The organism is Halorubrum rarum, assembly GCF_048380895.1.
GTDB lineage: Archaea > Halobacteriota > Halobacteria > Halobacteriales > Haloferacaceae > Halorubrum.
Genome location: NZ_JBLWMN010000010.1, coordinates 56,937 through 113,742, shown reverse-complemented (window position 1 = coordinate 113,742; position 56,806 = coordinate 56,937). Strand labels below are relative to the sequence as shown.

The window sequence follows — 56,806 nt, the reverse complement described above, 5'->3', positions numbered from 1 at the left end:
AGGAGTACGCCTAGACGTCTCAAACGTGCGTCCTCGCACGAGTATCGACACACTGTATCGATCCGAGTCGGTGCGTTCAGAACTTCGTTGCTTCCGGAAGCATCTCGAGGCATATCGAGGCTTCTCGATCGTCTCGGGAGCGTTTCGACCTGCGTTGTGAGGTCGTGTTAGGAGCTCTCGGAGTCCTCTGTCAGTACTTCCTTTACGACTTCCGGGTCCTCCAGCAGTTGGTGTTTCGTGTAGCTCCCCTCGGCACTCCCACCGCTGTGTTTCGACTGTTCGATGATGTCCAGGAACGCGTGTTCCTTGAGTAGGTCACGGACGCGCCGTAGCGAGAGGCTGTCGGAGCCCTCCTGACGACAGATGTTCTCGTAGATCTCGTACACACGGCTCGTTCTGAATCCGTCTTGACGCCCGTTGGATAGCGACAGAAGCGCGAGCGCTTGAAGGACGTATCGGGAGTGGGGCGTCGACCCGCGAATGAGCTCTCGGAACCGATCGGTTTCCGCTCGCTCGCGTGCCTGTGTGACGAACTCCTCACGAACCGTCGGTTCGCCGTTCGCCTGTGCGATCTCGCCGGCGTACCGAAGAATGTCGATCGCCTTCCGTGCGTCCCCGTGTTCGCGTGCGGCGAGTGCGGCCGCGCGCGGGATCGTGGACGGTTCGAGAACGTCGTCGTGGAACGCGTCGGACCGGGCCTGCATGATCACTCTGAGCTGGTTCGCGTCGTACGGCGGGAAGACGAACTCTCGTTCACACAGGCTCGATTTGACGCGTTCGTCCATCCGATCTTTGTACTGGATCTTGTTGCTGATGCCGACCACGCCGAGCTTGCAGTCGGTGATCTTGCCGGCTTCGCCCGCACGGGAGAGCTGCATGAGGATCGCGTCGTCGTCGAGTTTATCGATCTCGTCGAGGATGATCAAGACGACATCGTACCGTTGATCGAGGATCCGCCAGAGTCGCTTGTAGTACGTCGACGTCGACAGTCCCTTATCAGGGACGTTGATCCCGGTCGCATCGGGGTCGTTGACGCCTTCGGCGATCGTCTGGACGGCCTGTGTCTCCGTCGTGTCCTGTGCGCAGTCGACGTAGGCGAACGTCGCATTGACGCCCTCCTCGCCGGCCGTATTGACGAGTCGTTGGGAGACGTACTTGGCACAGAGAGACTTTCCCGTCCCGGTCTTCCCGTAGATCAGCACGTTGCTCGGACTCTGTCCGAAGATCGCGGGATTCACCGCCGTGGCGAGGTCGGATATCTCGTCGTCACGGCCGACGATCCGTCCTTCTCCAGGGAGATGACTGATCTCGAGGAGTTCCTTGTTTGCGAATATTGGATCCTCTCTGGTAAAGAGGTCGTCCGCTGCGTCCATAGGGGAGACACCGTGTTTCCGGTGAAATGAGTTCTGCTTTCGGTGTGTTGAGACACACACCGTGTTTCCGGTGAAACGGGTGTAGGTGGGGTGTAGGTGGGGTGGGGGTGTAGGTGGGATGGAGTGGGAGGTAGGTGGGATGGAGTGGGAGGTAGGTGGGATGGAGTGGGAGGTAGGTGGGATGGAGTGGGAGGTAGGTGGGATGGAGTGGGAGGTAGGTGGGATGGAGTGGGAGGTAGGTGGAACGTGAATGGAGATGGCTCTACTAAGGCAAAAATAGCTATTTGAGATGAACTGTCGACCGGGAGTTCACCGGAAACCCGGTGTGGTACGATCAACGGGAAGGGAGGGCCACATAAAGTGAGAACAATGAAGAGGTGAATTCAGGGGAGCGCTTGAAACACTAATAGCGATATCGAGAAACGGCGACTGCACGTCTGATCGGGCTGCTAAGTGAATAGTCCAGATCCGGTGCGCACCGGATTTCCGGTGAAATCCTACTCTGCAGACGATATACATGTGTCTGCAGCTAGTTTAGTGGTCGATACGAAAAACAACTATTTATTAGTTTCTTAATCGTCCTGGGATCGTGATCACGAAACATCGGAGTCAACGACGAAGGTAAAGCGATACGAAAGCGATACCGGCATGAAACCCTCCACCCACACCATCCCCAACCCCCGTTTCACCGGAAACGTGGTGTGTCCCTCCACATACTGTGATCCTCCACGTCGCTCTCGAACTCACTCGGACGCTCAGACTCTCGAACTCACAACGGTCACAAGTCGAAGCACTCGGAGAGGAATCATTTGGCACCGTCAGGAGCCGCGACGCACTCAACTCGGATCGACGACTGCCCGTGCGAGTTCCTCGACGGGATGTGGTGGCTGATCGTGTCCCGGCCGCTCGGACAGTTGGGAGCGACAGGACGCACCTGGAGCGACGACGCGGTCGCCATCGCTCGCATCGATCTGATCGAAGAGGATTCGACCGATCGCTGTGCTCATCGAGTAGTGTTCCGTCTCGTAGCCGAACGAGCCGGCCATCCCGCAGCATCCGGAGTCGATCGGGTCGACCTCGAAGCCGGCTCGACGCAGTACACCGACCGTATGGTGATCCGTTCCAACCGCCTTCTGGTTACAGTGGCCGTGATACGCCAGCGATTCGGCCGCAACGTCGGCGTCGATATCGAGCCGTTCGTCGGTCCGCGTCACATCGAGATACTCGAAGACGCCGTACGACGCGTTTGCGACGGTTTGAACGTCGTTTCCGTCCAACAGATCGAGGTACTCGTCCTGAAACATCACGGCGTCCGAGGGCTCGACGAACAGTACGGACCAGCCGTCGTCGACTCGATCGATCAGCGCGTCGACGTTCCTCGCCGCACGGTCGCGAGCAGTGTCGAGAAACCCCATCGAGAACGCCGCTCGTCCGGACGCCGCGAGCGAGCCTGGAACGTCGACGTGGACGTCTGCCGCCTCCAGCACGCGCACCGAAGCTTTCCCCGCCGCCGGGTTGCTGTAGTTCGTGTACGTGTCCGGAAACAGCACGACCGACGTGTCCGCATCCTCGGGAGCGACCGTCGTCCCGCCCCGCCCGTCGAACCAGTCGACCAGCGTCTCACGGCGGAACGTCGGCAGCGTCCGCTCTCGAGCGATTCCCACCAGTTTCTCCATGAGCGTCCGCGTCCCGGGGGCCGCCGTTGCGGCGTTCGAAAGCGGTGCGAGCGTACTCCCGAGTGCAGCATAGCGGTCGATGTCCCGGAACAGTCGCTCGCGGATCGACGACCCGTCCCGCTGGTGATGGTCGTGTTTGACTTCCGCTTTCAGCTTCGCGAGGTCGACGCCGGTCGGACAGTCGCTCTGACACCCTTTGCATCCGAGACAGAGGTCGAGAACCTCCCCGTGAAACCGATCGGTGTGGATCTCCTCGGCGTCGAGCTCGCCGCTTATCGCCGCACGGAGCATGTTCGCCCGCCCGCGGGTCGTCTGGATCTCCTCTCTCGACGCGCGATAGGTCGGGCACATCGTCCCGGAGTCGGTCTGTCGGCACGTCCCGCAGCCGTTACACAGTTCGACGAGGTGTGAGAACCCGCCCTCCGCCGAGAAGTCGAGCGTGGTCGCCGGTTCGATGGACTGGTACGACGCCCCGTACCGGAGATGCTCGCGCATATCGGTCTCGGCGGCCGTCTCCGGGTACTCGCGCTCCGTCGCGGTGTCCTCGTCGACGTACACTACCTTCCCCGGATTCATTCGCCACTCGGGGTCGAAGACGGATTTGACCTCCTGGAACGCGCTCCACAGATGCTCGCCGTACATCTTCGGGTTGAACTCGGTACGTGCCAGGCCGTCGCCGTGTTCGCCGGAGAACGCACCGTGATGTTCGACGACGAGATCCGTCACGTCGTCGGCGATCGAGTGCATCGTTTCGATCCCGTCGGCGTCTTTGAGCGAGAGGATCGGTCGAATGTGGAGGGTACCGGACCCCGCGTGCGCGAAGTACGCGGCCGAGGTCCCGTGGTCGGCCAACACGTCCTGAAACTCGCTCACGTACTCGGCCAACTCCGAGGGCGGCACCGAGGCGTCCTCGATGAACGGGTACGGCTTCGCGTCACCCTCCATCGACATCAACAGCGGAATGGCCGCCTTTCGGAGCTTCCAGAGGTCACGCTGTGCCTCGTCAGTGTACCCCTCTAACACGTGGAACGCGTCTCCCTCGGAACTCGTGTCGTCGACGAACAGGTCGGTCGCCGCCGCGACGGCCGCCTCGAACTCGTCGACGAGCTCCGAGTCCCACTCCAACATCAGCGCGGCGGCGGTCCCGTCCGGGATCGGCTCGGCGTACTGGGCGAACTCCTCCGAGTCGGCGGCGAGCGAGAACACCTCTTCGTCCATCAACTCGACGGCTGAGACCGGGAGATCCAGTGCTACTGGGACCGCCCGCATGGCAGCAATGAGGTCGTCGAAACAGTAGACGGCAAGCGCGGTCGACGCCGGCTTCGTCACGAGCGACACCTCGGCTTCGACGATCACGCCGAGCGTTCCTTCGGCACCGACGAACAGCTTCGAGAGGTTGATCGCGCGGTCACCGTCGTCGTTCTCGTAGATCACCTTGTGGAGGTTATACCCGGACACGCATCGCTTCAGCTCGGGATACCGCCGTTCGATCTCCGTCTCGTGTTCCTCGACGAGTCCGCGGACCGTCCGATAGATCGTGGCCTCCCGATCGTCTCCCTCGACGATTCGGTCGTACTCGGGAGAGTCGAGGAGGATCTCTCGCGTATGGATCAGCGACCCGTCCGCGAGCACCACGCGAAGTTCCTCCGTGTACGCGTCCGTGATGCCGTATCGAACCGAGTGAGCGCCGGTCGAGTTGTTCCCGATCCCGCCGCCGATCGTCGCACGTCCCGACGAGGCCGGATCCGGTGCGAACTTGAGCCCGTACTCCGCGAGCCGATCGTCGAGTCGGTCCTGAACCACCCCCGGCTGAACGGTCGCTCGACGACCGTCGGGATCGACGTCGACGATATCGTCCATATGAACGCTGAAGTCGAGCACGACACAGCCCGGGCCGACGGTCTGTCCCGCAAGCGACGATCCGGCACCGCGCGGAAGCACCGGAACTCCGTGGTCGGCCGCGACGTCGACCGTCGCCCGAACGTCGTCGACTGACTCGGGCGTCACGACGCCGGCCGGGCGTGCTCCGTAGATGCTTCCGTCGGTCGCGTACAACACCTGGGCGTACTCGTCGAAGTCGACATCGCCATCGACTCGCTCCCGTAGATCGTCGGCGAGATCGTCGTGTTCCGGCACGTCAGTGCGTCCGTGGCCAAGAGCCGCCGCCGATACGTCTCGTCGTGGCGGGTCGTCAACTGCCATATACGATCGTTGTAAATCCGTCAGGATAATTCTTTGTTAACTACCCACACGGATCACGCATTGTCGCTCGCGTGTCGCCACTCGCGTGTCGTCGCTACTGGCTGGTCACCCGCCACGTCGTCGCGCCGGTGTAGGACCACTTCTCGATCTCGAGGTCCTGAACCGAGCCCTGAAGTCGAACGATCAGCGCGCCGATCTCCTTCGGCGAGAGGTCGACGTCGTCCGCGATGAACTTCGCTTTGAAGTACGTCTCGCCGTCGGACGCCTCGGAGCGGAGGAACGACGCCAACCGCTCGGCTTTCGAGGCGGTGCTTTCGCTTTCGGAGGCACTTCGCGACGCTTCCGTGGAATTCGTCGTTGTACTCATGCGCGGACACCGCCGTGTGTGCCGTCGCCTTCGGAGGGATGGTTGTGTTCGTGGCCGACCACGACACACGCGATGTGAACCGCGAGCAGAGCGAGGAAGCTCCACGAACCGTCGAACCACGCGAGGCCGTACAGCGCGGGCACGTACGCGATCGGGAGCAACACCGCAGCCCAGAAGGCGAGAGCGCGAACCCCGACGACGGTCAGGCGACGGAACCGGTCGGAGAGCACCGTACCGATCCGCATCGTCGTTCTACCGATCCGCGTCGTCGTTCGTTTCATCGTGCGTGTCGTGCGTGGGACCGAGTGGGACGTTTCGTTGGACATCGAGGTCACCTGCCTCGCTCTCGACACGGAACGCCGACATCATATAAGGGAGAGAGCGTTGCGACGTATTCACCCCGATTAACGTCCAATAACGTCGATTGAGAACCGTTCACCGACTCTTCGTGATCGTTTATAATTCATTTAGAATCTACGACAGAGTTTATAACCTCCTCTCGTACTTTTTCTCCGATCGAGACTCCGAAACGCTCCGCGTCGGATCGAGTACCGTCACATCCCGTATCGGACGCTTCGTGTCGGACGCTTCGTGTCGGACGCGTTACGACCACAGCCTTCCGTCGAGGGACGATCGCTCCCTCGCAGCCGGCGAGCGATACGACGGTTTATCCGTACCCGTTCGGAACCAGAGTCCATGCAACGACGACGTCGGAACCGACCCGCGGTATCGGAGCGATGAACGGAATCGTCGTCGGGGGAACCGCGTCCGGGGTGGGGAAGACGGTTACGACCCTCGCGATCGCACGCGCCGTGTTCGAGACCGGCTACGAACCCGTCCCCGCGAAGGCGGGTCCCGACTACATCGATCCGAGCCATCACGCGGCCGCTCTCGGTCGTCCGTCTCGAACGCTCGATACGTGGATGCAGGGCGTCGACGGGATCCGGCGCAACCTCCGGCGCGCTGCCGACGACGGTTCCGAACGGAACGGACGCGTCGGCACCGATCGCCGCGACCGACTCGCCGTCGTGGAGGGTATGATGGGGCTGTACGACGGGTCCGTAACCTCGACTGCCGCCACCGCGGCGGCGCTGGGTCTCCCCGTGGTGCTCGTCGTCGACGCGAGTGCCGGGATGGAGAGCGTCGGTGCGACCGCGCTCGGGTTCCGCGAGTACGCGACCCACATCGACCTCCCGACGGACGTCACGCGTGCCGTGGAGCGCCCTACCGTCGACGTCGTCGGCATCGTCGCGTCCCGCGCACACGGTGGTCGTCACGAGGCGGGTATCCGCGAATCGCTCCCGAACGGGATCGAGTGGCTCGGTCGCGTCCCACCGCTCTCGGATCTGGAGATCCCCGATCGACACCTCGGCTTACACATGGGTGACGAGGCTCCGATACCCGACGAAGCGATCGCCGCGGCCGCGGCGCACGTCGACGGGGAGGCGATCGGACGGGTCGCACGGGAGTGCACGCCGCCGAGATCCGCCGAGACGGGCACGCCGTCGAGATCCGCCAAGACGACGAACGTGGCCGGAACCGCCTCGAGCGACGACCGGGAGCCGACCGTCGCTGTCGCCCTCGACGACGCGTTCCGCTTCGTCTATCCCGCCACCCGCACGCGACTCCGCGATCTCGCGACCGTCGTCACCTTCGCCCCGGTCGCCGGCGACGACCTCCCCGACTGTGACGCGGTGTACCTCCCCGGCGGCTACCCCGAAAACCACGCCGAGGCGCTCTCGGCGTCGCCCGCGCTCTCGACGCTCGCCGACCGAGCCGCGGACGGGCTGCCCGTCCTCGGGGAGTGTGGCGGGCTGATGGCGCTGTCGCAGTCGCTCACGACGACGGGTGGAACGACCTACGACATGGCCGGGGTCCTTCCGGGCGACGTCGAAATGCACGACCGGTATCAAGCGCTCGATCACGTCGAACTCCGCGCGCTCGACGACGGGACGACCGCGACAGCCGGCGAGAAACACCGCGGTCACGAGTTCCACTACTCGAGCCACGCGCTCGGCTCCGTCCACTCCGCGACCGACGGGGCGGTCGACGTCGATTCGGACGCACGGTTCGCGTTCGCCGTCGAGCGCGGTGACGGGATCGACGGCGACCACGACGGACTTCGCGAGCACGGAACCGTCGGGACGTACGCGCACCGCCACGCCGCGAGCGGCGCGTTCGATCGACTCGTGGCGTCCGCGCGAGCGTACGCCGGGAAATCGTAGCGAGTGCACCGATCCCGCTCGCTCGCCGCCCGAGGCCAGAGCTATGATGCTCCGCTCGCAACCACGACCATGCTTCACGCCGAGGGGCCGCTCCTCACGCTCGACGTCTCCGATCGAACGGCGACGCGAACCGACATCGACGAACTGCTCGAACGATACGTCGGCGGACGTGGCGTCGCAACCGCGCTCGCACACGATCGGATACCGTTCGACGCCGACCCGTTCGGGCCGGAGAACCGTGCGTATCTCGCAACCGGTCCGTTCCAGCTATCCACGACCTCCTTCACCGGCCGGATGTCCATGACCGGGCTCTCACCGCTCACCGACGGACTCGTCTCGACGAACGCCGGCGGGTATCTCTCCCGTGAATTCGCGGGGACGGGTATCTCGACGCTGGAGGTCGTCGGCGCGAGCGACGAGCTCCTGATCGCACACGTCACGGACGACGCCGTCGAGTTCGAGGCCGTTCCGGAGCTGGCAGGATCGACGGTCCCCGAGGTGTCCGAGCACGTTTCGGAGACTCGAGACCTCGGCCCGGAACACTGCATCGCGATCGGTCCAGCGGGCGAGAACCTCGTGCGGTACGCCTCCGTGATGACGTTCGACTCACGCGCGTTCGGGCGCGGCGGACTCGGTGCGGTACTCGGCGCGAAGAACGTCAAGGCCGTCACCTTCGAGGGAGACGCACACCCGCGGATCGAGGTCCCGGACCCGCCGGCGATGGACGTTCACCGCGAGGCGGCGACCGCCGATGACCGAATGAAACGGCAGGGAACGACCGGCGGGACGGAGTTCATCAACGAGAACTTCTCGCTGCCGACGCGGTACTTCGAGGAGTACTCCTTCGAGAGCGCGGCAGCGATCGGCGGTGACGCCGTCGAAGCGAAGAAGTACAAAACGGAGGCCTGTTCGCAGTGTGCGTACGCCTGCAAGCTCCCGACCCGCGACGAGGAAACGGGCGTCGAGACCGAGGGACCGGAGTTCGAGACGGTATACGCGTTCGGCTCCAGTCAGGGCGTCGGCGACATCGTCGACGTCATGCGCGCGAACCAGCTGTGTGATGAACTCGGGATGGACACCATCTCCGCGGGCGTCACCGTCGCCGCCTACCTCAAAAGCGAGGACGAGTTCGGGAACGCCGAACTGGCCCGGGAGGTGACCGAGCGGATCGCGTACCGCGAGGACGGTGACGGGCTGGCGGACCTGCTCGCGGAGGGAGTCCACCGTGCACACCAGGAGCTGGGCGTCGACGACTACACGGTCAAGGGGATGGAGTTCGCGGCCCACGACGGTCGAGTGTTGCACGGACAGGGGCTCTCGTACGCGGTCGCGAACCGCGGCGGGGACCACATGTACGCGGGGATGCTCTCGCCGGAGTACGCCGGCGACCTCGACCCCGAGGGGACGCTCGGGAAGTCCGAGACGCTCGTCGAGTTGGAGAACCGCAACGCCGTCCGCGACTCCGCGATCGTCTGTGCGTTCGCGGGCGACTACGTCACCGACGACCGGCTCGCGACGCTGCTCGATCGCCCGTACGAGGAACTCCTCTCGATCGGTGCGAAAACGGTCGAACGCGAACGTCACTTCAACAACCGACGCGGGAAAGACGTCGACGATGACGGACTCCCGTACGAGATCCCGGACCTCGACGCGGCGATCCAGGAGTACTACGACGCCCGCGACCTTCGGGAAGACGGCACGATCCCGAGCGAGCGCATCGACGCCGTCGCCGACGACCTGGACACGGACAGCGGCGTCGATGACGGGGCAACGACCGCCGACGACTGACGCGGTCGGGAGCGTACGAGAGGCCGACCGACGGTTCGTGAGGACGATGACGGGCGGCGAAATCGGGCCGTCGGACGACGACGCTCGCCTCGCTCAGCGCCCAGTGTGCCGGTCGTTTCGCGATGCCGCTTTGTGTCTCACGCCGTGAGCTGTTTCGTCGAGACTAACTCGATCACGTCGCGGTGTGTGAGCTGGTGGCCCTTCGACACTTGTCGGCCGCTCCGGCAGTCCGTACCGTGCAGGAGCCCCTCGCCGATGTCCGAGTGAATGTGGAACGCGAAGTCCTCGGTCGTCGACCCCTCCGGGAGGATGAAGCAGTCGCGGAACACGCCCTTCTCGTCTTTCGACCCGTTCGCCGATCCGGGAAACACCGCGATACAGCCGAGCACGTCGAACACCGCCGCCTCCAGCGCTCGCTGGACGCCGGTTCCGTCGTACTCGTCGACGAACGACGCGATCGCGTCGAGCCCGGCCGCCTGTTCGTCGGAGACGTCGCCGACGACGTCGAACGACGCGTCGCCCGCCGTGTATTCGACGACGCCAGCCTCGTCGGCGTTTTTCAGCGCCTTCTCCGCGTGCGCGCTCGCGGGCACGAACGAGAGGTGTTCGTACTCCGTGTCCGCGGTGATCTCCGCCCAGTTCGCCTGCGCCTCCGGCGTGTCCATCTTGTTGGCGGCGACGACCATCGGCTTCGTTCGCTTGCGGATCTCGCGAGCCAGTTCGGCCCGGTCCTCGTCGTCCCACGTCTCCGGATCGAGATCCAGCCCCTCCGCGAGGACGACCTGTTTCATCTCGTCTTTGGTGATGCCGAACGCCGACATCTGCTCGGCGAGCTCCGCTTCGATCGCGGCGTCGGAGCCGTGATACCGGGTCTCGAACTTCTCGATGCCCTTCTCGAGGACGTCGAGGTACCACTCGTCGAGCTCCTCCTCGAGGAAGTCGATGTCCTCGCGCGGATCGTGGCCGGTCGTCGCCTCGCCCTCGAGGTCCGTCTTCCCGGAGAAGTCGACGACGTGGATCAGGACGTCGGTCTCGTTGAGGTCGGTGAGAAACTGGTTCCCGAGCCCGCGACCCTCGTGTGCGCCCGGAACGAGCCCGGCGACGTCGACGAGTTTGACGGGGACGAACCGCGTTCCCTCCTCGCAGACGCCGACGCTCGGCGTGCACGTCTCGTCGAACTCCGGGGCGGCACAGTCGACGCGGACGTACGCCTCGCCGACGGTCGGGTCGATCGTGGTGAACGGGTACGCGCCCTCGGGCACGTCGTTCATCGTCGCAGCATTGAAAAACGTCGACTTCCCCACGGAGGGCTTGCCGACGAGGCCGATCCGATAACTCATTATCCTCGCTGGGAGACGGGCGGTGAAAAGCGATGCGAGACGTCCCGTCCCGTGTGAAGAGGGAACATACGGAACGGCATCCGACATCCCGATATCGTCGATCGGTCGAAAAGGGACGACCGTCCGACGCTACTCGGTCTTCTCGTCGTCGAGCGCCTGCCAGGAGAGCCGCGGGTTCCGTGCGGCCGCCGCCTGATCGATCCGTTTCGCTGTCGTCCGGTTCGGCGCGGACTCCAGCGCCTCGTCCGTGTCGCCGTACGCCGCGTTGAACGCGTCGGCGAGGTCGTCGAGCGACGACCTGTTCTCGATCTCGGTCGGTTCGGTGAGCATCGCTTCCGGAACCATCTGTGGCCACTTCGTCGTCGGCGGGTGGACGCCGAAATCGAGCATTCGCTTCGCGACGTCGGCGGCGTCCCGGTCGCCGGACGTCGCGGCGAACTCGTGGTGGAACGGCCCGTACGGCACGTCGAGATCGATGCGTTCGGCGAGGTAGTTCGCGTTGAGGACGGCCTTCGCGGACGCGTCCGCGAGCCCCTCATCGCCGAGCCGCGCGATGTACGCGTACGTCTTGATCAGGACGAGCCAGTTCCCGGTGAACCCGTGTACCTTTCCGATGGATCGTTCGGGCTCGAACGGCTCGTAGCCGATATCGCCGCCGTTCACCTCGCGGACGCACGGCGCCGGGAGGAACGCCGAGAGCTCCTCGGTGACGCCGACCGGGCCAGCCCCCGGACCACCACCACCGTGAGGCGTCGCGAACGTCTTGTGGACGTTGTAGTGCATGACGTCGAACCCCATGTCTCCCGGTCGAGCCCGACCGAGCAGCGCGTTGAGGTTCGCGCCGTCGTAGTAGAGGAGGCCGCCGGCGTCGTGGACGATGTCGGCGATCTCCGAGATGTCGCGCTCGAACAGCCCGACCGTATTCGGGTTCGTGAGCATCAACGCGGCGGTGTCATCGCTCACGGCCGCTTCGAGCGCCTCGACGTCGACGCGCCCGTTCTCGTTCGCCGGGAGTTCGACGACGTCGTAGCCCGCCATCGCAGCCGTCGCGAAGTTCGTCCCGTGTGCCGACGCGGGGATGATGACCTCCGACCGATCGTTTCCGTGGTGATCGTGATACGCCTTCGCGATCAGGATCCCCGTGAACTCGCCGGCAGCGCCGGCGGGCGGCTGCAGTGTCACCGCGTCCATCCCGCCGATCTCGGCGAGGAATCGCTGGAGGCGATACTGGAGTTCGAGGGTGCCCTGGATCGAGCGTGGCGATCGGTCCGGGTGGACCGCACCGTTCGGGTCAGCGGCGACGTCTTCGATGAACTTGGGGTTGTACTTCATGGTACAGCTCCCAAGCGGGTACGGGCCCGAATCGATCGACCAGTTCATCTGCGAGAGCCGGGTGTAGTGGCGCGTGACTTCCGGCTCCGAGGGGCTCGGCAGCGTGAGCTCCTCACGCGTCAGATCGGACGGTAAGGGCGACGACTCGTCGACGTCGACGGTCGATTCGCTCTTCTCCGAGAGCAGCGGTTCGTGGATCGCCTCCGCCTCGCGGCTGTATCGGGCTTGGTCGTGGTTCATCTACAGCACCTCCGTGAACGCGGCAACCAGATCGTCCGTGCGGTCGGCGTTCAGGTCGGTGACGCACACTTCGAGGAGGTGATCGTCGAGGATGTGCACCGCGAACCCCTTCTCCTCGAGATCCCCCGCGATGGCGGGGGCCGGCTGGTCGGTCCGTACGGTGAACTCCCGAAGGTGATGGCGGTCGTGGACGGGTGCGGACGCGCCCGAGAGCTCGTCGATCTCGGCGGCAAGCGACTCAGCCTCACGGACGCAGTCGTTCGCGAGTTCGACGAGGCCGTCCGGCCCGAGCGTCGCCGCGTGGATCGCAGCGCGGAGCGCGACCCACGCCTGGTTGGTACAGATGTTCGAGGTGGCTCGCTCCTTGCGGATGTGCTGTTCACGGGTCTGGAGCGTGAGCGTGTACGCGCGGTCCCCGTCGGCGTCCTCGCCCGCCCCGACGAGCCGCCCCGGAACCTGTCGCAGGAACTCGTCCGAGCACGCGAAGATCCCGAGGCCCATCCCGTACGCTGCGGGGAGTCCAAGCGCCGCCGCCTCGCCGACGACGACGTCGGCTCCGACGCTCGCCGGCTCCTGAAGCACGGACAGCGCGACGACGTCCGAGCCCAGCGTGAACAGCGCGTCGTTGTCGTCGGCGAGCTCGCCGATCGCCGCCAGTCGTTCCTCGATACACCCGCGAACGGTGGGGTTCTCGGCGTACACCATCACGACGTCGTCGTCGACCCGTTCCGCGATCGCATCGACGTCGGCGTTGCCGTCGGCCATCGGATACGATTCGACGTCCAGGTCCGAACCCGCACAGTAGTTCTCGAGTACTTCTCGCTTTCCCTCCCGAAGGTGTTCGGGAACGAGAACGACGTCGCCGGACGTCGATCGCACGCGGTCCGCCAGCGTCGCCGCCTCGGCGAGCGCCGTCGCCGCGTCGTACATCGAGCAGTTTGCGACCGACAGCCCGGTGAGCTCGACGAGCATCGACTGGTACTCGAACAACGCCTGGAGGAACCCCTGCGTGATCTCCGGTTGGTACTGCGTGTAGCTCGTGATGAACTCCGCTCGATCCGAGAGGTGGTCGACGACGCTCGGCACGTAGTGACTGTAGTGTCCCCGGCCGAGGAACTCGGTGAGGTCGTCGTTGTTGGCGAGCGTTCGTCGACACTCCGAACGGATCTCCCGTTCGGTTCGGGGTTCGATGCCGAACGCTCCGTCGAACGCGACGTCGTCGGGGACGTCGAACAGCGCCTCCTCGCTGTCGACCCCGATGACGTCGAGCATCTCGTCGGTTTCCGCCGACGTGTGCGGTGCGTACGGGCTCCCGCTCATGGGATCTCACCCGCCGTCTGTCCGCGTCCCGTTACGTCTCCCTTCCGGCCGCGTGCTCCCGTGTTCATGAGTTGGGTTTGCGGTATCGTGTGTCGTACTCACGCGATCTGTGCTTCGTAGGCGTCGGCGTCGAGGGCGTCGTCGAACTCGTCGCGATCCGACGGTTCGATCTCGATCATCCAGCCGTCGCCGTACGGATCGTCGTTGACGAGTTCCGGCCGGTCGAACAGTTCCTCGTTGACGGCGACGACCTCGCCGGAGACGGGTGCATACAGGTCCGATACCGCTTTGATCGACTCGACGACTCCGAACTCCTCGCCGGCGACGATCTCGTCGCCGACCTCCGGGAGTTCGACGAACACGATGTCGCCCAGTTCGTCCTGTGCGAAATCCGAGACACCGATCCGAACGGCGTCGTCACCGATAGTCGTCCACTCGTGCGATTCCTGGTATCGCCGGTCGTCGGGCACATCGAAGCTCATAGGTATAGGCGGTGCTGTGTCGCGTTCCCGCTCATCGATCGGGGGAACGGGTCGTCCCGACGGGATAGGGTCCACGACACGGCTACACGTAAGTTCCAACGACGAGGAAATAAAAGGTGTGTTCCCGGCGGACTCGTGGGTGACCAGCCATCGAAGCAGTCGTCTCCCGATCGAGTCCGGTCACGTCTCTCGATCGAGTCCGGTCACGCCCACCGATCGAGTCCGGTCACGTCCACCGGTCGAGTCCGGTCACGTCCACCGATCGAGCCCTGTCTGGACCTGCGCCTCCTCGATCCGCTCGAACCCTCGTGCGACCTCATCGGCGTCGACCCCCCACTCGTCGACGACGTACGCGCGGGCGGCGGCCACGTTCGGTTCGATCTCCGTGTCGAACGTCACGTCGTCGGTGACTGGTGGATCGAAGAACAGCTGCCGGATCGCCTCGGCGTTCGGAATCTTGGTGTTGCGAGCCTCGAGCACACCCCACAGATCGCCGTGCTCCCGTATCTCCGTGAGGGCCGTCTTCGGCCCCACGCCGTGGATCCCCTCGTTGAAGTCGGTCCCACACAGCAGCGCGACGTCGACGAGCCCCTGTCGGTCGAGGCCGAGATCCGCGAGCGTCGCTTCGAGATCCATCACCTCGGGGTTCCCCTTGCTCGTCAGCCCGCGGAGCGTGTACGGCGCACCGAAAAGCAGCGTATCGTAGTCCTCGCTACCGGCGTAGTCGACCGATCCCGACGCCGCCATGTGAGCACACTGCGCTTCACCCTCCGCGGGAGCCTCGACGACGGGCACGTCGAGCAGTCGAAGCAGTTCCCGAGTCGTCTCCTGGATGGTGTCCGTGAGACGCTGGGTTCGCGCTTCGAGCCGGGCGGCTTCGACGGCGTCCCCGCGCTCGGCTGCGGCGGCCTGCCGTTCCGCTGCCCGCTCGCGTTTCGCGCGTCGATCGGCGACCTCGTCGGCTTTCAGGTCGGTGACCGCGCCGTCGAACACCATCACGGGAACGATGTCGTGCTCGAAGAACTTCGGAAGTCCCTGGACGATCCCGAGCAGGTTCGCGACCTCGACCCCGTCGGCCGTCGTGTATGCCCCCTCTGCGGTCCATTTCACCGTCGTCGTGAGGTACCGGTACAGCCAGTTGTGGGCGTCGACGGCGACGACGCTCCCCTCCAGCTCCTCGAAGGGTATCTCGCGTATCGTCGCGAGCTCCCGTAGATCGGCGTTTCCCATTGCTCGACGAGTGGGCTCCGTGGCTCTTAAAGGGTCGATGTTTATAAACCGTCGCCGACGCGACGGCAGAGATCGGTGCGGTGTGAGACGTTTATACGTCTCAACCCACTACGTTCGGGTACCGGATGGTCTCCCCGTTCGAGGTGCTGGACGTCGATATCGACGCGGACGAGGCGACCATCGAGCGAGCCTACCGCGAGCGTATCAAGGAGGCACATCCCGATCAAGGCGGTACCGTCGAGGAGTTCCAACTCATCCGGCGCGCGTACGCGGAGCTCTCCGAGCGCGATCGGAACGGGGACGCGGATCCGCACGACGACGACGGTGCAGCCGATATCGATCTCGGCCGCGACGAGGGTGCTGCCGCGGTGCGTCCCGCCCGCGTGGAGTTCCTCGATTACGCCGTTCTCGCCGACCACGGCTGGAGCCTCGACGACGACGACCTGTTCGCGAAGGCGTCCGCCGCCGATCTCGATCCCGAGGATCACGGCCGGCTGCTCGTCGATCCCTCCGAGAGCCTGCTGGAGGCCGCGGAGGCTCGCGGGTTCACGTGGCCGTTCTCCTGTCGTGGCGGTGCCTGTGCGAACTGTGCCGTGTATCTCGTTGACGGTGAACTCTCGCAGCCGGCCAACCACGTACTCCCCGAAGAACTGTCCGATCGCGGGTTCCGGCTCTCGTGTAACGGCTATCCCGTCACCGACGAGCTACGAGTCGTGTTCAACGTCAAACACCGCCCGGAGCTCGCCGAACTCATGCTGCCGCCCGGACCGTTCTCGTGCTCTCGGTCGGGGTAGCAGCCGTCGTTTCCGATTAAAACTGCTCGGCGACGGCAGCGACGACCGCGTCCTCGACGGCGTCCCGCTCGCCCGAGAGGAACTCGATCTTTCCCTCACGGAGACCGGCAGTGTCGATGTCGGCTGCTGGCGCGGTCTCTGCGGCCCGTGCGGCGACGTCGCGGATCGAGACGTCCGTGCTGGTCCGGACGTACAGCTCGTCGGTTCCGATGCCGATCGTCGCGAACGCGTCCCCGTTCTCGTGTCGTCGATGGAGATCGTCGAGCAGGAGCGATGTCGGCGGGAAATCGAAGCGGTGGGTGTACTTGTCCGTGTCGAGCACCGCGAACTCGACGCCGCCGACCGCCTCGGTGACGACGTTCTCGGTTGCGGTGTCGATCTCCGTTTCGAGCTTCTCGCGGAACTGCTCGGAGACGTGTGCCACGAGGTCACCGCCGTCCTCGAACAGGAGGTCGGCGATCAGTTCGCGTTTGTCCTGGTACGACTGGTAGTACGCCTCGAGCGCTATCGCTTCGCGGAGCTCCGCGACGCGCTCGACGTCGTAGCCGGCGTCGCGCGCGAGGTCGACGTAGCGATCCGGGGCGTTCTCCCAGTAGCTCACGGCCGGGAGGTGGACGAGCTCGTCGCGGACGTCGTCGTTGATCGCCGACGCCATCGAGGCGACGAGCGCGGTCGTCGAGAGGTTCTCGTCGACGGACGCGAGTTCGGGAGAGACGAGCGTGTCGACCGATTCGCGGGCCTCCGGGTCCGCGACCGCGGCGTCGACGACGACCGTATCGGCTCCGTACACCGAGAGGAGCCCGAGCCCGTCCTCGGACTCGACCGTGGACCCGGTTCCAACGAGTAAGAAGAGCGGGAGCTTCTCGTCGTGGCGGTCCCGGTCCTGTAACATCCGTGTCGCGTCGTTCGTCGCCGCGTCCATTCCGTAGACGGGATCCTCAAGCGGGCGGCGCGTGAAGTAGTGGTACTCCGCGTCGCTTTTCGCGTGCTCATCGCGGATCAGCGGGAGCACGGCGCGTTCGACGGCCGCCCCGGCGACGTAGCCGTCGGCCGTGGCGGGATGCCGAACGACGATGGGGCGGGACTCGAGCACCGCGCGGCGGACCGCCTCGGCGGCGTCCAACAGTCCCTCACCGAGTTCGGCGACGGCCTCGTCGCCACCGAGCGGCTGGAGCCCCTCGGGACGGGCCTTCGACGTGAGCGCCTCCGCGAGACGATGGCTCACCGTCGTCGCGTCCTCGCCCTCGAGTACGGCGAGGGCTTCGGTCTCAACCTGTATCTCTCCGCGCCGGCTCTCGACTTCGCCGTCCAGTCGGACGGTGTCACCGACCTCGACGTCCGGGTACGCTCGAACCCCGGCCTCGACGAACGCCGCGGCGTCGACGACGCCCGTCTCGTCGCGGATCTCGAAGATCGTCGGACCGCCGGTCTGGCGAACGCTCACGACCTCGCCCTCGAGACGGACCTCGTCGCCGACCGAGTCCGCGAGCGTCTCGACGCCGACGCGCTCGCGTTGGTCGTCCGACTCGGACTCCGCGCTCCCGTCGTCGTCGCGCTCGGTCTCCTCGTCGATCGCCGCTTCGTCGCCCGCTGCCTGCTCCGTCTCGTCGGTGTCCGTCTCGGCTGCTTGTTCCTCGTCCGAGTCGCTCGCGGTGGCGTCCTCGGCGGTGGCATCCTCGGCGACGGCGTCTGCCGACGCTTCAGTCGGTGATTCGTCGTCCTCGTGATCTCCGGTGGTCGGATCGTGGTCGGCCGAATCGTGGTCGGCCGAATCGTCGGTGTCGCGTTCGGACGCGTCCGGATCGCGGTCCGTCTCGCCGTCCTGAACGAGGACGCCACGGAACTCGCGTTCCGTCTGTCGGATCGACCACGCGAGGTCGATGTTTCCGTTGTCGCGGACGCCCTTGACCTGCACGAACACGTCGTCGCCGGGCTCCCAGTCGAGGCTGTCGAGGCGACGGTCGAGCTCCGAGCGGTGTAACAGACCGGTTACCCCGGGTGCGAGGTCGATGAACACGCCGAACTCGGCGTAGCCGTCCACGGTTCCGCGATAGAACCGGTTCGATACGAGCTGTTGCGGGGAGTTCCCGCGGAAGTCGAACACGACGTCCTCCTGGTGAGAGTCGCAGATGCGACCATCGACGGAGACGCCGCAGATGAGACACGAGCCCATTTGAGTACACTGAGTATCTCCCGCCTAAAACTGTTGTCGAAAGCCGCCCGAAGCGCTCCCGACGTTCGCCGCCGACACTACCAGCCGAAAACCGACCGAACCGCCGCGATCACGCGATATCCAACGCCGAACCCCAACAGCGCGGGCGGAACCCCGGCGATCAGCGTCCGAACCGGCGTCGTCCCGTGGACGATCCGGATCCCAACGACGAGGAGTGCCGCGGCGTACGCGCCACAGACGACGCGGAGCTCCGGGATCGGTGGTCCGGCGATCCCAAGCGGTGCGCTCGCGTACGCGACGATCTGGACGGTTTCGCTCACGCCACCCCGCTCTCTGAATCGGATGCCGTCGCGGCGCTCCACGCTGGCGACGAGAAGCGACACCACCGCGACGGCCGCGGTGAGATGCAGCCCGACGGGGGCCGCGAGCACGAGGACGACGGCGACGACGACGAGCGCGGACAACGGCACCGACTCCGTGATGTGGGGAACGACGGCCGGCTCGGTGAGGATCCAGCCGACGGTGAAGGCGGTCGCGACGACGACCGCGAACGTCAACCCGGGTGCTTGATCGCCCGGCGTGACGACGGTCGCGAAGAATCGCCGCGGACGGACGAGCACCTCGACCCACGCCCGAGCGATCCCTCGGAGTCCTCGTCCGCGACCGCGCTGCCGTGCGTCGGCACTCGGTGGCACGCCCGGTCGTTCGTGGCCGGAGAATAACGGGGTTCCGGTTCAGCCCTCGCGGATCGCTCCCTACCGATCTCCGTTATCCGTTTTGATACCTGGATGCCAAGCTCTTAGAGGAGCCGACTCGGAGCTGCTGGTGAATGCGCGGGTTCCGGGACGACGACAGAGGGTTTACGCCGATAGCAGGGGCCGGTCTACTGGTCGGTGTCGTCGTCCTTCTGTTGGCCGTCGTCGGGGCGGCGATGTTCGGGTTCATCGACGCGGTCGCGCCCCCGGACGCGGAGTTCCAGATCCAACACGACGGCGAGATGGTCATCACGTACGTCGAAGGAGAGCCGATCCCGGCGGAAGCCCTCCACGTGTACGGTACCGACCCCAACGAGGAGGTTCAGTTCGGCGGCTGGCCCACCGACGGGCTCGTTCGACCGGGGGAACGGATCGTCGTCGAGGCCGCGACCGGCAACGAGGAGATGGAGGTCGTGTGGAACCCGGTCGGGTTCGACCGATCGAAAACGCTCGGCGAGTACGACCCGGACGAAGCAGAGGTCGAAGGGTGGGACGTGGACGGCCTCGACGGCGGATACCCCGCCTGAACGATTCCCGACCCGATTCCGCGGCGGCTTCTCGCTCGGACTACTCGACGTCGACCCACTCGCCGCGTTCGTCGGCACGCTCGATCGCGTCGAGGACGCGCTGTACTTCGTATCCCTCCGCGAACGACGGCGAGAACTCGTCGCCCTCGGCGACCGCGGAGAGGAACTCGTAGTTCTCGTGAACGAACGTGTGCTCCCAGCCGATGACGTGTCCCGGCGGCCACCAGTGGTCGATGTACGGGTCGGACTCGTCGGTGACGAGCACGGTTTCGTACCCCCGGGAGTCCTCGCGGAGCACCTCTAGCTCGTTGAGTCGTTCCAAGGAGAACGTCAGGCTCCCCTTCGAGCCGTGTACCTCGATCGTGTGGTCGTTTTTATGCCCCGCCGCGAACCGGGACGCCTCGAAGCTCCCCATCGCGCCGGAGTCGTACGCGACCTGTGCGGTGTACGCGTCGTCGACGGTGACGTCGCGGTACTCCTCGACGTCGCCGTCGTCGTCGAGGACGGGACGCTCGTCGACGAACGTCCGAAGGTGTCCGGACACGCGATCGACACCGCCGACCTCGTCACCGACGAGGAAGTTCGCGAGATCGATCGTGTGCGCGCCGAGATCGCCGAGGGTCCCCGATCCTGCGAGCTCCGAATCCAGCCGCCACGCCCACGGTGCGTCGGGGTCGACGAGCCAGTCCTGGAGGTATCGGCCACGGATCTGTCGGATCTCGCCGAGTTCGCCGTCGGCGATCAGGTTCCGCGCGTAGCGGATCGCCGGGACGAATCGGTAGTTGAACGCGCACCCCGCGGGCACGTCCGCGTCCGCCGCGGCCTCGTGCATCGCCGACGCCTCCTCGAGAGTGGGTGCGAGCGGCTTCTCACAGAACACCGGCACGCCGGCCTCCAGCGCGGCGATCGACGGCTCCGCGTGGACGTGGTTCGGGCCGAGGTTGTAGAAGACATCGACCTCGTCGATCGCTGCTCCCCAGTCGGTCTCGGTGTGGGCGAAGCCGAATCGGTCGGCCGCCGCCGCGAGCGCCGCCTCGTCGCGCCCGACGAGCGTGTGCCGCTCGACGTCGGGCGCGTCCGGGAAGAACATCGGGAGTCGCGCCAGCGCGTTCGCGTGCGCTTTGCCCATGAATCGATACCCCAGCACGCCGATCTTCAGTGGTTCCGTTGTCATCGTTGGATGTGTCGTGCGTCGGTCGTCGAGATAGTCGCCGCGGTCGACGTGGTCCTCGCCGGGCCATGCGCGAGGGTGTACTACGGCCCGAGTGAACCGCCTCGGGGTCAAGCCCCGGGTATTGGCCTCGGCTATTGATAAATCATCAGGGTCCGTATGGTATTGTCCCGGACGCGTCGATCATTCCGCTGTTCGTCCGATCGGAGAGGTGGGCGTCCGATCGGAGAGGTGGGCGTCCGATCGGAGAGGTGGGCGTCCGACCGGAAAGGAACCACATGAGGTTTTAACGGGTGGAACGTGTATGGCGGGTATGGGAATCCTCTCTCGCGCCTCCTACGTCATCCGCTCGAAGGTGAACGCCCTCCTCAACCGTGCGGAGGACCCGACGGAGACGCTCGACTACTCGTATGAACAGATGCGCGACGAACTCCAGGACGTCAAACAGGGAATCGCGGACCTCACGACCCAGAAGAAACGGCTGGAGATCCAGAAGCGCAAGCTCGAAGAGAACATCGAGAAGCACAACCGGCAGGCGCGCGAGGCGGTCCAACAGGACCGAGACGACCTCGCGCGAAAGGCCCTCGAGAAGAAGAAATCGAAGATGAGCCAGATCGAGGAGCTGGAGGGTCAGATCGCGAATCTGAACGACACCCAGGATCAACTCGTCGACAAGAAGAACGACCTCCAGAGCCGGATCGAGGAGTTCCGCACCAAAAAGGAGACGATGAAGGCTCGCTACCAGGCGGCGGAGGCCTCCTCGCGCGTCTCCGAGGCGATGACCGGCGTCGGCGACGAGATGGAGGACGTCTCCCGCTCGATCGAACGCGCCGAGGAGCGGACCGAGGAGATGGAAGCGCGTGCGGAGGCGATGGACGAACTGCAGGACTCCGGCGCGTTCGAGGACGCGCTCTCGGATAAGGACGACATCGATCGCGAACTGGAGAGTCTCTCGACGAACAGCGAGGTCGACGCGGAACTCGAGACCCTGAAGGGTGAACTCGGCAAGGGCGGCGGAGCGAGCGCGTCCGAGCCCGCCGAAAGTGACGCCGAGATCGACGCCGAACTCGACGATATCGAGACGGAGATCGAGGAGACCAGCCTCGAAGCAGACCTCGACGAGGAGGGCGACGACGCCGATCCCGACGCGGACACCGACGACGCGGACGCCGACCTCGACGTGGAACTGGAGGAGTCGGAGGCCGACGTCGACGAGCCGCGTAACTGACCGCTCTCACGAGGGTTCTCGCGAGGTTCGGGATATTGACGTTCGACGCGAAGAGCCGAAGCGTCCGAAGAATCGTGGCGACGTTTTTAACTGTCCTTTCCGACCGCACCGGTCCCGGCCCGCTCCTGTTCACCGAGTCGGAGCGCTCCTCCTTCGAGGTCGACGCCGTCGTAGGGGTCGTCCGCCAGCAGTAACGATCCGTCGAGATCCGCGTGATCGAGAAGCGGCGCGAGCTGTGTGCCCGCGGCGATCGACGCGTTCGTCTCGATCATACAGCCGAGCATGACCTCCAGTCCGTGTGCTCGGGCGGTCGAGATCATGCGTCGAGCCTCCAGGAGACCACCCGTCTTCATCAGTTTCAGGTTCGCGATGTCACAGCGGTCCGCGATCGCCGGCACGTCCGACAGCGTGACACAGGACTCGTCTGCCGCGATGGGGAGCGCGGAGCGCTCGTACGCGAACCGAAGGCCTTCCGGGTCCTCGGCGGGCACCGGCTGTTCGATGAACTCCACGCCGCGCTCGGCGAGCCACTCGCTGTTTTCGACGGTCTCCTTGGGGGTCCACGCCTCGTTGGCGTCGATCCGGAGCGCTGCGTCGGGGGCGGCGTCCCGTACCGCATCGACCAGTTCCCGGTCGCGGTCCGTGCCGAGCTTGATCTTCAGGATCGGGTATCCCGCCTCGACCGCGGACGCGGCCTTCTCACGGACGCGATCCGTGGTGTCGAGCCCGATCGTATAGGAGGTGTTCGGAGCCTCCGACGGGTCCAGCCCCCACATCCGGTACAGCGGGACGCCGAGTCGCTTGGCGGCGAGATCGTGGACCGCGATCGACACCGCACACCGTGCGGCCGGGTTAGCACGAACCGTCTCGCGCATCCGCGCTTCGATCTCGTGGACCGCGTGTGGATCGCCGACGTCCTCGACGACCGAGAGCAGCTCCGGAAGCACCGCCGCCGCGGTCTCGGTGGTCTCGCCGTAATGCGCCGTTGGTGCCGCCCCGCCGACGCCCGTCATCCCTCCGTCGTCGGTGACGCGAACGATCAGGTTCTCGGCGTCGGTCTGGGTGCCCCGCGAGATCGTAAACGGGTGAGCGAGTTCGACGGAGACACGCTCGAACGTCGCCGAGAGACTCATCCGTCCAGTACCTCGTCGACGATCCCGTCGACGATCCGGTCGGCTCCGTCACGAACCGGGTCCGCGGACGGGACGCCGACGTCGGTCGAATACGCCTCGACCGCCTCGGCGGCCGCATCGCCGTCATCGACGTCTTTCGTGTTCAACGCGCCGGCGACGACTGCCGTCTCGTGAACCGGGGCCGCCAGGCGCTCGTACAGCTCCACGTACTCCGGAACGGGCGGGAGATCGAACGACTCGTACCCGTGAACGACCTCGCGGCCGGCGGCGTGACAGAGGACGAGTCCGTCGGCCATCGATCCGTGGAGGATCCCGCAAGTGACCGCCGAGTACGCGGGGTGAATGATGCTGCCCTGCCCCTCGACGACGAGCAGGTCGTGGTCGTCGCCCAGTTCCAGGATCATCTCCTCGACCGCGCCCGCCGTGAAATCGGAGATGACGCGATCGATCGGGTTCCCCCATCCGGCGATCATGATCCCGGTCTGTCCGGTCGGAACGAACGCGGCGTCGATACCGCGCTCGCGGGCCGTCTCGACTATCTCCAACGACGCCGTCATCTTCCCGACCGAGCAGTCGGTTCCGACCGTACACACCACGCGTGCGTCGACGTCGGCGGACGACCCCGTCGCGACGGTGAGGTCGTCGTGCGGTTCACGGACGTCACGCAGCTCGACCCCGTGTTCCGCGGCGAGCCGCGAGAGCTCCTCGTCGTCGTTTAAAAAGTAGTGGAGGCCGCTCACGACGTCACAACCCGACTCGATCGCCGCCCGAACGTCGTCGCGCCAGGACTCGTCGAACCCGCCGCCGATCGGCGCGATGCCGATGTACAGGGCATCGACGTCCCCGTCAGCGGCCTCGTACGCGTCCGAAAACGAGGAGACGATCGGCGCGTCGTCGATGTCGGGAACATGGTCGTGAACGCGCTCTCCCGGTCGGTCCCTGTCGAGAACCGCCTCGACCGACTGATCGCCGTATCGCATCACGCCGAGTGCGGTCTTCGCGCGCTCGGGGAACTTCTCGTGCGCCAGGATGACGATCCGCTCGTGGGTCATACTCGATCGGTTGCCCTGCCTCGACTTAAAAGAGGCGAGGTCGGGGCGGGCTGCAGGCTTCGACGATAGTGCTGCCGTCGATCAGTGTCGTCCCGCGATCGGAGCGGGTCGGTCGACGCTATGCCGGGCCGTCGACGCTATGCCGGGCCGTCGACGAACCGGTCTGCACCCTCGTAGAACCAGTAGCCACCCTCGCGCATCGCGCGGCCGAGCTCCTGGTGGAACTCGATGAAGTCGTCGAACTCCGCTTTCTCGACGTGCTCGAAGATCTCCTCGACGGAAACGACTGTCTCGAAATCGATCCGGATCGGGTGATCGCCGAACTCCTCGACGTAGTCGGCTGCGGTAAGCGGGAAGTCCTCCTCCTCGTTGATCTTCTTCGCGAGGACGGCGTGGCCGTACTGCCGCATGCCCTCGCTCCCCTGCTCGCCATCGGGGTCGTGTGGCCAGTCCATACGGCGGCGTTCGCCCGGCCCCGGCATAGTCGTTACGTTCGCGCGCGTCGACCGCCCCAAAACCTACCGGCCTCGACCGCCGATCCGGACGCATGCGCCGCCGAACGCTGCTTGCCGCCGCCCCCAGTGTCTCGACTGTCTCGATTTGCGCCCTCGCCGGCTGTACTCGGCCGCCGTGGCGCGACGGCGTCGCTGCCGAGTCGATCGCTGAGGTGACGTTTCGAGAGGGGTTCTCCCCGTCACACGACGACGCGTTCGCGCTCGGCCACGAGGAACGACCGCCCGTCGAGACGGTTCACGAGGTCGTGGACCTGACCGACGAGTCGCCGCCACGGATCCTGATCTGCGGCCGGATCGTCGGTCAACACCCTTCCTGTTTCGAGGTCACGCTCCGGCGGGCGGAGGTGATCGACGACGTACTGGAGGTGGTCGTCGTCGGTCGGGTGACTGAGGAGCCCTGTGCGGACGTCGCGGTCGCCCACCCGTTCGAGGTCGTATTTACCTTCGACTCTCCGGAGGACGCACCCAGCGCGGTCGAACTGGTCGGATTCGACGAGTAGTGTCGAAAGAGACGCCATCCGTCCTCTCCACGATGACGCATCCGCTCGCCGGTGCCGTACGCCGGCGACGGAGCGATCGAGGAGTGAGGTGTGAAGCGAGTACGCTGCTGAGATCCTCAGAAGGTGACTTATTCGACCTGGGTGCGGTCAACACAGGGAACCCACGTACCGATCAACTCGTAGAATTATTCACTATCTATCAAGAATGCAGTGCAAGATACAGAGGTTGGAGGCAGCATAGACACCGTGCTTACTACGCTCCCGACTATTGATTCAGCATGTGGTACGTGAACACATATTTACCACTCTACGGCATCCTCAATTTGATAGAATGTCCTTTGGACGGGATAGAAGTTCCGTGGAGTCATTTGATCTACAGGTAGGCCTGATGAATCAGTTGGGATTTGCCAGTACCCCGTTTCTATAGATTGTTGGGATTCCTTGATCCATTCAATGCACTTCTTTTTTTCAGTGCTATATTTTGCTGGATCGGGCCAACGAGACTTTGTAATAGAATCTTGATCAAGGTCAAAGTTGATGTCATTCTCAGAGAGTTCATCCCACAACGCAAGGCAACAAAGAGTTACTACAACAGCCCCCATAGCCATTGTACTATCTTCTCCATGAATATTGGAACTACGTTGTTTGTATAATGCCCAGAAAAAGCTATCAAACTTCTTTAGCTCTTTTTCGTCTAATCCCCTGAATTTATTGGCTAATTTTGAATAACTATATTTTGTCTGAGTCAGGTCATCAATTTCTTTGAGGGTTTGTTTGACAATAGGTAAAGTATTATTTTGAGACTTCCATAGGTCTAAGGCCTGAAACAATGTTGCTGATCTAACATTATTTAGTTTGTTGCCAGAGGGGAACTGGTGTGACCCGTAACCTTTCTTGACAGTTCCATCATCGTTTAACGCATCACAACGTCGGCGCACAAGCCCCTCAAGTACAGAAAATCCAACGCTGGTAGCATACTTCAGGCCGAAATCTCTTTGAACGCCCAAAAAGCTGGGATTTAGATGATAAAACCGCTTTTTTAATTCCATCGAGTACTCTCCTTCTCGTACTGGAAGCAGCATATTATGTAAAAGTGTGAAGAAATCACGAAGAACTGGCCGATATTCTTCCCCCCAAACATAAGGAGCGTTCCGGCTGGGTCGGCTCACCGAACTCTTGACCGGGATGTTTCCCCTCCCTGCCGATGATCCAGCCGTGTGGAACATCCGATGGCCCCACGGATGTTTCGCTGTGAGATACCTGAAAAACGCACCAGTCCATCCCCAATATAGGTAGTGATCACCGGGAACGAGAATCTGGTTCGAGGACAGAACCGCATCAGATAAGAACAGTGGGAGTCGCCTGAAATCATCGACCTCTAATTCATGTACTGGCATTCTACCTTGGATATTTCCAACATTTCCTCCTCGAATAAATGAGAATGATGACTTAGGTGGCAATAATTGAGCATATGGAGGAACCTGCACCCATATGGTATCTGTGTTAAATAGCAGACTTCCACCTTCTGGCCCCTCTGGCATCTCGCCGATAAAGATCTGCTCTTCTGGATCAAGTTTATCAGTATCGTTTTCTTCTATATACCGCTTGAATTGTGTACTAATCACATCTTCGTGCGGTGACTTCATTACATAAGGTACGCTGAACAATACTAATTAATGTGGTCCTCATTCGGACTACTATGGGAAATAAACGGCCAGCACGAACATTAGTTCTCTATACAGATTACTGTTGTCCGTTTAGTTATATTATGAAAAATATCGTTGATAGGTACATAGACACAGCTATTTTCCCGCCAGATATAGAGTACCGCTTCTTTGATCTAAGAGAGCCAATCCGGACATCATCTGGAAATCTTGATTGGTCTCAAGATCAAGCACGAGAAGACTACTTCCAAGAAGTTAGAGTTGGAGTTGACATTCTTAGGGAACAACGAGGAGTATTTTTAGCCAAAGATACTTGCTTAAAAGTCAATTCTAAACCGGCTCATAAAATATCGTACTTTATCAAACAAAACTATCCTAAGTCTGTTTTTGAGGCGGTCCACGATTGTATTTTTCGCAGGCTTTGGCGTGGGAAAGCTGATATTAGTCAACGTAATGAATTAGAAGATGTACTAAAGGAATCTGGCATCAATGAGGAGAAGGTCGACGACATCTTAGATGATGACGATGTTGAAAAAGACCTTTCTGCCTATTTCCGGCGTGTGAAACAGAATATCCCCAGATCATCTCCTACATTGGTATACCAAGAACAAACCATTTCTGGCGCAATATCGCTTGGTGACGTCCGCCGTCTCGTTAAATTCGCCAAGGGTCATCCAGCAGATGAATTTGGTCTAAACCTCATTCCTCACTATATGCTCCCACAGCATCATAGGCAGTGATGATTTTCCACTAACAGTAGTGACCATTCCGAGCAGACGTTTTCCGTAAAATCACCGTGGAAGATACGCGCCTTGTATCTCGCACCGCGATCGGAACACCTAGTTGAATCGATAAAATACTCGGTAGCCAATACGCAGCTCTCATCGACCGGCTGTTTCATGATGTGTTATATTTAAAATAATACTTCAACGGAGCCGAGCGTATGAGACGTGAGGTATCGCCGTACAGTTCCCCACTCGAACGCCGGGCAGTCCCCACATTCTACAGGCGGGGCAGGCCGAGTGTCTCGGGGTCGTCCGAGAATTTTCGATTCCCGGGATGACGAGACGCCAAAGGCGTCTCGAACCACTTGACCCCGAGGCGGTTCACCGGTTCAGTCCGCCCCGTTCGTTGATCCGCATGATGTGGCGCACGTTGCGGTATATCTCCTCCGGCGACGTGACCTCCTCGGGATCGTACAGGTCCGAGACGCGATACAGGACCGCCGAGAGCTGTTTGCTCTCGGAGCTGTCGGTCCGGACGTCGTCGGCGATCTCCCGGATCAACTCCCGTCGCTCCTCGTCCGCGGTGAACTCCGCGTTCGGGTCGTCGATCCCGCTGTCGGGTTCGTCGTCGGGTTCGTCGGTCATCGGTCGGACCTCAACGACGGCTGCTCGCGTCCCGCCGACGCACGACGCCGGCGTTGTTCGCGACGTTCTCGACGATCAGCTTGAACGCGTCCGCGGTGTCGCCCTCCTCCAACACGATCGGCTTCCCCTCGTCGCCGCCGGTCCGGACGCTGGGGTCGAGGGGGACGCCACCGAGATACGGGAGCTCCTGTTCGTCCGCGAGTGCCTTCCCGCCGCCCGAACCGAATATCTCGTGGAACCCGCCGCAGTCCGGACAGTTGAAACCGGACATGTTCTCGGCGATCCCGAGGACGTTCGTGTCGTGTTTGCCGAACATCCGCAGCCCCTTTATCGCGTCGTCGAGCGCGACCTGCTGGGGCGTCGTGACGATGACGGCTCCCGTCAGGGGAAGCGTCTGGAGGATCGTCAGCTGCGTGTCGCCGGTCCCCGGCGGGAGGTCCATCACGAGATAGTCGAGCTCCCCCCACTCGACGTCCTCGACGAGCTGCGTGAGAATCTTGTGAACCATCGGACCGCGCCAGATGACCGGGTCGTCCTCGCCGGTGATGAAGTCCATGCTCATCAGCTTCACCCCGTATCGCTCGGGCGGCGTAATGCGTTCGCCGTCGGTGTGCGGACGGTCTTCCGCGGCAACCATCCGCGGTACGTTGGGTCCGTACACGTCGGCGTCGAACAGGCCGACGCGCGCGCCGAGTTCGGACAGGCCGGCGGCGATGTTGACGGACATCGTCGACTTCCCAACGCCGCCCTTCCCGGAGGCGACCGCGATGACGTTTTTCACGCCCGGGAGAACCTGTTCGGACGGCGCGACGTCGCTCGGGATCGCCGCCGACAGCTCCGCGTCGAGTCCGGCATCGGAGAGGACTGCCCGTACGTCGTCCGCGATCGCCGACTCGTGTGGCGCGAACGGGGCACCGAGCGCGAGCGAGACGCGTGCAGTCTCTCCGTCCAGTTCGACGTCGTTCACCAGTCCCAGCGACACGATGTCGTCTCCGAGGTCCGGGTCCTGTACGTCACGGAGGAGTTCCCGTACGCCGTCTTCGTCCATGCGTGAACCCAGGCGAGTGGGCCGAATAAGAGTTCTGTACGGAACGGCTCTGCAACGATCGAGACGCCGGTGGCGTCCCGAACCACTGGGACCGAGGTGATTGAGAGATCCGTGTTGCCGGTGTTTTAAGAGAGGCGAATGCGTGTGGCTCGTCATGAACTGTCGCGGCCGCGAACCGACAGACGCCCCCGGAGTCCGATCCGATGGGTGACGCCGACGATCGACGGGACGTCGGCCGGGACACAGTCGATGGGGGCACAGTCGATCGGAGTACGGGCGGCACGTCCCTCGACGATCCGATACCGGACGGCGAGATACGGCTGCTCCACGTCGAGGACGACGCCGCGTTCGTGGATCTCACGAGAGAGTACCTCTCCCGACTGGCACCGGGGATAGACCACACGTCCGTTCCGAGCGTCGAACGCGCTCGTGATCTGTTCGAGCCGGAACCGTTCGACGTCGTCGTCTGCGATCACGACCTCCCCGACGGGACCGGGATCGACGTCCTCGAACACGTCCGTGACGTCGATACGGAGTTCCCGTTCATCCTCTTTACCGGCAAGGGGAGCGAGGAGATCGCGAGCCGTGCGATCTCAGCCGGCGTCACCGACTACATCCAGAAGCACGGCGGAACCGACCGGTACGAGGTGCTCGCCAACAGGGTTCACAACGCGGTCGAGCGGTACCGACTCACGAGACAGGTCGAACGCGGGATCGCGGCGCTGGAGGCAGCCAGCGAGCCGATCGGGATCCTCGACGACGACGGAACCTACCTGTTCGCGAACGAAGCGTACGCGTCCGTGTACGGACTCGATCCCGCCGATCTCGTCGGTACCCACTGGGAGCGACTGTATCCCGACGACGAGGTCGAGCGGTTCTCAGAGGACATTCTCCCGACGCTGACGACCGAGGGGTACTGGCACGGCAGGGCGATCGGTCGCCACGTCGACGGGACGAGAGTCCGTGAGCGACTCGCGTTGACGCACACCGCCGACGGCGGGCACGTCTGTATCATCCGGGACACCGAGTCGGTCTCCGAACCGGCCGACCAGCCGTGACGATCGGCGGATCAGTCGATCCGCGTTCCCGGCTCCGCCCCTCGAAGGAACGCAGCCAAGCCGTCGGACCCGAACACGTACGCCGGGGCGTCCAGCGCCAGCAGTTCGCGTACCTTTCCGGCCATCCCGCCGGAGACGTCGGTGGCGTCGCTCGCACCCAGCAGGTCCGCGACCGCTTCGAACGCGTCGATCCGTGGAATGACCTCGTCGTTCGCGTCGAGGACGCCGGGAACCGTCGAACAGACGCCGACCCGGTCCGCATCGAGGCCGTGAGCGAGCTCGACGACGAGCTCGTCGCCGGACACGACCGTGACTCCCTCGTCCGCGGTCGCGACGCCATCCCCGTGGAGAACCGGGACGAACCCTTCACCGAGCAACGTCTCGGTCGAGCCGGTCGGAAGATCGAGCGTGCCGCCCGAACCCTCCGGCCGTGCTGACAGCGAGAAGGGGTGAACCGGAACCGCCGGGACGTCCCGCTCGTGCAGCCTGGAGAGCACGAACCGGTTCAGCGTCGTCATCGCGCCGTGTACGTCCATCACCGCTGCGGCGTCGTGGGTCCCCGATGTCGTCGACAGTCCGTGTTCGCTGGCGTGGTGGTGCCCGAAGCTCCCACCGCCGTGGACGACGACAAGTTTCCCGACGTCAGCCTCGGCTATCGCGGTCGCGATCGCGTCGCATGCGGCCGACAGCGCCGGCCCGTCGAGCGTCTCCGGTCGGTCCTTCTCCGTGATCAGGCTTCCGCCGAGTTTGACGACGACGGTGTCCCCGCGGTCGCTCGCATCCGTCCCGGCCATTACGCTTCCTCCACTCGGACCCCTTCGGTCGCGAGTTCGGCGCGGAACGCGTCCTCGCACCCCTGTGTAAACGAGAGCGCGGTCTCGGTCTCGGTCGAGGCGTCGAGCGCGACGATACATCCGCCACCGCCCGCACCGGTGAGCTTCGCACCGTGTGCGCCCGCGTCCCGGGCGGCCCACACCATCGTGTCGAGCGACCGCGCTGAGACGCCGAGCGCGGAGAGCAGGCCGTGGTTGAAGTCCATCAGTTCCCCGAGATCATCGAGCAGTTGACGGGGGGGATCCGCGCCCGGAACGGCGCTCGAGAGGAGCTGCTCGCCCTCCCTGACGACGTCACCGATCGACCGGACGGTGTCGGCGGCGAACCGGTACTCGTCTTTCAGCCGTCTGACCCCGGCGACGAGCTCGCCCGTGTCACCCGCTCCCCCGTCGAAGCCGACGACGAACGGGAGGTTCGGTGCGTCGATCGGCTCGCAGTCGTCGCCTTCGACGCGGACCGCACCGCCCATCGTCGAGCAGAACGTGTCCGCCCGCGAGGCCTGCCCGTCCTGGACCTCGAACTCCGCACGATAGGCGCGGTCCGCTAACTCACGACGGTCGAGCGGCTCACCGAGCGCCCGCGTCGCCGCGTCGATCCCCGCGACGACGACGGCGGCGGACGAACCCAACCCTGCGCCGAGCGGGATCTCGCTTTCGACGGTGATGTCGAAGCCGGCGTCCGGCGCGTCCGCGGCGGCACGCGCCTGTCGGACTGCGGCGTCGACGTAGCCCATCGCCGCCTCGACGAGCGGCGTCGGCACGTCGACGTCCGGATGGGCTCCCGTTCCACCCGCGTACTCGACGGTGAACCCGTCGAGCGAGAGGTCCTCGGCCTCGACGCGAACGTGGTCGTCCGAACGCGGTTCGGCGGTGACGCGAGCGCGGCGCTCGATGGCCGCAGGCACCGCGGGCTCGCCGTAGACGACGGCGTGTTCGCCGAAGAGGTACACCTTCCCCGGCGCTTCACAGACGGTCATACCCGTACTCTCCGGCCGGGACCATACAGGCGTTGCGCTTGGCCTCTCCGATCGCTGGTGTCGTGTGACTCACACCCACGTCTACTACTCCCGAGGGGTTTATATTCACCGCGCTACGCTGTACATGTAGTGATGGTTCCGTCGTCTCCGACGGCGGACATCACCCTGGGGAACTGGGGAATGGACGCACGCCCTCGCGTCTACTCGATCCGGCGGGCCGGGGAACCCACCGGATCGTTTCGCGTAACCGTCAACTGCGAGCCTGCCCGCCGTCGATCGTGTCGGCGACGGGAACGTTTATACCGCTGAGCAAGGATCACGGGGATATGTCGCACGCACCCTCCACCGGCGAGACGGCGACTGCTCCCGGGAACACGACGATGGCGGCGCTCACACACGTACTCGCGTTGTTCACGTGGGTGCTTGGCCCGCTCGTCGTCCTTCTCGTTACCGAAGACGAGTTCGTCAAGGAGAACGCCCGGAACGCGCTTAACTGGCAGATATCGCTGACGATATACACCATCGTGTCGTTGATACTGGTGTTTCTCGTCGTCGGGATCGTCGGACTGCTCGTGCTCGGACTGCTCGATCTCGTGTTCATCGTCATCGCGACGGTGAAAGCCGCCGACGGCGAGGCGTGGAGCTACCCGATCACGATCGATCTGGTGTAGCCGCCGTCTCCGGACACGACGTCGCCGCTTCCGCCGAGCGGGGAGACGGCCGAGAAGCGGAACCGACGCCGTCGCTGGTGACCGGTGAGCCGATCGAAAATCGAACGCGAAATCGCCGAGTTACAGCTCGTCCTCGAAGTCGTCGAGCGCGAAGACGGTGTCGGCACCGCGGCGGTCGAGCGTCTCGTTGGCGAGCAGCCAGTAGACGACCGACAGCGCGCGACGGCCCTTGTTGTTCGTCGGGATGACCAGATCGACGTTCGAGAGCTGGTTGTTCGAGTCGCACATCGCGATCACGGGAATTCCGACCGTGATCGCCTCCTTGACGGCCTGTGCGTCGCCGATCGGGTCCGTCACCACGACGACGTCCGGCTCGATGTAGCCGGCGTAGTCGGGGTTCGTCAGCGTCCCCGGGATGAAGCGTCCGGTGCGAGCGCGAGCGCCGATGGCGTCCGCGAACTTCTCGGCCGGGAATCGACCGTACTGCCGCGAGGACGTGACGAGGATCTGCTCGGGGTTGTAGTTCGCGAGGAAGTCCGCAGCCGTACGGATCCGTCGGTCGGTCGTGCTCACGTCGAGCACGTACAGCCCGTCGTCACGGACGCGGTGGATGAAGCGTTCCATGTCCGCCGTCTTCTGTTGGGTCCCGATGTGGACACCCGCGGAGAGGTAGTCCTCGACGGGGATCAGCAGGTCGACGTCGTCATCGGGCATGACGTCGTCGTCGAACGGCGACGTCTCCTCTTCCTCCTCCGCGGCGGCATCGGCCCCGTCGGCCTCGGCGGCCGCATCGTCGGATTCGGCGTCGGCAGCCACGTCGGCCGCGTCGGCGGTCGGTTCCTCGGTCGTGTCGGCCTCCTCCTCGACCGCCGCGTCGACCGCCTCGGTCTCCGCGTCGTCGTCGAGTTCGACCGCGTCGTTGTCTTCACTCATGCGTGATGGTGGCCCGTCATACCGCGTCGTCCGCGATGCGAACCAGTTCGTTCAGCTTGGCAGTTCGCTCGCCGCCGACCGTCCCGGTCTTGATGAACCCGGCGTCGGTCGCCACGGCGAGGTGTGCGATGGTCGTGTCTTCGGTCTCACCGGAGCGATGCGAGATAACCGTCTCGTATCCGTTACGTGCGGCGAGTTCGACCGCGTCGAACGCGTCCGACAGCGTTCCGATCTGGTTCGGCTTGATCAGGATGCTGTTGGCCGCACCGACGTCGATCCCCTCTTGGAGCCGCTCGACGTTGGTGACGAACAGGTCGTCACCGCAGATGAGGGTCCGGTCGCCGACTCGGTCGGTCAGCTCCGCGAACGCCTCGTAGTCGTTCTCGTCGAGCGGGTCCTCGACGTACGCGAGGTCGTACTCCTCGACGAGGTCGGCGACGTAGTCGACCTGTTCATCGGTCGAACGCGTGTCGTCTCCGTACACGTACGCGTCCCGCTCGTCGTCGTACAGCTCCGCGGCCGCCACGTCGAGCCCGAAGCGGACCTCGAAGCCCACCTCCTCCTCGATGCGGTCGACGGCCTCCTCGACGACCTCGAACGCCTCCGCGTCCGAGATCGGTGGAGCCCACGCGCCTTCGTCGCCCTTCGCCGCCGGCACGCCGCGCTCGTCGAGCACGTCTCCGACGGCCGCGTGGACCGCAGCGTTCGCGAAGACGGCCTCCGAGACGCTCGGTGCGCCGACCGGTGCGGCGAGGAACTCCTGAATGTGGGTCGCCTCCTTGGCGTGTTCGCCGCCACCCACGACGTTGCCGAGCGGAATCGGGAAGTTCTCGCCCCGGAACGCGCCGCCGAGGTGCTGATACAGCGGTGCACCGAGCACGTCCGCACCCGCCTTCGCGGTGGCCATCGAGATGGCCACCGCACTGTTGGCACCGATCTCGGAGAAGTCGTCGGTGCCGTCGGCACCGCGGAGCGCGCCGTCGACCTCGCGCTGGTCGCCCGCGAACAGTCCTTCGAGACGAGGTACCGCACGGTCGCGGGCCGCAGCGATCGACTCGGTCGCGGGGAGTTCGATCGCCTCGAACTCGCCGGTCGATGCTCCGCTGGGCGCTGCCGCACGCCCGAAGCCCCCGGACTCCGTGAGCACGTCGGCCTCGACGGTGGGGTTCCCACGGGAGTCGAGGATCCGACGCAGCGAAACGGACGTGATTCGGGTCATTAGTTGGTGTCCCTCCTGACGGTGAACGGAAGCGCGCCCGCGTCGTACTCCTCCGCGGCGACGAGGATCGGCTCCGTCTGGTTCGTCTCGATCAGCACGGGTGCACCGTACGACACCTGTAACGCCCGTGCGCCGAGGATTCGAGCTTTCTCGTATCGGTTGTAGCGCTGTCCTGACATGGTCACTGGTACGGGGAGACGACGTCGACGAGATCGCGGTGCGACACCATCATCCGCCGGCAGCAGTGGCGGTCCACGCCGAGGTCGTCGAGGACCGCTCCGGGGTCCTCGTCGCCGTCCTTGGCGCGCGCTTTGAACTCCTCCCAGTGTTCACCAACGACGTTGCCGCACGTGAAACACCGGACGGGAATCATCATAGCGTGACCACCTCAGCGGTACGACTTCTGGTAACGGGCACGCGCGCCGGGTCCGCCCCACTTCTTGGGTTCGGACTGGCGAACGTCGTTGACCAGCAGTGTGCGGTCGAAGCTCATGTACGCGTCACGCAACTCGGCGTCGCCGAGGTGCTGAACGAGGCCGCGGGCGATGGCGGTGCGGGCCGCGTCGGCCTGTCCGCTGAACCCGCCACCCTCCACGTCGACGTCGATATCGACGCCGTCACGGAGGTCGTCGCCGGCGATGCGGAACGGCTCCAGCATCTTGAGACGTGCCTGTTCCGGTTCGACCAGCTCGACTGGCTGGGAGTTGATGCGAACGCGACCCTCGCCGTCACGCACGGTGGCGCGGGCGACGGCCGTCTTCTTCTTGCCTGAGGTGTTAGTTACCATGTGACGTTAGCTCCCAGAGACTCGGAGATCTCCCCGAGCGTCGTGAACTTGATGTTCGAGAGTCGGTCGAGCGACGTTCCCTCTATGACGACGGAGTCGACCTCGTCGTCGCGCTCGTAGGGGTTGCCCACGTACACGCGAACGTTCGAGAACGCCTCGCGTCCGTCCTCCGTCTTGTACGGCAGCATACCACGGATCGCGCGCTTGAAGATGCGATCCGGGCGCTTCGGGTAGTACGGGCCGCTGTCTGAGCCAAGGTTCGCACGAGTGTGATACGTCTCCATCGTGTCCTCCTCGTTACCCGTGATGACCGCGCGCTCGGCGTTGACGACGGCGATCGTCTCGCCGGCGAGCGCCTTCTGGGCGACCTCCGATGAGACGCGGCCGAGGATGCAGTCGCGAGCGTCGACGACGACGTCCGCGTCGATCTTTGCGAGGCTCATCGGATCACCCGTACGTTGCTCCCTTCGGGGTTCTGTTCAACGAACTGTTCGAGCGTCACCGCCTCGCCTGCCTGGTCGATCTTCGTGCGGGCCGTTCCCGAGAAATCGACGGCGGCGACGGTGACGTTCTTTTCGAGCACACCGCTGCCCAGCACCTTGCCGGGGACGACGACCGTCTCGTCTTCCTGAGCGTACCGCTCGATGCGACCCAGGTTGACCTCAGCGTGCGTGCGCCGTGGCTTTTCGAGTCGATCCGCGACGTCCTGCCAGATGTTGGCACCGGAGTCGCGCGAGACCGACTTCAGCTCGGCGATGAGGTTCTGTAGTTTCGGATTCGTTTTGCTACTCATAGCTGTCCCTCCTGTGTGGAGAGTTCCTGAAAAACGGAGTGCAGGGAGCAGGATTTGAACCTGCGGACCTCTACAGGACAGCGCCCTGAACGCTGCGCCGTTGGCCTGACTTGGCTATCCCTGCGTGCACTCCTTCGTAATCCGGCTCCCTTCAAACCACTTTCGGTCCCGCCGTCCAACCGAATCGTTCGGGTCGACACGTCGCCGTCGCTGGCGACGGGTGCGGACGTCGGGTGGTGGGTTCGAAGGGTGGACATTACGCTATACCGCGACCTTCGTTCGCAGTTCGTCCGCGCGCTCCTCGATGGAGTCGATCGCGCGGAGCAGCAGTTCTTCGACCGTAAAGGAGCCGTCAGTCTCGATGTGGAAGACGAACGCGCCGGGGACGTCCTCGACGCTCACCTCCTTTCCGGGGTACTTCTTCGAGAGGTCGTTGTCGAACTCGTCGGTGACAACGATCTCGCCGTCGGGCGTCTCGACCACGCCACGGAGGATCCGCGGGTCGTCGTCGTCGAACTCGCCGAGGTCGCCCTCGACGGTGACGCGCTGGAGGTGTCGGTAGCCGACGGAGACGCCGCCCTGATGTTTGGCGTGCTCCTTTCCGGTGTCTAGCACCGCTTCGGCCTCGAACTCCAGCCGTTGTCCCTCCTTCAGCTCGATGATCGGAACGTTGTGGTCGGCCGGCCCGACGAGCGGCTCGGCGCTTTCGATGTCGCCCGAGTACGCCGTCGCCGGTCCCTCGACGTCGAGTGCGAGGGTGACTTCGTCACCGATCTCGAACTCGTCGACCGGCGTCGTCAGGGGAATCAGCCCCAGACGGAGACCGATCATCTCGTCGAACATCACCGACGAGTTCTCGACGAACCGGACGGTGTCGATCGAGAACGTGGGAACGTCCGCGATCATCGCACGGCGGATACCGTTGGCGAACGCGGGCGTCAGTCCGCGGATCAACACCCGGGCACTCCGGTCGTCTCGTTCGACGTACTGGACGTCGAAATCGGCGTCAGTCATGTTAGACTCGCTTGTTCTTCGGTGCCTTCGTCCCGTCGTGCGGGATGGGCGTGACGTCCTCGATACGTCCGATCTCGATGCCGGCACGGGAGAGCGCGCGGATCGTCGCCTGCGCGCCCGGGCCGGTGGACTTGTTGAGGTTGCCGCCGGGGCCGCGCACGCGAACGTGAACGCCCTCCAGGCCGGCTTCCTTGACTCGCTCCGCGACGACCTCCGCCATCTGCATGGCGGCGTACGGCGACGCCTCGTCGCGGTTCTGTTTCACCACGGTTCCGCCGGACGACTTCGCGACCGTCTCGGCACCCGTCTCGTCGGTGACCGTGATGAGCGTGTTGTTGAACGATGCGTACACGTGGGCGATTCCCCACTTTCCGTCCTCTGATTGGCTCATTGTTGGTTACTCCTGTGACTCCGCGCGCTCGGGGTGAAGATCGTCCGCGAGCGGGCTCGTCTCGTCGAAGGCGATGGCGCCCTCGTCGGTCACGTCGACTTTCACGGACGGGCGCGTAACGCGTGCGCCGTCGACCGTGATGTGTCCGTGAACGATGAACTGACGTGCCTGCTGGGTCGAGGACGCGAACCCCTGCCGATACGCGACCGTCTGGAGACGGCGCTCGAGCAGGTCGGTGACGTCCAGCGACAGCACTGCAGAGATGTCGTCGTTGTCGCCGAGGATCCCGATGCGACGGAGTCGTGCGACGAACTCCGCGCCGGCCTCGCCGGCGACGTCGACGTCACCCTGCGCCTCGCCGAGGAGGCGTCGTGCCTCGCGGCGCATGCTGCGCAGTTCGGACTGAGCGCGCCAGAACTCCTCTTTGTTCTTCAAGCCGTACCGCGAGAGGAGATCGGACTCCTCGGCGATGCGCTCGCCCTGGTACGGATGGTTCGGCGTCTCGTAGCCCTTGGTGTTCTTTCCGGTGCTCATTCGTCGTCATCCTCCGCTTCCTCTTCGGCCATCTCCTCGCGGATCTCCTCGACGTTGACGCCGATGGTGCCCTCGGTACGTCCCGTGGACTTGGTGCGCTGTCCGCGAACCTTCTGACCGCGCTTGTGACGGACGCCTTTGTACGATTCGATCTGCTTCATCCGGTTGATGTCGTGACGAGTCTTCTCGTTGACGTCCGTGCCGACGAGGTGAGTCGTCTCTCCGCTGAAGAAGTCGTTCTGTCGGTTCGTCATCCACGACGGGACGTGGTCCTCGAGGTTCTCGACGACGTCGACGACGGTTTGGATGTCGTCCTCGTCGAGCAGCCCGAACGTGGCCGTGCGGTCCACGTCGGCTTCCTCGGCGACCAGCCGCGCCATGCGCGTGCCGATGCCGTTGAGTTCAGACAGGCTTCGCTCGACCGTCTTCGTCCCGTCGAGGTCCGCGCCCCCGATCCGAACGAAGTACTGGAGGTCTTCCTCCTCCTCCGGCGAGCCGTCCTGTGATTCTTCCGTGCTCATGTGTTGGTTGGTGTGAGTCCTACCGGAGCGAATCCGGTGGTACTCGGTCCGTTCGAGCGTTACGGCGGGGATTCGAACCCCGGAGGCAGTGACGCCACAGAGTTAGCAACCCTGCGCCTTGGGCCAGACTTGGCTACCGTAACCCGCGTTGTATCATCGCCCTCTCGGACTCGGGACCCGACGCCCCTGCAGTTCGTGCGTTCGGATCAACCGCGCTTCGCTACTTAAACATCACGAAAGTCGCGGCCGGCTGTGGCCATGTCACACGGCAGGGAGGCCGTGCCACACGGGTTCAATCGTGAGTGAGTGACGCCGACGTGTCGTCGAACAACTGCTGGAGAGTGCGCTGTATCTCGTTGACGGATTCGGCCTGTCGCTCGTTCGAGGCGACCACGTCCCGTACCTCGTCTCGGACCTCCTCCGCTTGGTCGGTCGCTTCCGCGAGGATGCTCGCGACCTCCTCCGTGCTGGCCGCCTGGTCGTCGGCGGCATTGGCGACCTCCGCGATCCCCTCGGAGGTTTCCGAAACGGCGTCGACGATGTCGTCGAGGTTGCCCATCGCGGATTCGACGCGATCGACACCGTCGTCGATCCGGGTGGTCGCCTCGGTGAGGCTCTCGACGGTAGCCCCCGTTTCCTCCTGTATCTCGTCGATCATCTCCTCGATCCGACTCGCTTGTTCCTGTGAGTCCTCCGCCAACTTCTTGACCTCGTCGGCGACGACTGCGAATCCGGATCCGGCCTCCCCTGCTCGTGCCGCTTCGATGGACGCGTTCAGCGCGAGCAGGTTCGTCTGATCCGCGATGTCGTTGATCACTGCAACGATCTCATCGATCTGTTCGATTCGGTCGTCGAGCCGTTCGACGTCGTCGCTCGCGTCGTCGGCCGCGGTTTTGACCTCCTCGATCACGGTCACCGCATCCGTCGCTTCGGCGTGTCCCTCCTCAGCGAGCCGTTCCGCTCGCTTACTCGTTTCCTCGACCTCTTCGGCCGTCGACGCCACCTCTTCGACGGTCGCGCTGAGGTTTGCGACCTCGTCGCTCACTTCCTGCATTCCGGTCGTTTGATCGACCACGATATCGGATACTTCCTGGCTACTTCGGGCGATCTCCGAGGACATCTCCCGGAGTTCAGTGACGGATCCCTGGATCTCCTCGGCGATCGACTGCTGTCGATCGAGTTCCGTTTCGATCTGCTCGCTGTACGAGTTGATGTACGTGTCCATCGCCACCTGCTGATCGAGCGTCATCAGTTTCACCACTGAGAGGAACCGATCGAGGGCGTCGTCGACCGCCGTCTCGACGGCCGTCTCAACTGCCGACCGTACCTGGTCGTCGACCGAGTCGGCGTCACCGCTCGGAGCCGACGCCGACTCGGCGGGACGGACGGACTCGATCGCCGCGGACTTCGCCTCGCTCGCGATCAGATCGGCGGTGCGTTGGTAGTAGACGGTGTAGGCACCGAGATAGATCTTCGGGCCGAGATCCAACATGTCGTGGATCTTTCCGATGCGGGCACGCCGACCGAAGTAGTCGCCGCCGTACTCCCCCCGTCCGAGGTCCTTGAGGTACTCCGTCTGACTCCGCTTGAGTGCATCCACCGGCTTGCTGGAGGAGTCCATGATCGCCACGGTCTGGGAGTACGACTGCAGATGGTCGTAGAACTCGTCCACGATGTCGTCGGCGTGTTCCTCGAGGAGCGGTGCCATCGCTTCGAGGTTGTCGACGTCTCCCTCGGTGAACTGCGTGAAGTCCTTGCGCCAGTTGATCTCTCCCGGGTCGATACCGAGATCCGTTATCAGCTGCTGTCCGTCAACCCGACTTCGATCGGTGTCGCTGATCGCCACGTCCTGAGCCATGATGGGTGTCATTGGAATCTGATGTATAACTCTATCCGACAGATTATCAGATATAGTATCTCCAGTGGATCTCGTCTCCTAATTCTCCATGTGCTCCGATCCCCTCGTCTCCGAGTTCGTTTTGTGATTCGGAAGTGAAACGAACTCGCCGCGCAAAACGGTCTCGCGCGTCGACGGTCGGCGTCCGTCATGCTCGCCGCCGCCGGATCGGTTCCGACCCGGTCAGGCGTCTCCTTCGAGCATCCACCCGAAGCGCTTCTCCCAGAACTCCTCGCTCCGGGGTTTCTTGCTTCGCCCGTACGTCTTTTTATCACGTATCTGCCGCTCGAGCACGTCCCGTGCCTCGTTGAGCGCGTGGCTCGCGCCGTACCCCTCTCCCGAAGCGAGGTACAGACCTCGGTCCGTGTGGAGTCGGATCCGGGCGAGCAGCAGCGGCGTTCCCCGAAGCTTCTCGTCGTGTTCGTGGAGGTGGACCTTCGCGTCGAGGACGCTCATGCTGTGGTCCCTGTCGTCGAACTTCTCGATCATCGCCACGATCTCGTCGTACTGCACGTCATCGAGGAGATCGGATCCGTACACTTGGACGGCCCGGTTCCCGCCGGCCTCCCACGTCAACGAGTCGAGGATGTCCGTCTTCGTGATGATCCCGTCCGGGACGCCGTCCTCCGTCACGACCAGCGACGACCCGCCGATCTCGAACAGCGCCGCGACGGCGTCCTCGAGCGTCCGTTCGGGCGAGATCGTCCGCACCGGCGAGACCATGGCGTCGCGAACGGGGAGGTCGAGGATCCGTGCCATCTCGCCCTCTCGAGCGCCGAACCCTCCGCGGCGCGTCCGGCCGCCGCTGACGGTCGCCTCGCCCTCTCCCGTCGGCGTGTCGCCGACGTCACCGCCTTGGCTCCGGTCCGTATCGCGGACGGTGAGATCCGTCACGTCGTAGAGGCTCACGATGCCGACCGCGGCGTCGTCCTCGATGACCGGGATGTGTGTGATCCGGTTTTCGCGGAACAGATTGATCGCTTCACCGACCGTCGACTGCGGTCGAACCGCGACGAGATCGGTCGTGTACGCCTCCTCGACGGTGGCCGCGTCGAGGTACGGTTTGACCTCTTCGAGGATGTCGTCGGCGGTAACGACCCCGACGAGCTCGTCGTCCTCGAACACGGGAAGCAGCTGTGACCCCCCGTCGATCATGAGCCGAGCGACTTTGCGGACGTCCTCGTCGGGAGTGAGCCGAGGGACGTGCCACACGACCGAATCGAGCTTCTCGTTCGGCTGATGGTGTGAACTCGCGAGCTGTCGTCTCGTGACCACCCCCTCGAACTCGTCGCCGTGCACGACGACTCCGACGACGGATGGGTCATCGAACGTTCCTGCAAGCTTCGAGACCCGCGTGTCCGGGGGGAACTCCGTGTACTCCGTTGAAACGATGTCCGTGATGTCCATGTTCTAGTTTCGTTATCGCGCCGATTTGGTCACCCTTTGCTACCGCTCGCTGACGCCGTCCACGTTCGTTTCTTTGTTAAGCAGTACCAAGAACCCTCCGGCGGTTCCCGATCCCCGGAAACGGTGGGACTGCTCCGGGATCGAGGTTCGGATCGAAGCCACCGGAACGGACTCAATGGACCGTTGAGCGCCGACGAGAGCACCTCGAAACGAGGTGGACTCGATCACGTTCGTGGCTGGCGATCCATCTCAGCGACCGTGGCGGGTATCCACGGGCGGACGTGACCCCGTTTCGCGGTCGGGTGCGTGATCGATCGAACTGTCACCCCTTTTCACGCGATGAGAAAGATCACTACAATTGACATTCTATCGGGACGAACCGTCCGTATGAACTTCGATGAGTTCACCGGTCAGGCACAGCATCGGCTCGGGATGCCCGGCACCGGCGAGACACTGCGAGCGATACGGGCGACGCTCATGACGCTCGGCCAGCGCATCCCCGAAGGCAACGCCGAGGACCTCGCGGCGTCGCTTCCCATCGAGATCAAGTGGTATCTCACCGGGGCCGTCCACGACCACGGGCAGCGGTTCGACTGGCAGGAGTTCGTCGGTCGAGTGAGCGATATCGAGGGGACCGATCCGGCGGACGCTGCCTACCACGCTCGGGTCGTCATCGATCTCGTCCACGAGCAGGTCCCCGAATCGGACTTCCAGCAGCTACGAGACATGCTTCCGGAAGGCGAGGACGCCGAAAACTGGCGGAAACTGTTCGAGGTCGTCGACGCCGACGAGTAGAACCGATCGGCGTCGTCGCGTGATCCGCGACCCTCTCCAGTACCATCCCGAAGCACTCAGCCAGTACCATCCCGAAGCACTCAGCCAGTACCATCCCGAAGCACTCAGCCAGTTCAGTCAGTGGGGAACCGACGGCGGGAGCTTGATCGCCCTGAGCCGGACCAAGCAACATCGAGACGGACAACGTTGAAGTTCCCGCCCCACCCCCTTTCGCTGTGACACTACGCACAGCACGGTCGGTCGACGAGGTGCACGGGTCGGTTGCCGACGCCGACCTCGTCGTGACGGCGGACGGGCCGCTCTCGCTCGCGCTGGACAACCGGATCCGGACACCGCGACTCGGCAGGCTGGCCGTGACCCCGCGCAGCCACGCGAGCGGCGAGATGGTGCCGGAAGACGATCGCGATCTCTTCGTCCGATTCCTCGCGGAGACCGACCTGTCGTGGAAGGAGGCGGTCCGCACACTCGACTTATGTGTCGCCTGCTGGAGCGCGACGGGCGAACACGACCGCATCCTGTCGTACCCGGAGTTCGACACGCACTCGTTCCGCGAGACCGTCGACTTCCTCGCCGAGGCGGACAGCAGCTACGCCGCCGTCTCGGACGGATCGCTCCCGGAGACCCTCGACGTGCGGGTGGTCGACGAGGCGCAGTTGACGGACCTCGACCGAAGCTACCTCCCCGCGGAGTACGAGACGGTCTCGTCGGTGCGCGAGGAGCCTACGTCGCTTCCCCCCGTCCACGTCTACCGGTCCGCCACGGCGATCGTCGAAACCGTTCTCGACGCGATCGACGCCGAGAACGCCGGCGACGTCGGGGTGGTGGTCCCGTCCGGAAGCATGTACGCCTCGCTGATAGAGGCCGGACTCGACGCGCGGGACGTCCCGACACGAGGCGAGACGGGATTGGTCGACAACCCCGACGTCCGTGCGTTCTGCCGGCTCGTCGAGTCGACGTTCGCGGGATCCTCCCTGCGCGTCGCCGACCTGCGGCCGCTGCTGGCTTCCGTCGGCGTCTCCGTCCCGCGCTCGCTCGACGAGCAGCGTGTCGACGGAGTCGACCCGGCGAAACTCGGCGGCTACGTCGAGTTTCGTGACGCAGCCGTGGGCGGGACGTTCCGCGACGTCCTGCTCGCGTTCGAGGACGTCGCCGGCGAGTATCCGACGCGTCTCCGGGAGGAGTTCGCCACGCTCGGCGTCCTCGAGGCACCGGTCTCACGCGAGCGGTTCGCGTCGTTCCGCTACTACCTCGAGACCTTCGACGTTCCCGGCGAGGGCACGGACGACGACGGCGTCCTCCTCACGGATGCGACGGCGACGGCGTACGTCGACCGATCGACCGTGTTCTATCTCGGACTCGGTCCCGAGTGGGCGCGCTCGCCACCGGACTACCCGTGGGTGGACGGCGAGGAGTTCCTCGAACGGGAGCTCCGTCGGTTCGAGCGACTCCTCGGGAACGGGGAGGAGCGGTACGTCCTCGTGCAGGAGGCACACGCGGGCGACGAGGTGCAGCCGTGCGTCTACCTGCGGGAGATCCTCGACGAGCCGTTCGACTCCTTTCGGGACCTCGACCACGTCGTACACCACGGCGTTTCGGAGTCGGACGGAACCCGACCGTTCGACGCTCCCGACGGCTCGATCGTGGACGTCGAGCCGGAGGAGACGGTGAGTCAGTCGCACCTCAACTCGCTGGTTAACTCGCCGCGGGACGCCTACTTCGATAGACTGGTTCGGACGCCGACGTCGCTCCCGATGGCCCGCGGACGAGTCCTCCACGAGGCGGCGGAGATCCACGTCGCCGACCCGACGATCATCCCGGCGCACCGTGAGGAGGTGCTCGACGCGATGTGTGATCTGCTAGACCCGTATGTGGAGAACGCGCAGCGCCCGGTCCAACGAACCGCGCTCGCGGTGGGACTGGACGCCCTCCTCGAGACGCTCGACGACGATCCGCCCGATTCGGCGACGTACGAAACGTACGAGGCTCGCGAGCGGGAGAACGACCTCGCCGATGTCCTCGGCGTCGACGCGGACTCCGAGTTGACCGAGCGCTGGTTCGAGTCGCCCGATCTCGGCGTCCGTGGGTTCGTCGACCTGCTGGCGGACCCGACGTCGGTCGTCGACTACAAAACGGGGTCGAAGAAGAACGCGGGCGATCACCTCTCGGCGGCGGCGATGGACCCGGTCGCCGACGAGCCGGACTTCCAGGCGCTCGTCTACCTCGCGAAACATCGCGAGGAACGACCCGACGAGCGCCTGGAGCTCCGGTTCGTCTATCTGATGGACGGAGACCACGTCGACGCTGCGGTCGCCGGCGACCCGCCTGCGCCCGAAGACCGAGTGACGACGCTCACCTACGTCCCCGCGACGTTCGACGAGTTCGTCGCCGAGCGCGACACCTTCGAGGCGGTTACCGACTACGCCGACTCCAACCCTCGGGTGAAGGCGCTCTCCAAGCTCGGATACGAGGCGTACCGCGAGTTCTTCGAGTCACACGAACTGCCGCGCGAGGGGGAACACCCCGAACGCAGAGAGCGCATCACCGAGGCGTTCATCGCGTACACGAAGGAACGCGTCGGCCCGTACAACTACGTCGAGGACGGTTGTGAGGCAGTCGTCGGCGACCTCGCTGACGCTCCCGACGGGTACGTACTGCGCTCCGACCTCGACGCGCTGGAGGCGTTCGTCGCCGACCGGCTCGACGACCTGAACGAGTACCGCCGGAGCCGGTTCCCCGTCGCCTTCCGCGCGGACGGACCGACGTGGAACCGCGTCGACCACCGCGACCTGATCCTCACCGACCGATGACGGACGTCACGCCGAACCCGAAACAGGAGGAACTGATCGAGAACACCGAGGGGACCTACGTCGTCGACGCCGGGGCCGGCACCGGCAAGACGTTCGCGATCACTCGGCGGTACGCTCGGATCCTCGAGCGGGACGGGGTCGAGCCCGAGGACGTCCTGCTCGTGACGTTCACCCGGAACGCCGCCGGGGAGATGGCCGACAGGATCGCACAGCGGTCGCCGTACGATCCCGTCCAGCTACAGGACGCGCCGATCAACACGTTCCACGGCCACTGCTTCCAGCTCCTCACGCGATACGGCCACGAGACGCCGACGCTGCTCGGCATCGACGACCGGATCCCCGAGTCGATGGATCTCGTGGAAGACTCCGTCAGAGAGGCGTCCGAGTTCCGAACGTTCGTCGGCGACTTCGCGGACCGTCACCCCGAGTACGACGAGTTCCTCGCCGCGATACGAGACCCTGTAGCGCTCCGGTCGCTCGTCGCCGAGCTCGCGGCGAAGGGCGTCGTTCCAACGGCCGACGGCTGGTACCGCGGCAGCGACGAGCCACTTCGTGGAGACCGCGACGCTTTCTTCGAGCTGTTCGATCGGGCGAACGAGCCGAACGAAGGGGCCTACGGTCCGAACAACTCGGATACACTGTCCGGAGTCGGGTCGTGGGACGAGACCGGCTACGCGCCAGACGCACCCTCCCCCGACGAGGTCGTCGACGGGAAGCAGCTTCGCCGGGACGTCGTCGCTCGCGCCTTCGACGAGGACCGAGATCGCCTGTTCGCCTTCGTCCACGACGTCTACATCGAGTACGTCCGGTACGCCCTGCAGCACAACTACCTCACCCAGGGGCTGATGCTGGTGCTGGCGTTCGTCATGCTCTGTGATGACCCGACGGTCCGACGGACGGTCAGACACGAGTACGTGATGGTCGATGAGTTTCAGGACACCAACGAGCTCCAGTTCAAGCTCACCTTGCTGCTCGCGGGAACGAACAACGTCTGCGTGGTCGGCGACTGGAAGCAGTCGATCTACGGGTTCCAGTACACCAGCGTCGACAACATCCTCGAGTTCGAAGCGCGGATCGACTCCTACCGGGCGGCGCTGAACCGGGACGTGACGCGGATTCCCTACTCGGTGGACGACGTTCGACGTATCACGCTGGAGACGAACTACCGATCGACCGAGTCGATCCTCGAGTTCGCGCCGCGGGCGCTGCGGACGCCGGCGACCAACAGTGACTCCGTCGACCTCGACCGAGCGGTGAAGCCGCTCGATCCGCATCTCTCCGTCGACAACTCGCGGATCGAGGCGTACACGCCCGCGACGGACGGGATAGGCGAGACGGACGGCGCTGCCTCGGAGAACGGCGAGACGGACGACCCGGACGAGTTGGACCTCGTTCTCGATCGGCTCCAGTGTATCGTCGGGAACGACGAGTACGCCGTCGAGCGCCACGACGAGCCCGCGCCCACGCCGGAGATGACCGAGACGGAGCGCGCCGCCGCCGAACGGGAGCGACTGGACGCGCCGGAGTACGAGGACGTGGCGGTGTTCACCCGGACCCGTTCGTTCGCCCGTGATCTCATCGAGCGCGCGGCGGCGTACGACGTTCCGCTCGCCTACGAGGGCGGAGTCGAGCTGTTCGACACCGATCAGGCGAAGCTCCTTCTCGCATGGCTTCGGATATGCGAGTCCGACGCCCGGCGGGGATGGGCGGTCGTGCTGGAGGAGGCCGGATACACGCTTCCCGGCGCGAAGGCGATACTCGACGATAAGCTGTTCCCCGAGCCGATGCTCCGATTTCGGGATCGCCTGCAGGAGACGGAGACGGTCGGATCGTTCGCCCGCACCGTTTTCGACGCGTACGGCGACGAGGGGCCCTTCGCCGACGCGCTCCTCTCGGAGATCGCCGCCGTCACCGACGACACGCTCGCGACGCGAAGCGAGGCGATCACGGCCATCGAGTCGAATCTGGCGGCGGGGACGACGGTCGAGGTGGACACCAATCCCGGCGGGAACTCCGCCACGCTCCAGACGATCCACGGGGCGAAAGGACTGGAGTACCCCATCGTCGTCCTCGCGAACGTCAACTCCCGTGCGTTCCCCTCGTTCGGTCGCCCGGGACGCGGGAACGTACAGTTCGACGACATGCTGGGGATCCGCACCCGTCGCGTCTACGGCGAGCCCGACGGGCACCCTTACGTCTACGACGACTGGCGGTACGACCTACTGAACGGGAGTCTCCCGAGCGAGTACGACGAGGAGCGCCGCCTCCTGTACGTCGCGATCACGCGGGCGAAGCGCCACCTGCTGTTCACCGCCGGTGAGCGCCCGAGCGACTTCTTCACCACCCTGTTTGCGGACCCGACGCCGGTTACCCCTGTCGTGGAGCACGTACAGCGCGGTTCGGAGACGGTGGACTCGCTCGACGTTCGCGTCCCGAACCATCAGTCACCGCGTCGTCTCAGCGTCCACGACCTGATGGACGACGCCGTCTTCGAGGCGGTCGAGGGGGGACGAGGTCCCGCGTTCGGGACGCGAGTCCACGACTTCGCGGAGGCGTACGCGGACGGGGAGCGCGTGACGCCGTCGAACCCCGACGAACGGAACGTCCGGGCGTTTCTGAACGCGCTCGACGGCGAACTGCGCACGGAGATCGACGCCTTCCTTCCGGTCGCGTTCGAGTCGAGAAACGAGGAGGATCGGGTGATCGTCGTCGGAATCGTCGACCTGCTCGTCGTGACGGACGACCGGGTCCGGATAGTCGACTACAAAACGGATCTCGGGCGGCACGCCGAGTCCGAGTACCGAACGCAACTGAGCGTGTACTACCACGTCGTCTCGGCGGTGTACCCGGAGCGTGACGTCACGACCGAGGTGTTCTACACCGCCGACGGTGAGCGGGTGACAGTGGAGCCGCTGTCGAGGGGAGAGGTTCGGAACGTGGTTTCCCGGTCGTGACGTCTCGAAGACGAGCACAGGCTCATAACCGGACCACGGTCGAAATCGGAGGACGATGAAGGGAGAACGTGCTCCGGCTGGGATCCGAACCCAGCTCATTGTCGTGAGAAAGAGATTAATCGTCGCTCGCCAACTCAGCGGGCGTGTTGATGGTCATATCGGCGTCCTGAGCGAGTGAGACGAGCGTGTAGACGGGTGCTCGCCGTGCCCATTCGTCGATCAAGTCCTGATCGAGATCCGTGCCGTCGATCTCGATCTCGACGGTGAGGTTCTCGTAGACCGAGTCGGCCGCTTTGAGCTCTTTGAGGCTGAAGAGGACCGCCGGATCGAAATCGGTCCGGACGCGCGTCTGGAGGTGGTCGATCTCCACATCGTTTGCAGCGGCGTTGATGCTAATTCCGACGTTGATACAGGCGGCCAGCGCCGACAGAGCCGCTTCTATCGGTTCAAGCCGGTCGGTCGGTCCCATCCATCCGCCGGCATCCAACACTTCCCTCCAAGCGCCGTAGGGGATCGTGTACTCGCGCGTGTCACGGGCGATCGTGTCGCCACCGAGTTCGTAGCTGTCGATTTTCGCCAGGCTGTGTGCGGCCGTTCCCTCGTAGGTCGCGGATGCCCCGAGGCCAAGCTGAACGGCTTCAGGATCCTTGGCCGCGTGTGCAGCGAATCCTTCGAGTGTTTCGAGGTCGATACCGTGCGATAGTTTTCGTTCGTCAGTCATGTGTGTCGCCTCTCGGCAAGACGGAGTACGAACCCAATCGAATAGTAGCTAATCCGTGAAAATTCGGCAGCCTTAGCCGTTCTTGCATCCATTGCAGACGAATCAACGAGTGGGATCTCGCGCCCATTGCGTCCGACCATATCTCGGTCGTCACTACGCCTCACGCCCCGACGAAAAGCGAACGGAACGTACGGGGTCAACTCGTGGTATATAACTGCTACTCGATGCTTCGTCGCGGTTCAACCTGGCGTGCACCCGGCCTGTGGGCCTCGTAAACGGACTGGGCCCACTCGCGGACCGCTGGCGCCTCGGTGTCGATCAATGCGTGTACCGTTCCGCAATCCCGTTCGTAACAACTGATCGTAACGCATCCGTCAAGCAGACCGATCCCGTATGGAGGGAGGTTGTCGTGGGCTAGAACCGTGAAATTGTCCCGTTGTATCATCTCCACGCTGCGGTCCGGGTATGTCGAAAGGAAGTACGTGTGACACTCCGGTCGGTCGATCAGCGTCATCTCTACGCCCTCACCGATCAGTTGGTGGAGCAGATCGAAACAGAGATCCATCAGCGCTACTTCTGGACGGAGAAACCGTACGGTGGTCGTCTCCCGGAGTAGCGACTTGAAGCGCCCCACCGGGCGATACGGAGCATCGGGATCGGCGACGGTTATTGTCAGTTCCGACCACGTCTCGAACGGAAACTCGCCGATCTCGCCAGGGAGCCAGCGCCAGACGTCACGCAACGTTCGCTCAGTTTCGACACGTTCGATCAGCGCCGTCATTCCGGATGCGATAGCCTCTCCCAGTCGTGTCGCCACGTACTGGTACCCGTCTTTGCGGATCCAGAGCCGGCCGTCGAATTCGTCCAGTGTCCGGCGCATTGTGGACGAGGAAACTCCGGTCAATTCGCAGAGTTCAGAGCGGCTCCGGGGACGCTCAGTCAGCGCGACGAGCGTCGTGACGCGATGTTCGGACCGCGCGAGATACGCGATGTCTCCCATCGGCGAGTCTCCATTATATTGTTTCACGTTACCACCCACCAATGATGAGGGAACGATAGTAGACCTCAAAACGGTTATGTCCGCTTACGTGCCATTTGATATCGGTTTGCCGAGGTGCTGTTGAATCTCGACACACGCGGTGCAGCGAGCCGCCTTGGGGTCTTCCTCCGAAGCGGTTCACGTCTCTCCCGGTGTCGACGTCGACATCACGACACTTCAGTCGGGTTACGGCCACAGCCGGACACGGTCGCGACCGAGATGGCGGCGCGACGCCTTGGCTTTCGCTGGGACGCTGAACCTGACCTCACCGTCGACGCGGGGAATATCGATCGAGTCACACCGCTGGCCCGGCAGGCATGGCAGCGTTTCCGCATCTCCAGTTGGTGACCTCACCGGCTTCACTGTCGATTTCTCGCGAGAGTTCCGCTACTGTCTGGCGGCCGGGATCGCTCCGACGCCGACTTGCTTCGGTGATCGCGGCGAAGGCTGGGGTCCCTACCGAGGTCACGAGGCCGTCGTCGGACACGAACGATTGAGTGCCGACGAGTCGTTCGAATCGGTCGATACAGACGAGGTATTCGCCCACATCTCTACGAACCGTTTTCTGTAGACGTCCCCTTAGCACAGGTATGTCCACAACTGTCGCAACACCCGATGCGGACGAACTGTGCGCGTACTGTGAGTCACGTATCTTCGCCCACGATCCAATCTGTGTCCGTGACTGTGACGACAATTGTGGGTCGCCCGACTACTTCTGTAACTTTGCGTGTCTTTCCGCATACATCGAAGAGAACAGTCTTACGACGGGCAATGCGTGTGCATGGAACCCCGACGAAAGCAACTGTTGCTAATTGGATGTGCCGTTAGGAATGCTCGGGGCATCTACCGAAGTGTGAACGAGTTACGGAGAATCAAGGAGAAAGCCCCGTGCTTTAGCGCGGGGGTGAGTCCGACAATCTCCTTCAACAACCACGACCACCGCTCCGGTCGGATGTTTTAAGTAATCGATTGCCGTACTAATAGTTAGCCGAGGCGGCCTGCCCGCCCACTTAATCGGACAATATCGGGATTCCCTGATTCCACACAGAAAGCACCCCTTTTTGATGTGGAACTCGGGGTGCAGTCAGCAAAAGTATCTCCGAATCCCATGCCGGGATAGGAGTAACGGCTGGTTGGCACAGCCAGTAGCCGCCTTCCAAGGCCGCTACAAACCGTAACCATCCCAACCCAGCGGTGCAGTGCCGTGGGAATCCTCGCGCTTCAGTGCGGGGAGGATGTCAAACACAGAGTAGACTGCTGACTACACCCTCTGTATTTCACAGGGTGTTCTTGACAAACACCGGCAGTCCAACAAACCAGCCGGTCTGTGAGTCCGCTGTACTGACCGCCACGAGCGACATGCATCGCCTACAGAGGATTTCAACAGAGCCGTTGCTTGGAACGATGCTCAATTCGGTGTCATTCACTATTCTATCACGTCATTTGTTAAGTTGTGAGAATTTCAACATACCCAACCTATTAGAACGTGGTATCATACGAGTACACAGATGCCGTGGAATACGAGACGGAACATGTTGCGCACAGTAGGGGGATTGGGCGGACTTGGCGTGGGGGCGAGCGTCCTATCGGCACCGTCGGCAGCCGACAGCCCTAGCGGGACTGTTGTGATAGAGCCGCAGGACACTGACGGTGAGACGCTTGAGATCACTGAACTCCGGACGAACGCTGACGCCGAATTACAGTTAGAAGATCCACCGACGGACAACATCTATCTTCAACAGGATATCTCGGCCGGAACCGATGAGGAAAATATGACTGTTGAGTTAGACCAACCGATCGATGAATCAACTGAAATAGAAGCTTGGTTGTGGACAAGAGGGGATAGAGATATGATCGCCGTCGATAGTGCGTTCATTTCTCACGAAGACGATCCTGATTACATGGGAATTACCTATGTCGAACCGGAGCCTGACTCCGGATTCAATTACCCGTACTATATCTATAATCCACCGGGAAATGCTGATGGAGATGTGCCACTACTCGTCGAGTCGAACAACACTGGTACGGCGACGGACGACTTCGAGCAGCATCGGGACAGAGCACTTCACTTACTCCAACATGGTGATTCAAACGACATCAGCGAGGAACTCAATGTCCCGCTTCTTGTCCCTGTATTCCCCCGTCCACGGACGACTCCTGTAGACGGAATGCACTACATCCATGCGTTGGATCGAGAAACGCTCGGAATCTCGGGCGGTGATCTCGAACGAGTCGATCTGCAGTTATTGAACATGGTTGAGCACGCGAAAGAAGAAATTCTCGCTGATTCTCCGTACTCGTTTAGTGATCAGATCATGTTGAACGGGTTTTCGGCGTCAGGGAATTTCGTCGATCGATTCACCTTCTTGCACCCGGAAAAAGTTCTCTCAGTGACTGCTGGAGGGTTGAACGGCATGGCGTTACTTCCACTCGAAGAACTCGACGGGCAAACCCTCGATTTCCATGTTGGGATCGCCGACATTGACGAATTCATCGGAACCTCTGTCGATTTAGATGCGGTGAACGAGGTGAATCAGTATCTGTACATGGGTGCGGATGACTCGAACGATACAATCCCGTACGACGACGCGTGGACGGAAGACGAGTTACGCCAGATCGCTCTCGACGTGTACGGCGATGACATGATCACCGAGCGATTCCCACGTTGCCAAGAGGCCTACCAGAACGCAGGAATTACTGCGCAGTTTGCCATCTACGACGATCTCGGCCATTCGACACGAGGGATCACCGACGATCTGGTAGCGTTTCATCGACGCAGTCTCGCTGGCGAGGATGTAGCTGACTTTGGAGAGACGATCGTTTCCGAGGCTGCGTTTGACGTTTCCCCTGAAAACCCGGAATCAGGAGACGACGTGGTCTTCGATGCGTCCGCTTCACAAGCAGGAGTTAGTGAGATCATCGCATACACGTGGGAGTTCGGTGATGGACATACGGCGACAGGCGAGACTGTCGAACACACGTTCGAATCTGAAGCCGTATTCGACGTTACTATAACGGTGATCAGCGATGCCGGGAACCGGTACGAGGCTACGAAGTCGATCCCTGTTGGTACAGACGAACCTACTAGTTCCGTTGATGAGGCCGATGAACCAGAGACGGATGATAGCACCTCCGACGAGGGTGAATCTGAGGAGGATAGTGACACCTCCGACGAGAGTAACGAATCTGATGGCGGATCTGAAACCGATGACGGATCTGAGCATCAAGATACACCAACTGCAGACGACACATCAGAGGAATCAGTCCCAGGGTTCGGCGTGGGAGCAGCAGTTGCCAGTCTTGGAGGGACAGCGTACATGTTAAGTAAGCGAATGAGCAAAGAGACTGAGTAAGCGAATGAGGAGAGAGACTAAGTAAGCTACCATACCCTGAAGGGCGTGGCATTCAGCGTCGACTCTCGTTCTCCCTCGAAGAGGGGGAGGCAAACACTCGCCGTTCACGTTCAACGTCCCGCTGTTCAAGCGCACACCTACGAGTGCGCCTCCCCCACCAGGCTTTCGCTTATTTCGGAGATATTGCAGACCGATGTTCTTCGCCGCATTATGTTATAAGGCGTTGTAACCGCGTCTCAATGATTCCGGGAGGCCACGAAGATGTGATCGTTTCCGTCTCCACTCCGAATGTCTCAATGGTCCCATGCACGGACGTGTCAGCATCGTTCACCTGTTCAGCGAGATGTACGTACGCTGCGATCTGTAGTGCATAGCGTCGACGTGTCTCCACAGTCGGTTCGGCTAACGCGATTTTCACGTCCGTCAGAACACGGCCTCGGTTCGGGTACTCAATCACGAAATCCGCCTGCCCGTGGAGCTCGAACTCGATCCCACCCAGTTCGACCAGTCCGTCGATGGGCTGTTCGACGCAGATCTCTGTTCGCGGGTCCTCAATTCGTTCCCAGAGTTCCGAGTTCAAGAAGTCAGCGAGGACGCGCTCGAAGAACTCGTACATGGCTTCGCGCTCGGAACGACCTGCTTCTGGCACGGTACTGGCGACGACGTCGTCGAACACCCTTCGAACCGCCGAATCCGCCGAATCCGCCGAATCCGCCGAATCCGCCGCGTGTAACGACCGTTTTGAGATCTCCCGAGCGACGAGTTCTGTGAGCACAGCGTGCATGGTGCTCCCGACCGCCTCAGGCCCCAGGTGATCGAACGGGAGCGGGAGGTCGTCGGACACGTCGTTCGTGTCGGTGTGAAGCGACTCACCGAGGAGATGCGCGATGGCGTACTCGTCCGGGTCCTCCGTCAACGGATACATCGTGGAGGGGTTCAGGAATCGCGGTACCCACCGTTCAAGTTCGGTGCGGCGTGGTGGTCGAGTAGCAGCGGCTGTGTGACCGGGTTTCGATGGGGCCGAGAGCCGTGTTGCGAACAGGTCGACGTCGTTGACACCGATTTCGATACCGTCCGTGTTCGGGTCCGAGCCGTCGAGTTCCACCGTGTACGAGTCCGTGCCCCACTGACCGAAATCGAGACCGTCGCGGATGGTATCTAGCCACCGATCGCGGAGATGGTCGTTGTCGGCATATGAGAGGGGTAAGGGCACGATCAGGTGGTCTCTGGCGCGAGTCACGGCCACGTACAGTAATCGCCATACCTCTGCCCGTTCGTTCGCGACGACACGACGAAGCCGCTGAGGGCCGACGAGCGCGTCGCGCTCCGCAGATTCGCAGACCGTATCGCGCCAGCGGGTCGTCGCCCAGCGAAGCCCGGTATCACGGTTCCAGCCACCTGGTGGCTCGTATAGTCCCCCATCAAACGGAGGAAGGGGGATGTCGCTCGGAACGTCCGTGTTCGTCGGTGGTGCGAGCCCCGCAATCGACCCTTGCGTGATGAATCGTTGTGCCTGAGGTCCCAGCGACCACACGTCGAATCCGGGGTCGGCGATGGCGACGACGTCGTCCTGGTCGCCTTTTGCCCCGTGAACGGTCCGGAACTCGACGTCGTGCTCGCTGGCCGTCGTACTCGGCTGCGACGGCCCCTCCTCGGGATTCTCACGGAACGGTTCGACGAGGTCAACCAACTCGCCAGGTACGTACCGCGTCTCTCCCTCCCACTCGGCGATTGTCTCGACAAGCGCATCGAGGTTTGCGACTCGTTGGGCGGGATCGACGCCGGCGGCGAGCCCACTCGGATCTGCCCGTAGTGAGAGCGACTCGATGATCTCTTCCACGTACACGCTGGCCGGCTGCCGATGAAACACGTCACGTCGATCACGAAGGCGGCGAAGCCCGCCTAGCACGTGCCGCTGGTCCGCCGGCGTGCTGTCCACGTCGTCGAGCGGGTGATCGAGGTCCCACTCGCGAGGTTCGAACGTACTCGTGTCGACATCGTTTCCCAGTTCGGATTCCGTGAGAAGCGTCCTCGTTCGTTCCGGGGAGCCAGGTTCTTGCAGCCAGTCGCAGACGGCGAAAACCGTGTCGACCGCAGGACAGGCGAACAGCCCCTCGGTCGCGGTGTGTACTCGGAGCCCTTCGGCAGCGAACGCGCGCTCGTACTCCGGCATCCGTGTTCCCCGCCGGAACAGCACCGTGACGCTCAGCGGGGAACCGTTTTCGTCACAGAACGTTCCGTCGGCAAGCCCTTTTGCGATGTGAGTCGCTAGCTTGTCTGCCTCGCCCGCACCCTCATCGGGAGACGCCCATGTTTCGGAACCCGGCTGACCGATGCCGGTGAACGCGGAGACGTGAACGGCAGGGTTCTCGTCGCCGTCGCGGGCTGCATGCAACTGCGGATAGGTGACATCGAGGTCGCCGATGTCTCCGCGAGCGGGATCGGTCAACATCGGTTCGGCGATCGCGTTGATGCCCGCAGCAACGTCGGGAACACAACGGTAGGTGGTCGTTGCAGTCCGATTTTCGTGCGTATTCCAGTTGACGCCGAGGTACTCCCCGTGGGTGGTCGCGGCGTCGAACCACGTCGGATCCGCG

50 protein-coding genes, 2 tRNA genes and 2 pseudogenes (1 of these 54 running past the window's edge) are annotated in these 56,806 nt (G+C 63.5%); 15 read left to right on the top strand and 39 right to left on the bottom strand.

Going from position 1 to position 56,806, the window contains the following annotated elements:
* Positions 1-167 precede the first annotated feature (167 nt).
* The 4 genes from ACNSN7_RS09850 to ACNSN7_RS09835 form a co-directional block, all read right to left on the bottom strand.
* On the bottom strand, positions 168-1,373 hold the full coding sequence (locus ACNSN7_RS09850) for a Cdc6/Cdc18 family protein (protein WP_418282104.1): 1,206 nt from the start codon (positions 1,371-1,373) through the stop codon (positions 168-170).
* An 836-nt stretch (positions 1,374-2,209) separates the two neighbouring features.
* A complete protein-coding gene (locus tag ACNSN7_RS09845) occupies positions 2,210-5,251 on the bottom strand; it encodes an FAD-binding and (Fe-S)-binding domain-containing protein (RefSeq protein ID WP_418282103.1) in 3,042 nt (1,013 codons plus the stop codon).
* Positions 5,252-5,345: 94 nt separating this feature from the next.
* Positions 5,346-5,618: a DUF7123 family protein gene (locus tag ACNSN7_RS09840; protein WP_418282102.1), complete on the bottom strand. Its 273-nt coding sequence runs from the start codon at positions 5,616-5,618 to the stop codon at positions 5,346-5,348.
* Complete coding sequence (locus ACNSN7_RS09835; protein ID WP_418282101.1) at positions 5,615-5,899, bottom strand: DUF8028 family protein; 285 nt, start codon at positions 5,897-5,899, stop codon at positions 5,615-5,617. Before ACNSN7_RS09835 ends, ACNSN7_RS09840 begins: the two co-directional genes overlap by 4 nt.
* Positions 5,900-6,355: 456 nt before the next feature.
* On the opposite strand from ACNSN7_RS09835, the gene ACNSN7_RS09830 reads away from it, so the two are divergent.
* Together ACNSN7_RS09830 and ACNSN7_RS09825 are read left to right on the top strand one after the other, a co-directional pair.
* Complete coding sequence (locus ACNSN7_RS09830; protein ID WP_418282100.1) at positions 6,356-7,843, top strand: cobyrinic acid a,c-diamide synthase CobB; 1,488 nt, start codon at positions 6,356-6,358, stop codon at positions 7,841-7,843.
* 69 nt (positions 7,844-7,912) lie between these two features.
* Positions 7,913-9,631, top strand: coding sequence for an aldehyde ferredoxin oxidoreductase C-terminal domain-containing protein (locus ACNSN7_RS09825; protein WP_418282099.1), 1,719 nt, complete (start codon positions 7,913-7,915; stop codon positions 9,629-9,631).
* Positions 9,632-9,768: 137 nt separating this feature from the next.
* Here the strand turns inward: ACNSN7_RS09825 and ACNSN7_RS09820 are convergent, their stop codons facing one another.
* The 5 genes from ACNSN7_RS09820 to fen form a co-directional block, all read right to left on the bottom strand.
* On the bottom strand, positions 9,769-10,971 hold the full coding sequence (locus ACNSN7_RS09820; RefSeq protein WP_418282098.1) for a redox-regulated ATPase YchF: 1,203 nt from the start codon (positions 10,969-10,971) through the stop codon (positions 9,769-9,771).
* Positions 10,972-11,100: 129 nt separating this feature from the next.
* Entirely contained in the window at positions 11,101-12,543 is a 1,443-nt protein-coding gene (gcvPB, locus tag ACNSN7_RS09815; protein WP_418282097.1) for an aminomethyl-transferring glycine dehydrogenase subunit GcvPB, read from the bottom strand.
* A complete protein-coding gene (gcvPA, locus tag ACNSN7_RS09810) occupies positions 12,544-13,863 on the bottom strand; it encodes an aminomethyl-transferring glycine dehydrogenase subunit GcvPA (protein ID WP_418282096.1) in 1,320 nt (439 codons plus the stop codon).
* A gap of 98 nt (positions 13,864-13,961) precedes the next feature.
* Positions 13,962-14,345, bottom strand: coding sequence for a glycine cleavage system protein GcvH (gcvH, locus tag ACNSN7_RS09805; protein WP_418282095.1), 384 nt, complete (start codon positions 14,343-14,345; stop codon positions 13,962-13,964).
* A gap of 249 nt (positions 14,346-14,594) precedes the next feature.
* Complete coding sequence (fen, locus tag ACNSN7_RS09800) at positions 14,595-15,575, bottom strand: flap endonuclease-1 (RefSeq protein WP_418282094.1); 981 nt, start codon at positions 15,573-15,575, stop codon at positions 14,595-14,597.
* Between the two features lie 125 nt (positions 15,576-15,700).
* On the opposite strand from fen, the gene fer reads away from it, so the two are divergent.
* On the top strand, positions 15,701-16,369 hold the full coding sequence (fer, locus tag ACNSN7_RS09795; RefSeq protein WP_418282093.1) for a ferredoxin Fer: 669 nt from the start codon (positions 15,701-15,703) through the stop codon (positions 16,367-16,369).
* A gap of 16 nt (positions 16,370-16,385) precedes the next feature.
* On the opposite strand, the gene ACNSN7_RS09790 is transcribed toward fer, so the two are convergent.
* A complete protein-coding gene (locus ACNSN7_RS09790; protein WP_418282092.1) occupies positions 16,386-18,542 on the bottom strand; it encodes a DHH family phosphoesterase in 2,157 nt (718 codons plus the stop codon).
* Positions 18,543-18,619: 77 nt separating this feature from the next.
* Entirely contained in the window at positions 18,620-19,237 is a 618-nt protein-coding gene (locus ACNSN7_RS09785) for a YIP1 family protein (protein WP_418282091.1), read from the bottom strand.
* 134 nt (positions 19,238-19,371) lie between these two features.
* On the opposite strand from ACNSN7_RS09785, the gene ACNSN7_RS09780 reads away from it, so the two are divergent.
* Positions 19,372-19,824, top strand: a complete 453-nt coding sequence (locus ACNSN7_RS09780) for a type IV pilin domain-containing protein (RefSeq protein ID WP_418282090.1) — start codon at positions 19,372-19,374, stop codon at positions 19,822-19,824.
* Between the two features lie 40 nt (positions 19,825-19,864).
* Here ACNSN7_RS09780 and ACNSN7_RS09775 read toward each other — a convergent pair whose 3' ends face one another.
* Positions 19,865-20,998: a Gfo/Idh/MocA family protein gene (locus tag ACNSN7_RS09775; RefSeq protein ID WP_418282089.1), complete on the bottom strand. Its 1,134-nt coding sequence runs from the start codon at positions 20,996-20,998 to the stop codon at positions 19,865-19,867.
* 310 nt (positions 20,999-21,308) lie between these two features.
* Here ACNSN7_RS09775 and ACNSN7_RS09770 point away from each other — a divergent pair, with 310 nt between their 5' ends.
* Positions 21,309-22,223, top strand: a complete 915-nt coding sequence (locus ACNSN7_RS09770) for a PspA/IM30 family protein (protein WP_418282088.1) — start codon at positions 21,309-21,311, stop codon at positions 22,221-22,223.
* Positions 22,224-22,309: 86 nt separating this feature from the next.
* Here ACNSN7_RS09770 and ACNSN7_RS09765 read toward each other — a convergent pair whose 3' ends face one another.
* From ACNSN7_RS09765 to ACNSN7_RS09755, 3 genes are all read right to left on the bottom strand, one after another.
* On the bottom strand, positions 22,310-23,356 hold the full coding sequence (locus ACNSN7_RS09765; RefSeq protein WP_418282087.1) for a dipeptide epimerase: 1,047 nt from the start codon (positions 23,354-23,356) through the stop codon (positions 22,310-22,312).
* Complete coding sequence (locus ACNSN7_RS09760) at positions 23,353-24,408, bottom strand: N-acetyltransferase DgcN family protein (RefSeq protein ID WP_418282086.1); 1,056 nt, start codon at positions 24,406-24,408, stop codon at positions 23,353-23,355. Before ACNSN7_RS09760 ends, ACNSN7_RS09765 begins: the two co-directional genes overlap by 4 nt.
* Before the next feature lie 137 nt (positions 24,409-24,545).
* Positions 24,546-24,863: a DUF5785 family protein gene (locus tag ACNSN7_RS09755; protein ID WP_418282085.1), complete on the bottom strand. Its 318-nt coding sequence runs from the start codon at positions 24,861-24,863 to the stop codon at positions 24,546-24,548.
* 92 nt (positions 24,864-24,955) lie between these two features.
* Between ACNSN7_RS09755 and ACNSN7_RS09750 the strand changes: the two genes are divergently transcribed.
* The gene (locus tag ACNSN7_RS09750; protein WP_418282084.1) at positions 24,956-25,423 is read left to right on the top strand and encodes a hypothetical protein; all 468 of its coding nucleotides are present in this window, start codon (positions 24,956-24,958) and stop codon (positions 25,421-25,423) included.
* A gap of 299 nt (positions 25,424-25,722) precedes the next feature.
* Here ACNSN7_RS09750 and ACNSN7_RS09745 read toward each other — a convergent pair whose 3' ends face one another.
* Positions 25,723-27,069, bottom strand: a complete 1,347-nt coding sequence (locus tag ACNSN7_RS09745) for a hypothetical protein (protein ID WP_418282083.1) — start codon at positions 27,067-27,069, stop codon at positions 25,723-25,725.
* 53 nt (positions 27,070-27,122) lie between these two features.
* On the opposite strand from ACNSN7_RS09745, the gene ACNSN7_RS09740 reads away from it, so the two are divergent.
* Positions 27,123-27,827: a DsbA family oxidoreductase gene (locus ACNSN7_RS09740; RefSeq protein WP_418282082.1), complete on the top strand. Its 705-nt coding sequence runs from the start codon at positions 27,123-27,125 to the stop codon at positions 27,825-27,827.
* Between the two features lie 366 nt (positions 27,828-28,193).
* Here ACNSN7_RS09740 and ACNSN7_RS09735 read toward each other — a convergent pair whose 3' ends face one another.
* On the bottom strand, positions 28,194-28,457 hold the full coding sequence (locus ACNSN7_RS09735; protein WP_418282081.1) for a DUF7976 family protein: 264 nt from the start codon (positions 28,455-28,457) through the stop codon (positions 28,194-28,196).
* 10 nt (positions 28,458-28,467) lie between these two features.
* Positions 28,468-29,505 carry an Mrp/NBP35 family ATP-binding protein gene (locus tag ACNSN7_RS09730; protein ID WP_418282080.1) on the bottom strand — a complete coding sequence of 346 codons (1,038 nt, stop codon included), beginning with the start codon at positions 29,503-29,505 and terminating at the stop codon, positions 28,468-28,470.
* Between the two features lie 203 nt (positions 29,506-29,708).
* Here ACNSN7_RS09730 and ACNSN7_RS09725 point away from each other — a divergent pair, with 203 nt between their 5' ends.
* The gene (locus ACNSN7_RS09725) at positions 29,709-30,563 is read left to right on the top strand and encodes a response regulator (protein WP_418282079.1); all 855 of its coding nucleotides are present in this window, start codon (positions 29,709-29,711) and stop codon (positions 30,561-30,563) included.
* An 11-nt stretch (positions 30,564-30,574) separates the two neighbouring features.
* On the opposite strand, the gene ACNSN7_RS09720 is transcribed toward ACNSN7_RS09725, so the two are convergent.
* Both ACNSN7_RS09720 and mvk read right to left on the bottom strand, forming a co-directional pair.
* On the bottom strand, positions 30,575-31,357 hold the full coding sequence (locus tag ACNSN7_RS09720; protein WP_418282078.1) for an isopentenyl phosphate kinase: 783 nt from the start codon (positions 31,355-31,357) through the stop codon (positions 30,575-30,577).
* Positions 31,357-32,373 (bottom strand): mevalonate kinase, encoded by a 1,017-nt coding sequence (mvk, locus tag ACNSN7_RS09715; RefSeq protein ID WP_418282077.1) that lies wholly within the window; start codon positions 32,371-32,373, stop codon positions 31,357-31,359. The genes ACNSN7_RS09720 and mvk overlap by 1 nt, the downstream gene beginning before the upstream one ends.
* 326 nt (positions 32,374-32,699) lie before the next feature.
* Here mvk and ACNSN7_RS09710 point away from each other — a divergent pair, with 326 nt between their 5' ends.
* Entirely contained in the window at positions 32,700-33,044 is a 345-nt protein-coding gene (locus ACNSN7_RS09710; protein ID WP_418282076.1) for a DUF4870 domain-containing protein, read from the top strand.
* A gap of 120 nt (positions 33,045-33,164) precedes the next feature.
* Here ACNSN7_RS09710 and rpsB read toward each other — a convergent pair whose 3' ends face one another.
* The 15 genes from rpsB to ACNSN7_RS09635 form a co-directional block, all read right to left on the bottom strand.
* A complete protein-coding gene (rpsB, locus tag ACNSN7_RS09705) occupies positions 33,165-33,977 on the bottom strand; it encodes a 30S ribosomal protein S2 (RefSeq protein ID WP_418282075.1) in 813 nt (270 codons plus the stop codon).
* Positions 33,978-33,993: 16 nt separating this feature from the next.
* On the bottom strand, positions 33,994-35,196 hold the full coding sequence (gene eno / locus ACNSN7_RS09700; protein ID WP_418282074.1) for a phosphopyruvate hydratase: 1,203 nt from the start codon (positions 35,194-35,196) through the stop codon (positions 33,994-33,996).
* Complete coding sequence (locus ACNSN7_RS09695; RefSeq protein ID WP_418282073.1) at positions 35,196-35,375, bottom strand: DNA-directed RNA polymerase subunit K; 180 nt, start codon at positions 35,373-35,375, stop codon at positions 35,196-35,198. Before ACNSN7_RS09695 ends, eno begins: the two co-directional genes overlap by 1 nt.
* Before the next feature lie 2 nt (positions 35,376-35,377).
* Positions 35,378-35,572, bottom strand: coding sequence for a DNA-directed RNA polymerase subunit N (locus ACNSN7_RS09690; protein ID WP_418282072.1), 195 nt, complete (start codon positions 35,570-35,572; stop codon positions 35,378-35,380).
* 12 nt (positions 35,573-35,584) lie between these two features.
* Positions 35,585-35,983: a 30S ribosomal protein S9 gene (locus ACNSN7_RS09685; RefSeq protein WP_418282071.1), complete on the bottom strand. Its 399-nt coding sequence runs from the start codon at positions 35,981-35,983 to the stop codon at positions 35,585-35,587.
* Complete coding sequence (locus tag ACNSN7_RS09680; RefSeq protein ID WP_418282070.1) at positions 35,977-36,426, bottom strand: 50S ribosomal protein L13; 450 nt, start codon at positions 36,424-36,426, stop codon at positions 35,977-35,979. The genes ACNSN7_RS09685 and ACNSN7_RS09680 overlap by 7 nt, the downstream gene beginning before the upstream one ends.
* Positions 36,423-36,776 (bottom strand): 50S ribosomal protein L18e, encoded by a 354-nt coding sequence (locus ACNSN7_RS09675; RefSeq protein ID WP_418282069.1) that lies wholly within the window; start codon positions 36,774-36,776, stop codon positions 36,423-36,425. Before ACNSN7_RS09675 ends, ACNSN7_RS09680 begins: the two co-directional genes overlap by 4 nt.
* A 39-nt stretch (positions 36,777-36,815) precedes the next feature.
* Positions 36,816-36,900: transfer RNA gene (locus ACNSN7_RS09670), tRNA-Leu, on the bottom strand.
* Positions 36,901-37,037: 137 nt separating this feature from the next.
* Complete coding sequence (locus tag ACNSN7_RS09665; RefSeq protein WP_418282068.1) at positions 37,038-37,790, bottom strand: DNA-directed RNA polymerase subunit D; 753 nt, start codon at positions 37,788-37,790, stop codon at positions 37,038-37,040.
* Between the two features lies 1 nt (position 37,791).
* Positions 37,792-38,181, bottom strand: a complete 390-nt coding sequence (locus tag ACNSN7_RS09660; RefSeq protein WP_418282067.1) for a 30S ribosomal protein S11 — start codon at positions 38,179-38,181, stop codon at positions 37,792-37,794.
* A 6-nt stretch (positions 38,182-38,187) separates the two neighbouring features.
* A complete protein-coding gene (locus ACNSN7_RS09655) occupies positions 38,188-38,715 on the bottom strand; it encodes a 30S ribosomal protein S4 (RefSeq protein WP_418282066.1) in 528 nt (175 codons plus the stop codon).
* The gene (locus ACNSN7_RS09650) at positions 38,712-39,236 is read right to left on the bottom strand and encodes a 30S ribosomal protein S13 (protein WP_418282065.1); all 525 of its coding nucleotides are present in this window, start codon (positions 39,234-39,236) and stop codon (positions 38,712-38,714) included. The genes ACNSN7_RS09655 and ACNSN7_RS09650 overlap by 4 nt, the downstream gene beginning before the upstream one ends.
* A gap of 57 nt (positions 39,237-39,293) precedes the next feature.
* Positions 39,294-39,379, bottom strand: a tRNA-Ser gene (locus ACNSN7_RS09645).
* 149 nt (positions 39,380-39,528) lie between these two features.
* Entirely contained in the window at positions 39,529-41,094 is a 1,566-nt protein-coding gene (locus ACNSN7_RS09640; protein WP_418282064.1) for a globin-coupled sensor protein, read from the bottom strand.
* Between the two features lie 222 nt (positions 41,095-41,316).
* Positions 41,317-42,540, bottom strand: a complete 1,224-nt coding sequence (locus ACNSN7_RS09635; protein ID WP_418282063.1) for a CBS domain-containing protein — start codon at positions 42,538-42,540, stop codon at positions 41,317-41,319.
* 387 nt (positions 42,541-42,927) lie between these two features.
* Between ACNSN7_RS09635 and ACNSN7_RS09630 the strand changes: the two genes are divergently transcribed.
* The 3 genes from ACNSN7_RS09630 (at position 42,928) to ACNSN7_RS09620 (ending at position 49,096) form a co-directional block, all read left to right on the top strand.
* Positions 42,928-43,335 carry a DUF2267 domain-containing protein gene (locus ACNSN7_RS09630; RefSeq protein ID WP_418282062.1) on the top strand — a complete coding sequence of 136 codons (408 nt, stop codon included), beginning with the start codon at positions 42,928-42,930 and terminating at the stop codon, positions 43,333-43,335.
* 215 nt (positions 43,336-43,550) lie between these two features.
* Positions 43,551-46,142 (top strand): PD-(D/E)XK nuclease family protein, encoded by a 2,592-nt coding sequence (locus ACNSN7_RS09625; RefSeq protein WP_418282061.1) that lies wholly within the window; start codon positions 43,551-43,553, stop codon positions 46,140-46,142.
* On the top strand, positions 46,139-49,096 hold the full coding sequence (locus ACNSN7_RS09620) for a UvrD-helicase domain-containing protein (protein ID WP_418282060.1): 2,958 nt from the start codon (positions 46,139-46,141) through the stop codon (positions 49,094-49,096). Before ACNSN7_RS09625 ends, ACNSN7_RS09620 begins: the two co-directional genes overlap by 4 nt.
* 115 nt (positions 49,097-49,211) lie before the next feature.
* On the opposite strand, the gene ACNSN7_RS09615 is transcribed toward ACNSN7_RS09620, so the two are convergent.
* Positions 49,212-49,817, bottom strand: a complete 606-nt coding sequence (locus ACNSN7_RS09615; RefSeq protein ID WP_418282059.1) for an OsmC family protein — start codon at positions 49,815-49,817, stop codon at positions 49,212-49,214.
* 217 nt (positions 49,818-50,034) lie between these two features.
* Complete coding sequence (locus ACNSN7_RS09610) at positions 50,035-50,817, bottom strand: helix-turn-helix transcriptional regulator (protein ID WP_418282058.1); 783 nt, start codon at positions 50,815-50,817, stop codon at positions 50,035-50,037.
* 187 nt (positions 50,818-51,004) lie between these two features.
* Between ACNSN7_RS09610 and ACNSN7_RS09605 the strand changes: the two are divergent.
* The 3 genes and pseudogenes from ACNSN7_RS09605 to ACNSN7_RS09595 form a co-directional block, all read left to right on the top strand.
* Positions 51,005-51,277: pseudogene (locus ACNSN7_RS09605) on the top strand (type B DNA-directed DNA polymerase); the annotation flags it as partial.
* Positions 51,278-51,446: 169 nt separating this feature from the next.
* Positions 51,447-51,668: a hypothetical protein gene (locus tag ACNSN7_RS09600; RefSeq protein ID WP_418282057.1), complete on the top strand. Its 222-nt coding sequence runs from the start codon at positions 51,447-51,449 to the stop codon at positions 51,666-51,668.
* Positions 51,669-52,364: 696 nt separating this feature from the next.
* A complete protein-coding gene (locus ACNSN7_RS09595) occupies positions 52,365-54,209 on the top strand; it encodes a PKD domain-containing protein (RefSeq protein ID WP_418282056.1) in 1,845 nt (614 codons plus the stop codon).
* A gap of 72 nt (positions 54,210-54,281) precedes the next feature.
* Here the strand turns inward: ACNSN7_RS09595 and ACNSN7_RS09590 are convergent.
* Positions 54,282-54,422 (bottom strand): annotated as a pseudogene (locus ACNSN7_RS09590) (RNA-guided endonuclease TnpB family protein); the annotation flags it as partial.
* Positions 54,418-56,806 carry the 3' portion of a UvrD-helicase domain-containing protein gene (locus tag ACNSN7_RS09585; protein WP_418282055.1) on the bottom strand. It continues 1,193 nt past the right edge of the window, so the window shows 2,389 of its 3,582 coding nt (coding positions 1,194-3,582); its start codon lies beyond the right edge, outside the window; its stop codon occupies positions 54,418-54,420. The pseudogene ACNSN7_RS09590 and the gene ACNSN7_RS09585, both read right to left, overlap by 5 nt.

Bases quoted from the DNA above. Each gene is read 5' to 3' on its own strand.
- ACNSN7_RS09850 (WP_418282104.1), bottom strand. From the start codon at position 1,373: ATGGACGCAGCGGACGACCTCTTTACCAGAGAGGATCCAATATTCGCA.
- ACNSN7_RS09845 (WP_418282103.1), bottom strand. From the start codon at position 5,251: ATGGCAGTTGACGACCCGCCACGACGAGACGTATCGGCGGCGGCTCTT.
- ACNSN7_RS09840 (WP_418282102.1), bottom strand. From the start codon at position 5,618: ATGAGTACAACGACGAATTCCACGGAAGCGTCGCGAAGTGCCTCCGAA.
- ACNSN7_RS09835 (WP_418282101.1), bottom strand. From the start codon at position 5,899: ATGAAACGAACGACGACGCGGATCGGTAGAACGACGATGCGGATCGGT.
- ACNSN7_RS09830 (WP_418282100.1), top strand. From the start codon at position 6,356: ATGAACGGAATCGTCGTCGGGGGAACCGCGTCCGGGGTGGGGAAGACG.
- ACNSN7_RS09825 (WP_418282099.1), top strand. From the start codon at position 7,913: ATGCTTCACGCCGAGGGGCCGCTCCTCACGCTCGACGTCTCCGATCGA.
- ACNSN7_RS09820 (WP_418282098.1), bottom strand. From the start codon at position 10,971: ATGAGTTATCGGATCGGCCTCGTCGGCAAGCCCTCCGTGGGGAAGTCG.
- gcvPB (WP_418282097.1), bottom strand. From the start codon at position 12,543: ATGAACCACGACCAAGCCCGATACAGCCGCGAGGCGGAGGCGATCCAC.
- gcvPA (WP_418282096.1), bottom strand. From the start codon at position 13,863: ATGAGCGGGAGCCCGTACGCACCGCACACGTCGGCGGAAACCGACGAG.
- gcvH (WP_418282095.1), bottom strand. From the start codon at position 14,345: ATGAGCTTCGATGTGCCCGACGACCGGCGATACCAGGAATCGCACGAG.
- fen (WP_418282094.1), bottom strand. From the start codon at position 15,575: ATGGGAAACGCCGATCTACGGGAGCTCGCGACGATACGCGAGATACCC.
- fer (WP_418282093.1), top strand. From the start codon at position 15,701: ATGGTCTCCCCGTTCGAGGTGCTGGACGTCGATATCGACGCGGACGAG.
- ACNSN7_RS09790 (WP_418282092.1), bottom strand. From the start codon at position 18,542: ATGGGCTCGTGTCTCATCTGCGGCGTCTCCGTCGATGGTCGCATCTGC.
- ACNSN7_RS09780 (WP_418282090.1), top strand. From the start codon at position 19,372: ATGCGCGGGTTCCGGGACGACGACAGAGGGTTTACGCCGATAGCAGGG.
- ACNSN7_RS09775 (WP_418282089.1), bottom strand. From the start codon at position 20,998: ATGACAACGGAACCACTGAAGATCGGCGTGCTGGGGTATCGATTCATG.
- ACNSN7_RS09770 (WP_418282088.1), top strand. From the start codon at position 21,309: ATGGGAATCCTCTCTCGCGCCTCCTACGTCATCCGCTCGAAGGTGAAC.
- ACNSN7_RS09765 (WP_418282087.1), bottom strand. From the start codon at position 23,356: ATGAGTCTCTCGGCGACGTTCGAGCGTGTCTCCGTCGAACTCGCTCAC.
- ACNSN7_RS09760 (WP_418282086.1), bottom strand. From the start codon at position 24,408: ATGACCCACGAGCGGATCGTCATCCTGGCGCACGAGAAGTTCCCCGAG.
- ACNSN7_RS09755 (WP_418282085.1), bottom strand. From the start codon at position 24,863: ATGGACTGGCCACACGACCCCGATGGCGAGCAGGGGAGCGAGGGCATG.
- ACNSN7_RS09750 (WP_418282084.1), top strand. From the start codon at position 24,956: ATGCGCCGCCGAACGCTGCTTGCCGCCGCCCCCAGTGTCTCGACTGTC.
- ACNSN7_RS09745 (WP_418282083.1), bottom strand. From the start codon at position 27,069: ATGAAGTCACCGCACGAAGATGTGATTAGTACACAATTCAAGCGGTAT.
- ACNSN7_RS09740 (WP_418282082.1), top strand. From the start codon at position 27,123: ATGGGAAATAAACGGCCAGCACGAACATTAGTTCTCTATACAGATTAC.
- ACNSN7_RS09735 (WP_418282081.1), bottom strand. From the start codon at position 28,457: ATGACCGACGAACCCGACGACGAACCCGACAGCGGGATCGACGACCCG.
- ACNSN7_RS09730 (WP_418282080.1), bottom strand. From the start codon at position 29,505: ATGGACGAAGACGGCGTACGGGAACTCCTCCGTGACGTACAGGACCCG.
- ACNSN7_RS09725 (WP_418282079.1), top strand. From the start codon at position 29,709: ATGGGTGACGCCGACGATCGACGGGACGTCGGCCGGGACACAGTCGAT.
- ACNSN7_RS09720 (WP_418282078.1), bottom strand. From the start codon at position 31,357: ATGGCCGGGACGGATGCGAGCGACCGCGGGGACACCGTCGTCGTCAAA.
- mvk (WP_418282077.1), bottom strand. From the start codon at position 32,373: ATGACCGTCTGTGAAGCGCCGGGGAAGGTGTACCTCTTCGGCGAACAC.
- ACNSN7_RS09710 (WP_418282076.1), top strand. From the start codon at position 32,700: ATGTCGCACGCACCCTCCACCGGCGAGACGGCGACTGCTCCCGGGAAC.
- rpsB (WP_418282075.1), bottom strand. From the start codon at position 33,977: ATGAGTGAAGACAACGACGCGGTCGAACTCGACGACGACGCGGAGACC.
- eno (WP_418282074.1), bottom strand. From the start codon at position 35,196: ATGACCCGAATCACGTCCGTTTCGCTGCGTCGGATCCTCGACTCCCGT.
- ACNSN7_RS09695 (WP_418282073.1), bottom strand. From the start codon at position 35,375: ATGTCAGGACAGCGCTACAACCGATACGAGAAAGCTCGAATCCTCGGC.
- ACNSN7_RS09690 (WP_418282072.1), bottom strand. From the start codon at position 35,572: ATGATGATTCCCGTCCGGTGTTTCACGTGCGGCAACGTCGTTGGTGAA.
- ACNSN7_RS09685 (WP_418282071.1), bottom strand. From the start codon at position 35,983: ATGGTAACTAACACCTCAGGCAAGAAGAAGACGGCCGTCGCCCGCGCC.
- ACNSN7_RS09680 (WP_418282070.1), bottom strand. From the start codon at position 36,426: ATGAGCCTCGCAAAGATCGACGCGGACGTCGTCGTCGACGCTCGCGAC.
- ACNSN7_RS09675 (WP_418282069.1), bottom strand. From the start codon at position 36,776: ATGAGTAGCAAAACGAATCCGAAACTACAGAACCTCATCGCCGAGCTG.
- ACNSN7_RS09665 (WP_418282068.1), bottom strand. From the start codon at position 37,790: ATGACTGACGCCGATTTCGACGTCCAGTACGTCGAACGAGACGACCGG.
- ACNSN7_RS09660 (WP_418282067.1), bottom strand. From the start codon at position 38,181: ATGAGCCAATCAGAGGACGGAAAGTGGGGAATCGCCCACGTGTACGCA.
- ACNSN7_RS09655 (WP_418282066.1), bottom strand. From the start codon at position 38,715: ATGAGCACCGGAAAGAACACCAAGGGCTACGAGACGCCGAACCATCCG.
- ACNSN7_RS09650 (WP_418282065.1), bottom strand. From the start codon at position 39,236: ATGAGCACGGAAGAATCACAGGACGGCTCGCCGGAGGAGGAGGAAGAC.
- ACNSN7_RS09640 (WP_418282064.1), bottom strand. From the start codon at position 41,094: ATGGCTCAGGACGTGGCGATCAGCGACACCGATCGAAGTCGGGTTGAC.
- ACNSN7_RS09635 (WP_418282063.1), bottom strand. From the start codon at position 42,540: ATGGACATCACGGACATCGTTTCAACGGAGTACACGGAGTTCCCCCCG.
- ACNSN7_RS09630 (WP_418282062.1), top strand. From the start codon at position 42,928: ATGAACTTCGATGAGTTCACCGGTCAGGCACAGCATCGGCTCGGGATG.
- ACNSN7_RS09620 (WP_418282060.1), top strand. From the start codon at position 46,139: ATGACGGACGTCACGCCGAACCCGAAACAGGAGGAACTGATCGAGAAC.
- ACNSN7_RS09615 (WP_418282059.1), bottom strand. From the start codon at position 49,817: ATGACTGACGAACGAAAACTATCGCACGGTATCGACCTCGAAACACTC.
- ACNSN7_RS09610 (WP_418282058.1), bottom strand. From the start codon at position 50,817: ATGGGAGACATCGCGTATCTCGCGCGGTCCGAACATCGCGTCACGACG.
- ACNSN7_RS09600 (WP_418282057.1), top strand. From the start codon at position 51,447: ATGTCCACAACTGTCGCAACACCCGATGCGGACGAACTGTGCGCGTAC.
- ACNSN7_RS09595 (WP_418282056.1), top strand. From the start codon at position 52,365: ATGCCGTGGAATACGAGACGGAACATGTTGCGCACAGTAGGGGGATTG.